53 protein-coding genes (1 of these 53 only partly in view) are annotated in these 57,406 nt (G+C 73.3%); 23 read left to right on the forward strand and 30 right to left on the reverse strand.

Annotated features, from left to right (window positions below; genetic code table 11):
- Window positions 1-179 precede the first annotated feature (179 nt).
- A complete protein-coding gene (locus BM051_RS07780; RefSeq protein WP_092529666.1) occupies window positions 180-1,073 on the forward strand; it encodes a sigma-70 family RNA polymerase sigma factor in 894 nt (297 codons plus the stop codon).
- A gap of 38 nt (window positions 1,074-1,111) precedes the next feature.
- Window positions 1,112-4,321, forward strand: coding sequence for an AfsR/SARP family transcriptional regulator (locus tag BM051_RS07785; RefSeq protein ID WP_092529324.1), 3,210 nt, complete (start codon window positions 1,112-1,114; stop codon window positions 4,319-4,321).
- A 5-nt stretch (window positions 4,322-4,326) separates the two neighbouring features.
- On the opposite strand, the gene BM051_RS07790 is transcribed toward BM051_RS07785, so the two are convergent.
- From BM051_RS07790 to BM051_RS07800, 3 genes are all read right to left on the reverse strand, one after another.
- The gene (locus tag BM051_RS07790) at window positions 4,327-5,115 is read right to left on the reverse strand and encodes an ABC transporter permease (RefSeq protein WP_092529325.1); all 789 of its coding nucleotides are present in this window, start codon (window positions 5,113-5,115) and stop codon (window positions 4,327-4,329) included.
- Window positions 5,112-6,161, reverse strand: coding sequence for an ATP-binding cassette domain-containing protein (locus tag BM051_RS07795; protein WP_092529326.1), 1,050 nt, complete (start codon window positions 6,159-6,161; stop codon window positions 5,112-5,114). Before BM051_RS07795 ends, BM051_RS07790 begins: the two co-directional genes overlap by 4 nt.
- A 162-nt stretch (window positions 6,162-6,323) precedes the next feature.
- On the reverse strand, window positions 6,324-6,758 hold the full coding sequence (locus BM051_RS07800; RefSeq protein WP_092529667.1) for a GNAT family N-acetyltransferase: 435 nt from the start codon (window positions 6,756-6,758) through the stop codon (window positions 6,324-6,326).
- A 70-nt stretch (window positions 6,759-6,828) separates the two neighbouring features.
- On the opposite strand from BM051_RS07800, the gene BM051_RS07805 reads away from it, so the two are divergent.
- Window positions 6,829-7,572, forward strand: a complete 744-nt coding sequence (locus BM051_RS07805) for a helix-turn-helix domain-containing protein (protein ID WP_243859221.1) — start codon at window positions 6,829-6,831, stop codon at window positions 7,570-7,572.
- A gap of 219 nt (window positions 7,573-7,791) precedes the next feature.
- On the opposite strand, the gene BM051_RS07810 is transcribed toward BM051_RS07805, so the two are convergent.
- The 12 genes from BM051_RS07810 to BM051_RS07865 form a co-directional block, all read right to left on the reverse strand.
- Window positions 7,792-8,721 carry an NHL repeat-containing protein gene (locus BM051_RS07810; RefSeq protein WP_092529327.1) on the reverse strand — a complete coding sequence of 310 codons (930 nt, stop codon included), beginning with the start codon at window positions 8,719-8,721 and terminating at the stop codon, window positions 7,792-7,794.
- Window positions 8,722-9,010: 289 nt separating this feature from the next.
- Window positions 9,011-9,733 (reverse strand): haloacid dehalogenase type II, encoded by a 723-nt coding sequence (locus BM051_RS07815; RefSeq protein WP_092529328.1) that lies wholly within the window; start codon window positions 9,731-9,733, stop codon window positions 9,011-9,013.
- Window positions 9,730-10,308 (reverse strand): TetR/AcrR family transcriptional regulator, encoded by a 579-nt coding sequence (locus BM051_RS07820; RefSeq protein ID WP_092529329.1) that lies wholly within the window; start codon window positions 10,306-10,308, stop codon window positions 9,730-9,732. Before BM051_RS07820 ends, BM051_RS07815 begins: the two co-directional genes overlap by 4 nt.
- A gap of 78 nt (window positions 10,309-10,386) precedes the next feature.
- Window positions 10,387-10,788: a VOC family protein gene (locus tag BM051_RS07825; RefSeq protein ID WP_092529330.1), complete on the reverse strand. Its 402-nt coding sequence runs from the start codon at window positions 10,786-10,788 to the stop codon at window positions 10,387-10,389.
- Between the two features lie 55 nt (window positions 10,789-10,843).
- Window positions 10,844-11,467 carry a maleylpyruvate isomerase family mycothiol-dependent enzyme gene (locus BM051_RS07830; RefSeq protein ID WP_092529331.1) on the reverse strand — a complete coding sequence of 208 codons (624 nt, stop codon included), beginning with the start codon at window positions 11,465-11,467 and terminating at the stop codon, window positions 10,844-10,846.
- 130 nt (window positions 11,468-11,597) lie between these two features.
- On the reverse strand, window positions 11,598-11,972 hold the full coding sequence (locus BM051_RS07835) for an MmcQ/YjbR family DNA-binding protein (RefSeq protein WP_092529332.1): 375 nt from the start codon (window positions 11,970-11,972) through the stop codon (window positions 11,598-11,600).
- A 62-nt stretch (window positions 11,973-12,034) separates the two neighbouring features.
- Window positions 12,035-13,330: an RNA polymerase sigma factor gene (locus BM051_RS07840; RefSeq protein ID WP_092529333.1), complete on the reverse strand. Its 1,296-nt coding sequence runs from the start codon at window positions 13,328-13,330 to the stop codon at window positions 12,035-12,037.
- Entirely contained in the window at window positions 13,327-13,650 is a 324-nt protein-coding gene (locus BM051_RS07845; protein ID WP_092529669.1) for a YciI family protein, read from the reverse strand. The genes BM051_RS07840 and BM051_RS07845 overlap by 4 nt, the downstream gene beginning before the upstream one ends.
- A gap of 208 nt (window positions 13,651-13,858) precedes the next feature.
- Entirely contained in the window at window positions 13,859-14,281 is a 423-nt protein-coding gene (locus BM051_RS07850) for a PaaI family thioesterase (RefSeq protein ID WP_092529334.1), read from the reverse strand.
- Window positions 14,282-14,510: 229 nt separating this feature from the next.
- Window positions 14,511-15,194 (reverse strand): metal-dependent transcriptional regulator, encoded by a 684-nt coding sequence (locus BM051_RS07855; RefSeq protein WP_092529335.1) that lies wholly within the window; start codon window positions 15,192-15,194, stop codon window positions 14,511-14,513.
- A gap of 36 nt (window positions 15,195-15,230) precedes the next feature.
- Entirely contained in the window at window positions 15,231-15,680 is a 450-nt protein-coding gene (locus BM051_RS07860) for a GNAT family N-acetyltransferase (protein ID WP_092529336.1), read from the reverse strand.
- Between the two features lie 12 nt (window positions 15,681-15,692).
- A complete protein-coding gene (locus BM051_RS07865; protein WP_092529337.1) occupies window positions 15,693-17,300 on the reverse strand; it encodes an amidohydrolase in 1,608 nt (535 codons plus the stop codon).
- A 48-nt stretch (window positions 17,301-17,348) separates the two neighbouring features.
- Here BM051_RS07865 and BM051_RS07870 point away from each other — a divergent pair, with 48 nt between their 5' ends.
- The 4 genes from BM051_RS07870 to BM051_RS07885 all read left to right on the forward strand — a co-directional run bounded on the left by BM051_RS07870 (window position 17,349) and on the right by BM051_RS07885 (window position 20,689).
- Complete coding sequence (locus BM051_RS07870) at window positions 17,349-18,146, forward strand: enoyl-CoA hydratase/isomerase family protein (protein WP_092529338.1); 798 nt, start codon at window positions 17,349-17,351, stop codon at window positions 18,144-18,146.
- A gap of 8 nt (window positions 18,147-18,154) precedes the next feature.
- Window positions 18,155-19,690 (forward strand): ATP-dependent acyl-CoA ligase, encoded by a 1,536-nt coding sequence (locus BM051_RS07875; RefSeq protein ID WP_092529670.1) that lies wholly within the window; start codon window positions 18,155-18,157, stop codon window positions 19,688-19,690.
- The gene (locus tag BM051_RS07880; protein ID WP_092529339.1) at window positions 19,681-20,292 is read left to right on the forward strand and encodes a TetR/AcrR family transcriptional regulator; all 612 of its coding nucleotides are present in this window, start codon (window positions 19,681-19,683) and stop codon (window positions 20,290-20,292) included. The genes BM051_RS07875 and BM051_RS07880 overlap by 10 nt, the downstream gene beginning before the upstream one ends.
- Window positions 20,293-20,353: 61 nt before the next feature.
- A complete protein-coding gene (locus BM051_RS07885; RefSeq protein WP_092529340.1) occupies window positions 20,354-20,689 on the forward strand; it encodes a hypothetical protein in 336 nt (111 codons plus the stop codon).
- A 133-nt stretch (window positions 20,690-20,822) separates the two neighbouring features.
- Here BM051_RS07885 and BM051_RS07890 read toward each other — a convergent pair whose 3' ends face one another.
- Window positions 20,823-21,992, reverse strand: coding sequence for an acyl-CoA dehydrogenase family protein (locus BM051_RS07890; RefSeq protein WP_092529341.1), 1,170 nt, complete (start codon window positions 21,990-21,992; stop codon window positions 20,823-20,825).
- A gap of 121 nt (window positions 21,993-22,113) precedes the next feature.
- On the opposite strand from BM051_RS07890, the gene BM051_RS07895 reads away from it, so the two are divergent.
- Complete coding sequence (locus BM051_RS07895) at window positions 22,114-22,803, forward strand: 4'-phosphopantetheinyl transferase family protein (RefSeq protein ID WP_092529342.1); 690 nt, start codon at window positions 22,114-22,116, stop codon at window positions 22,801-22,803.
- 91 nt (window positions 22,804-22,894) lie between these two features.
- Here the strand turns inward: BM051_RS07895 and BM051_RS07900 are convergent, their stop codons facing one another.
- Entirely contained in the window at window positions 22,895-24,073 is a 1,179-nt protein-coding gene (locus BM051_RS07900; RefSeq protein WP_243859222.1) for an isochorismate synthase, read from the reverse strand.
- A 245-nt stretch (window positions 24,074-24,318) separates the two neighbouring features.
- On the reverse strand, window positions 24,319-24,630 hold the full coding sequence (gene mihF, locus BM051_RS07905) for an integration host factor, actinobacterial type (RefSeq protein WP_092529343.1): 312 nt from the start codon (window positions 24,628-24,630) through the stop codon (window positions 24,319-24,321).
- Between the two features lie 440 nt (window positions 24,631-25,070).
- Between mihF and BM051_RS07910 the strand changes: the two genes are divergently transcribed.
- From BM051_RS07910 to BM051_RS07935, 6 genes are all read left to right on the forward strand, one after another.
- Complete coding sequence (locus BM051_RS07910; protein ID WP_092529344.1) at window positions 25,071-26,699, forward strand: long-chain fatty acid--CoA ligase; 1,629 nt, start codon at window positions 25,071-25,073, stop codon at window positions 26,697-26,699.
- A 158-nt stretch (window positions 26,700-26,857) separates the two neighbouring features.
- A complete protein-coding gene (locus BM051_RS07915) occupies window positions 26,858-28,588 on the forward strand; it encodes a TIGR03767 family metallophosphoesterase (protein ID WP_092529345.1) in 1,731 nt (576 codons plus the stop codon).
- 56 nt (window positions 28,589-28,644) lie between these two features.
- Window positions 28,645-29,046 carry a PaaI family thioesterase gene (locus BM051_RS07920; protein WP_092529346.1) on the forward strand — a complete coding sequence of 134 codons (402 nt, stop codon included), beginning with the start codon at window positions 28,645-28,647 and terminating at the stop codon, window positions 29,044-29,046.
- A 100-nt stretch (window positions 29,047-29,146) separates the two neighbouring features.
- Window positions 29,147-30,406: a peptidase C39 family protein gene (locus tag BM051_RS07925; RefSeq protein WP_092529347.1), complete on the forward strand. Its 1,260-nt coding sequence runs from the start codon at window positions 29,147-29,149 to the stop codon at window positions 30,404-30,406.
- Window positions 30,407-30,449: 43 nt separating this feature from the next.
- A complete protein-coding gene (locus BM051_RS07930) occupies window positions 30,450-31,133 on the forward strand; it encodes a hypothetical protein (protein ID WP_092529672.1) in 684 nt (227 codons plus the stop codon).
- Window positions 31,134-31,472: 339 nt separating this feature from the next.
- Window positions 31,473-32,330, forward strand: coding sequence for a PRC and DUF2382 domain-containing protein (locus BM051_RS07935; RefSeq protein WP_092529348.1), 858 nt, complete (start codon window positions 31,473-31,475; stop codon window positions 32,328-32,330).
- A 1,129-nt stretch (window positions 32,331-33,459) separates the two neighbouring features.
- Here the strand turns inward: BM051_RS07935 and BM051_RS07940 are convergent.
- The gene (locus BM051_RS07940; RefSeq protein WP_092529349.1) at window positions 33,460-35,091 is read right to left on the reverse strand and encodes an FAD-binding oxidoreductase; all 1,632 of its coding nucleotides are present in this window, start codon (window positions 35,089-35,091) and stop codon (window positions 33,460-33,462) included.
- Window positions 35,092-35,107: 16 nt separating this feature from the next.
- On the opposite strand from BM051_RS07940, the gene BM051_RS07945 reads away from it, so the two are divergent.
- The 4 genes from BM051_RS07945 (at window position 35,108) to BM051_RS07960 (ending at window position 39,520) form a co-directional block, all read left to right on the forward strand.
- The gene (locus BM051_RS07945) at window positions 35,108-35,758 is read left to right on the forward strand and encodes a TetR/AcrR family transcriptional regulator (RefSeq protein ID WP_092529350.1); all 651 of its coding nucleotides are present in this window, start codon (window positions 35,108-35,110) and stop codon (window positions 35,756-35,758) included.
- The gene (locus BM051_RS07950) at window positions 35,755-37,314 is read left to right on the forward strand and encodes a glycerol-3-phosphate dehydrogenase/oxidase (RefSeq protein ID WP_092529351.1); all 1,560 of its coding nucleotides are present in this window, start codon (window positions 35,755-35,757) and stop codon (window positions 37,312-37,314) included. The genes BM051_RS07945 and BM051_RS07950 overlap by 4 nt, the downstream gene beginning before the upstream one ends.
- 80 nt (window positions 37,315-37,394) lie before the next feature.
- Window positions 37,395-38,321 (forward strand): ABC transporter ATP-binding protein, encoded by a 927-nt coding sequence (locus tag BM051_RS07955; RefSeq protein WP_092529352.1) that lies wholly within the window; start codon window positions 37,395-37,397, stop codon window positions 38,319-38,321.
- A gap of 50 nt (window positions 38,322-38,371) precedes the next feature.
- On the forward strand, window positions 38,372-39,520 hold the full coding sequence (locus BM051_RS07960) for an ABC transporter permease (RefSeq protein ID WP_092529673.1): 1,149 nt from the start codon (window positions 38,372-38,374) through the stop codon (window positions 39,518-39,520).
- Between the two features lie 97 nt (window positions 39,521-39,617).
- Here BM051_RS07960 and BM051_RS07965 read toward each other — a convergent pair whose 3' ends face one another.
- The 3 genes from BM051_RS07965 to BM051_RS07975 all read right to left on the reverse strand — a co-directional run bounded on the left by BM051_RS07965 (window position 39,618) and on the right by BM051_RS07975 (window position 42,703).
- Window positions 39,618-40,919, reverse strand: a complete 1,302-nt coding sequence (locus tag BM051_RS07965; protein WP_092529353.1) for a citrate synthase — start codon at window positions 40,917-40,919, stop codon at window positions 39,618-39,620.
- Between the two features lie 219 nt (window positions 40,920-41,138).
- Window positions 41,139-42,089, reverse strand: coding sequence for a carbohydrate kinase family protein (locus BM051_RS07970; protein ID WP_092529354.1), 951 nt, complete (start codon window positions 42,087-42,089; stop codon window positions 41,139-41,141).
- On the reverse strand, window positions 42,086-42,703 hold the full coding sequence (locus tag BM051_RS07975; RefSeq protein WP_279587015.1) for a TetR/AcrR family transcriptional regulator: 618 nt from the start codon (window positions 42,701-42,703) through the stop codon (window positions 42,086-42,088). Before BM051_RS07975 ends, BM051_RS07970 begins: the two co-directional genes overlap by 4 nt.
- 105 nt (window positions 42,704-42,808) lie before the next feature.
- Here BM051_RS07975 and BM051_RS07980 point away from each other — a divergent pair, with 105 nt between their 5' ends.
- A complete protein-coding gene (locus BM051_RS07980; protein ID WP_092529355.1) occupies window positions 42,809-43,960 on the forward strand; it encodes an acyl-CoA dehydrogenase family protein in 1,152 nt (383 codons plus the stop codon).
- Window positions 43,961-44,080: 120 nt separating this feature from the next.
- Here the strand turns inward: BM051_RS07980 and BM051_RS07985 are convergent, their stop codons facing one another.
- The 5 genes from BM051_RS07985 to BM051_RS08005 all read right to left on the reverse strand — a co-directional run bounded on the left by BM051_RS07985 (window position 44,081) and on the right by BM051_RS08005 (window position 49,291).
- Entirely contained in the window at window positions 44,081-44,992 is a 912-nt protein-coding gene (locus BM051_RS07985) for an aldose 1-epimerase family protein (RefSeq protein WP_092529356.1), read from the reverse strand.
- A 75-nt stretch (window positions 44,993-45,067) separates the two neighbouring features.
- Window positions 45,068-46,453: an APC family permease gene (locus BM051_RS07990; protein ID WP_092529357.1), complete on the reverse strand. Its 1,386-nt coding sequence runs from the start codon at window positions 46,451-46,453 to the stop codon at window positions 45,068-45,070.
- Between the two features lie 51 nt (window positions 46,454-46,504).
- Entirely contained in the window at window positions 46,505-47,785 is a 1,281-nt protein-coding gene (locus BM051_RS07995) for an MFS transporter (protein WP_243859223.1), read from the reverse strand.
- A 75-nt stretch (window positions 47,786-47,860) separates the two neighbouring features.
- Window positions 47,861-48,541, reverse strand: coding sequence for a pyridoxamine 5'-phosphate oxidase (gene pdxH / locus BM051_RS08000; protein WP_092529358.1), 681 nt, complete (start codon window positions 48,539-48,541; stop codon window positions 47,861-47,863).
- 111 nt (window positions 48,542-48,652) lie between these two features.
- Complete coding sequence (locus BM051_RS08005) at window positions 48,653-49,291, reverse strand: TetR family transcriptional regulator (RefSeq protein WP_092529676.1); 639 nt, start codon at window positions 49,289-49,291, stop codon at window positions 48,653-48,655.
- Window positions 49,292-49,551: 260 nt separating this feature from the next.
- On the opposite strand from BM051_RS08005, the gene BM051_RS08010 reads away from it, so the two are divergent.
- Both BM051_RS08010 and BM051_RS08015 read left to right on the forward strand, forming a co-directional pair.
- Entirely contained in the window at window positions 49,552-50,775 is a 1,224-nt protein-coding gene (locus BM051_RS08010) for a lipase family protein (protein ID WP_424923221.1), read from the forward strand.
- Between the two features lie 353 nt (window positions 50,776-51,128).
- A complete protein-coding gene (locus BM051_RS08015) occupies window positions 51,129-52,268 on the forward strand; it encodes a citrate synthase 2 (protein WP_424923222.1) in 1,140 nt (379 codons plus the stop codon).
- Here the strand turns inward: BM051_RS08015 and BM051_RS08020 are convergent.
- The 3 genes from BM051_RS08020 to BM051_RS08030 all read right to left on the reverse strand — a co-directional run bounded on the left by BM051_RS08020 (window position 52,202) and on the right by BM051_RS08030 (window position 55,368).
- Window positions 52,202-52,885 (reverse strand): TetR/AcrR family transcriptional regulator, encoded by a 684-nt coding sequence (locus BM051_RS08020; RefSeq protein WP_092529677.1) that lies wholly within the window; start codon window positions 52,883-52,885, stop codon window positions 52,202-52,204. The genes BM051_RS08015 and BM051_RS08020 overlap by 67 nt on opposite strands.
- A 44-nt stretch (window positions 52,886-52,929) precedes the next feature.
- Window positions 52,930-54,657 carry an SDR family oxidoreductase gene (locus BM051_RS08025; RefSeq protein WP_243859225.1) on the reverse strand — a complete coding sequence of 576 codons (1,728 nt, stop codon included), beginning with the start codon at window positions 54,655-54,657 and terminating at the stop codon, window positions 52,930-52,932.
- Window positions 54,658-54,798: 141 nt separating this feature from the next.
- On the reverse strand, window positions 54,799-55,368 hold the full coding sequence (locus BM051_RS08030) for an MFS transporter (protein ID WP_134045891.1): 570 nt from the start codon (window positions 55,366-55,368) through the stop codon (window positions 54,799-54,801).
- Between BM051_RS08030 and BM051_RS08035 the strand changes: the two genes are divergently transcribed.
- Together BM051_RS08035 and BM051_RS08040 are read left to right on the forward strand one after the other, a co-directional pair.
- Window positions 55,343-55,945, forward strand: a complete 603-nt coding sequence (locus BM051_RS08035) for a hypothetical protein (protein WP_092529363.1) — start codon at window positions 55,343-55,345, stop codon at window positions 55,943-55,945. The genes BM051_RS08030 and BM051_RS08035 overlap by 26 nt on opposite strands.
- 228 nt (window positions 55,946-56,173) lie before the next feature.
- Window positions 56,174-57,406, forward strand: the 5' portion of a protein-coding gene (locus BM051_RS08040) for an L-lactate permease (protein WP_092529364.1). The gene runs 540 nt beyond the window's last position; the window shows 1,233 of its 1,773 coding nt (coding positions 1-1,233); it begins with the start codon at window positions 56,174-56,176; its stop codon lies beyond the right edge, outside the window.

Below are 57,406 nucleotides of genomic sequence, written 5' to 3' on the forward strand. Positions count from 1 at the left end.
GGATCGGGGTGGGGAGGGGGAATGGCTGCAGCCTGCAACCCGTGGGGTGGGGCGCGCCCCGACCCGGCGTGAGAACGGCCCCACCGTGAGGCGCGTCCCCCCTGCGGCGTCCCGTGTCACATCGACGGGGGTGGTGCCCGTCAGTCACATGAGGGGACCCGAGCCGGGAGGATGTGACCGTGGACGAGCGAGACTGGTTGGCGGAGCGATTCGAGACCCACCGGGCCCACCTGCGGGCGGTGGCCTACCGGATGCTCGGCTCGCCGAGCGAGGCGGACGACGCCGTGCAGGAGGCGTGGCTGCGGCTGAGCCGTTCCGCCGCGGACGAGGTGACCAACCTCGGCGGGTGGCTGACCACGGTCGTCGGCAGGGTGTGCCTGGACATGCTCCGCAGCCGCACGTCACGGCGCGAGGACCCGCTGGACGACCACGTGCCCGAGACCGACCGGGACGCCGCCGACCCCGAACGGGACGTGCTGCTGGCCGACGCGGTCGGGCCGGCACTGCTCGTGGTGCTGGACGCGCTGTCCCCGGCCGAGCGGATCGCCTTCGTGCTGCACGACATGTTCGCCGTACCGTTCACCGACATCGCCCCGATCGTGGGCCGGTCGCCGACCGCGGCCCGCCAGCTCGCCAGCCGGGCCCGCCGTCGGGTGCGCGGCGCGGCCGTCCCGGACGGCGACCGGTCGCGGCAGCGGAAGGTCGTCGACGCCTTCCTCGCCGCCTCCCGCGGCGGTGACTTCGCCGCCCTGCTGGCGGTGCTCGACCCGGACGTGGTGCTCCACGCCGACGAGGTCGCGGTCCGCGGGGCCGCGGCGAGCGCCGATCGCGGCGCGCCGACCCTCGCGGTCGAGCAGCGCGGCGCGCCCACCGTGGCCGAGACCTTCGCCGGGCGGGCCACGGCCGCCCGGCCGGCGCTGCTCGGCGGCGCCCCCGGCGCGGTGTGGGCACCGGACGGCACGCCACGGGTGGCGTTCGCGTTCACCGTCCGCGACGGGCGGATCACCGCGATCGACGTCGTGGCCGATCCGGACCGCCTCGCCCGGCTCGACGTGGTCCTCCTCGACGGCTGACCGCCGGCCGGAACCACCCAGCGGGCAGAATCGGTCGGGTGCGGATCGGCATGCTGGGACCGCTCGAGGTCCACACCGACGCCGGCACGCCCGTGCGGCTGGCCGGCGCCCGGCTGCGCGCGCTGCTGATCGCGCTGGCGCTCGACCCCGGCAGGGTGGTCCCGGCCGCGCGGCTGGTGGACGCCATCTGGGGTGACCACCCGCCGGCGGCCGCGGCCAACGCCCTGCAGGCGCTGGTGTCCCGGCTGCGCCGGGCGCTCCCGGACGCCGCCGTCGAGTCCCACCCCGCCGGCTACCGGCTGGCGGTGGACCCCGACGCGGTGGACGTCACCCGCTTCGAACGCCTCGTCGCCGCCGGCCGGGACGCGCTCGCCACCGACCCGGCCGAGGCGGCGGAAACGCTGCGCGCGGCGCTGGCGCTGTGGCGCGGGCCGGCGTTGCTGGACGTGGCCGAGGCGGAACCCTTCCGGGCCCCCGTCGCCCGGCTGACCGAGCTGCGGTTGGCCGCCGTGGAGGACCGGGTCGAGGCCGATCTCCGGCTCGGCCGGGGCGCGGAGCTGACCACCGAGCTGGCCCAGCTGGTGGCCGAGCATCCGCTGCGGGAACGGCTCGTCGGCGCGCTCATGCGGGCGCTGTGCGCGGCGGGGCGGCCGGCCGAGGCGCTCGGCGCCTACGAGCGCGCCAGGTCCGCGCTGGCCGAGGCGCTGGGCACCGACCCCTCGCCTGAGTTGTCCGCGCTGCACACCGCGGTCCTGCGCGGCGAGCTGCCCGCGACGAGCCCACCACACGACACTTGGGACAGTCTCCCGAGGACGAACCTGCGCGCGGGGCTGACCAGCTTCGTCGGCAGGGACGCCGACGTGGTGCTGGTCGGCAAGCTGGTCGGCGACCACCGGCTGACCACGCTCACCGGGCCCGGCGGCGCCGGGAAGACCCGGCTGGCCACGGAGGTGGCCCGCCGGCTGCTCGACCAGAGCCCCGACGGGGTGTGGCTGGTGGAGCTCGCACCGGTCACCGGCGCCGCGGACGTGCCGCAGGCCGTGCTCGCCGCGTTGAGCCTCCGGGACCAGGCGCTGCCCGGTCTCGCCCGCTCGGCGGACCCCGTCGACCGGCTGGTCGCCGCGCTCAGGGCGCGCAACCTGGTACTGGTGCTGGACAACTGCGAGCACCTGGTGGACGCCGTCGCGGCGCTGGTCGACCGGCTGCTCGGCGAGTGCCCCCGGCTGCGGGTGCTGGCGACCAGCCGCGAACCGCTCAACCTCACCGGCGAGGCGCTGTGGCCGGTGGAGCCGCTCGCCCTGCCCGCCGCCGACGCGGAGGTCGCCGAGGCGCTGTCGAGCGCCGCGGTCCGGCTGCTCGCCGACCGGGCCGTCGCGACCCGCCCCGGGTTCACGGTCACCCCGGGCAACCTGCCCGCCGTCGTGCGGATCTGCCGCGCGCTGGACGGGATGCCGTTGGCCATCGAGCTGGCCGCGGCACGGCTGCGCACGCTGAGCCCCGAGCAGCTCGCCGGCCGGCTCACCGACCGGTTCCGGCTGCTCGCCGGCGGCAGCCGGATGGCGCTGCCCCGGCACCGCACGCTGCGCGCCGTGGTGGACTGGAGCTGGGACCTGCTCACCGAGCCGGAGCGGGTGCTGCTGCGCCGGCTCGCGGTGTTCGCGGGCGGAGCGAGCCTGGCCGCCGTGGAGCGGGTGTGCGCCGGCGGTCCGGTCGCCGCGGCGGACGTGCTGGACCTGCTCACCGCGCTGGTCGACAAGTCGCTCCTGGTGCCGGACGAGGCCAACAGCAAGGCCGATGACGGCCCGCGGTACCGGATGCTGGAGACGATCAAGGAGTACGGCCTGGAGCGACTCGCCGAGGCCGGGGAGTCGGCGGTGATCCGGCGGGCGCACGCCGAGTTCTTCGCGGAGCTGGTCGAGGCCGCCGACCCACACCTGCGCCGCGCCGAGCAGTTGCTGTGGCTCGACCGGCTCGACGTCGAGCACGACAACATCAACGCGGCGACCCGCGGCGCGATCGACGCCGGCGACACCCGCGCCGCCATCCGCCTCGTTGCCGGTGCCGGCTGGTACTGGTGGCTCGGCGGGCACCGCGCGGAGGGCGCGGAGCTGGCCGAGCGGGCACTGGCCATGCCGGGTGCGGCCGATGCCGGGGCGCGGGCCACGGCGTACGCGATCGCCGCGCTGTTCGCCACCGCCGGGCTCGGCGACGAGCGGGAGGTGGCGACGTTGCTCGAGGAGGCACACCGCATGGCCGGGGAAGCCGAGCCGCACAACCCGCTGCTGCGGTTCCTCGACATGCTGAAGGAGCTGGTGCGCGGCTCCGTGGCCGGCACGGAGCCGCCGCCGGACTTGCTGGACACGTTGCTGTCCGACGAGGACCCGTGGGTGCGCGCCCAGGCCCGGCTGAACCGCGCCCGCATGTTGCTCAACGTCGGCCGGGCACGGGCCCTGGCGGAGGCCGACACCGAGCTGGCGCTGCGCGACTTCCGGGCGCTCGGCGAGCGGTGGGGCATCTCGTTCGCGCTCACCACGCTGGCCGACCTCGTGGCCCAGCGCGGTGACCTGGCCGCGGCGCACGAGCTCTACCGGGAGGCGGTCGCCGTGGTCACCGAGGTCGGGGCGGTCGAGGACGTGCCGTTCATGCGCGCCCGGCAGGCCCAGCTCCAGTGGGTGCTCGGCGACCCGGAGGGCAGCGCCGCGGCCCTCCGGGCAGCGGAGCGGGACGCCGAGCGGGTGGGGTGGCCCGACGCGGTCGCCGGTGTGGCCCTCGCCGGCGCCGAGCTGAGCCGGTGGGCCGGGGATCCGCGCGTCGCGTGGTCCGCGCTGGCGCACGCCGAGGAGGCCATGCGCGAGATCGTCGTGCATCCCGCGTTCCGCGCGATGCTGCTCGGCTCGCGCGGGCAGCTGGCCGCGGCGGAGGGCGACCTGCCCACCGCCCGCGCTCACCTGGCCGAGGCGCTCGACCTCGCGGTGAACTCGCGGCACGCGCCCACGGTCGCGCAGGTGCTGGTCGGGGTCGCCGACTCCGCGCTGCGCCAGGGTCGGCCGGACGACGCGGCCCGGCTGCTGGCGGCGAGCGTCGCGGTACGCGGCGCACCCGACCTGTCCAATCCGGACGCCACCAGGGTGGCCGGCGCCGCGCGGGCCGCACTCGGTGACGCGGAGTTCACCGAGGCGGCCCGGAGCGGTGACGGCGCGACCATGGCGACGGTCCGGGAGCTCGCCGCCCCGGACCTGGCCGGCTGACCGGATCAACGCCGGGACGGGTCGCGGTTGTACAGCTTGCGCGCCCACAGGTAGCCGAGCAGCGCGATGCCGACCGACCAGGCGACGGCGATCGCACCGCTGTTCCCGACCGGCCCACCGGTCAGCAGGTTGCGCAGGGTCTCCATGATCGGGGTGAACGGCTGGTACTCGGCGAAGACGCGTACCACCGTCGGCATCGAGTCGGTGGGCACGAAGCCGCTGCCGAGGAACGGCAGCAGGGTCAGCGGCATCGGCAGGTTGCTCGCGCCCTCCACGGTCTTGCTCACCAGGCCGAGCGCGACGCACAGCCAGACGATCGCGAAGGTGACCAGGGCGAGCAGGCCGAGCGCGGCGAGCCACCCGACCGGGTCGGCGCTGGGCCGGAAGCCCACCAGCAGGGCCACGCCCACGACGATCACCAAGGTGATCAGGGTCTGGATCATGCTGCCCAGCACGTGACCGGTCAGCACCGAGGCGCGGCTGATCGACATGGTGCGGAACCGGGCGACGATCCCCTCGGTCATGTCCATGGCGACGGAGATCGCGGTGCCGGTGCCGGCGGCGGCCACCGCGATCAGGATGATGCCCGGTGTGACGTAGTTGACGTACTCGGCGCGGCCACCGCCGGGGCCACCGATGCCGGCGCCCAGCGCGCCGCCGAAGACGTAGACGAACAGCAGCAGGAAGATCACCGGCAGGCCGGCCAGCTGCAGGGTCATCGACGGGTAGCGGAGCATGTGCCGGAGGTTGCGGCGCAACATCGTGGCCGAGTCGCGCAGGGGGTAGGTGGTCATCGGTCGGTGTCCTTCCCGGTGTCAGTGCCGGTGTCTCTGCCGGTGTCACTGTCGGTGTCGCTGTCGGTGGGGTGGCCGGTGAGGGCGAGGAAGACGTCGTCGAGATCGGGGGTGTGCACCGAGAGGGTGTCGACCTCGACGCCGGCGCGGTCGAGCCGGTCCAACAGGGCGCGCAGCGAGCGGGCACCGCCGTCGCCGGGCACCTGCAGGGTGAGCGCCGAGTCGTCGCGCACGGTGTCCCCGAGCATCCCGGCGGCCGCGTCGAGCGCGGCGGCGCCGGGGAACCGCAGGAGGATGTGGCCGCCGGGCACCATCCGCTTGAGCTCGTCGGCGGTGCCCTCGGCGACCAGCCGTCCGGAGTCGAGCACGGCGATCCGGTCGGCCAGCTCGTCGGCCTCCTCCAGGTACTGGGTGGTGAGGAAGATGGTGACGCCGCCGGCCACCAGCTCGCGGATGATCCGCCACATGCCGCGTCGGCTGCGCGGGTCGAGCCCGGTGGTCGGCTCGTCGAGGAAGATCAGCCGCGGGTCGCCGACCAGGGTCATCGCGAGGTCGAGCCTCCGCCGCATGCCGCCGGAGAACGTCGCCGCGGTCTTCGTGGCCACGGCGGCGAGGTCGAACCGCTCCAGCAGCTCGGTCGCGCGGCGCCGACCCTCCCGGCGGTCGAGGTGGCGCAGATCGGCCATCAGCCGCAGGTTCTCCTCGGCGGTGAGCAGGTTGTCGACCGCGGAGAACTGGCCGGTGACGCCGATCGCGGCGCGCACCGCGTCGGGCTCGGTGGCCAGGTCGTGGCCGACGACACGCACGTCGCCGGCGTCGGCGCCGATGAGCGTGGACAGGATCTGCACGGTGGTGGTCTTGCCGGCGCCGTTGGGGCCGAGCAGCGAGAAGATCGTGCCCTCCGGCACGTGCAGGTCGATGCCGTCGAGGACGACGTGGTCAGCGTAGGACTTGCGCAACCCGCTGGCGGCGATCGCCGGCCGGGTAGGTCGGGGCGTGGTGCCACCGCGGGACGCGGCGGCCGGTCGGGTCTTCTGTGGTGTCATCGGAGTCTCCCCTCGTCACTGACGAGGACCACCGTGTCCAAAGGGCCTGACGCCGCGCCGAGGCGCCGCTGACACGCCGCTGACACCGCGAGCTCGACCGCGTCCGCACGTCACTGCCCGCGCTGCGCGGGCGACACGAGATCCGGCGGAGGTCGCCTGGGGTCAGAGGGGGATCACGTAGTGGATGAACCCGTGGTTCTCCGCGACCCCGTCGTAGAGGCGCCGGGCGGCGCGGTTGTCCTCCTTGGTGTGCCAGTACACCCGGGAGCAGCCGCGGTCCCGGGCGAACCGCTCGACGGCCTGGATCAGCGCGCGCCCCACGCCCTTTCCGCGGGCCTCCGGCGCCGTGAACAGGTCCTGCAGATAGCACACGTCCGGCGAGGTGGTGCTGGCATGCACCAGGAAATGGGCGATCCCCACCACCCGGTCGTCGAGGCGAGCGGCGAGCGCGTGGATCCGGTCCCCGTTCCGCAGCTCCCACCACGTGCGCTCGCGGATGTCGGCCGGCAGCTCACGCCCGTAGAAGTGGGTGTAACCCCGGAACAGCTCCGCCCAGTCGGCCCTGTCGTCCGGCCGGAGCTCGCCGATGGTGATCACGAATCGCACCCTTTGGTCGCGTCCACCATACCTACCGCGGAGCCCGACAGCCTCGACCTAGACTCGGCACGTGGGCAGGGATCCTCGCGGGTTGCGGGGGGCGTGGACGCGGTACCAGCGGCACGCCTTCGCGGAGCCGGCGCCGGATCTGGCCCGTTACGTCGCGCGGTACTGGATGGTCCGGTGGGACTACCGCGTGCCCTACCACCAGCTCATCGTGCCGTATCCGAACGTGCACCTGACGTTCCGCGACGGGGCCGCGACCGTGCAGGGTGTCTGTCGTGGACGGCAGACCAGGGTGCTGGCGGGGCGTGGCCGGGTCCTCGGGGTGGCCTTCCGGGCCGGTTGCTTCCGGCCGTTCCTCGACGCCCCCGTCTCGACGATCACCGACCGGACCGTTCCCGCCGCCGAGGTGTTCGGCCCCGGTGTCCCCGGCGATCCCGACGTCGCCGAGGTCGAGCGGTTCCTGCGCGCCCGGCTGCCCGCGCCCGATCCCCGGGCGGACGAGGCGGCCGGGATCGTCGCGCGGATCGCGGCGCGCCCGGAGATCACCAGGGTCGACCTGCTGGCCGACGACCTCGGCACGAGCGTCCGTGGCCTGCAGCGGTTGTTCGCCGAGCACGTCGGGGTCGGTCCGAAGTGGGTGATCCGCCGGTACCGGCTGTGGGAGGTCACCCAGCGGCTGGAGGAGGGGGCGTCGATCGACTGGGCGGCGCTCGCGGTCGAGCTCGGCTACGCCGACCAGGCCCACTTCGTGCACGACTTCACCAAGATGTTCGACGAGTCGCCCACCCGATACGCCGAACGCTACTAGCGCCCCCTCCCTTCCCAGCGGGACCAAGGACTGGACCGGCGCATACCGGCGGCACCGGCGCAACCTGCGGCTGATCGGGGCGTCCGGAGTGGCCGGGCGGACGTCGAGCACGGCAGGTCGAGCTGAGGTCGACGCACGAGGCGTGGTGGCGGCTGTCGGCCCCTGTCGCGACCCACCCCGCCGGCGGCCGTCCACTGCCGACGGCGGGGCGAGCGCCGGCTACGGCCGCGGGATCGCCACCGCGGTGTAGGGCGTGGTCGGCTCCGGCGGCGTGGAGAACCGCGCGTTGACCAGGTAGAGCCGGTCGGCGAAGGCGGCCACCGTGGTCGGCACGTCGAACCGGGGATCGGTGATCCGCTCGACCACCCGCCCGCTCGTGGCCGACCGGTCGAGGCGAACCACGGCGAGGACGTTGAGGCGGTTCTGCACCACGTACAGCGTCCGCCCGCACAGCAGCAGCCCGTCACCGTTGGGAAGGAGGTCACCGTCGAGGTCGATGGTGCTGGTGACGCCGGTTGCGGGGTCGACCCGGAACAGCAGCCCGGTGTTGTACTGCACGGTGATCAGGCCACGGCCGTCCGGCGCCCGGGAAATGCCGTTCGCGTTGTACCCCTCCTGGTACTCGATGTCGCCGGTGAGCGGCCGCCGCACGGCCTCGCGCGGGAGGCCGCGGCGGTCCAACCACAGTCCGTGCAGCACCGGTTGGAAGGAGCTGGTGAACCACGCCGTGCCGGGGGTCAGCACGACGTCGTTGACGAACTCGGACTCGGCGGCGAACCGGTGGGACGAGAGGATCTCTCCGGTTCTCCCGTCGACCACTCGCGCGTCGCCGGCCGCGCCGCCGGCCACGAAGACCCGGCCGAGGTGGTCGGTCTTCATCCCCACCGACGGTGTGCCGGGACCCGGGCTAATCACCGTGCCCCTGCCGGTGAGCAGGTTGGCCCGGTAGATCGCGCCGGTGTCCAGCGAGCCGAAGAAGGCGTACGGGCCGGGCCCGATGGCGATGCCCTCCGGGCGGAAGCCGTCGGGAAGGGGGATCGTGTCCGGAAGGGCGCGGCCGGGGCTCGCCATCGCCGTGGCGGCGGGGGCGAGCAGGGCCGCTCCGGCGGTGGCTCCCGCGCCGAGCAGCAGACCTCGACGGCTCAACATTCGTGCTACCTCCTGGCACCGTTGACGCTCGTGACACTTCACCCTGTCGGCACCCGGCCCTGCCGTGCGCACCGGCGTCCCGCTGGGTTTCGGCAACCAGCAGGACGAATCCTGCCTGGACATCCGCCGCCGGCCAACAGCCGGCCCCGGCGAGGTCGCCGGTTGCCCCAGGTGGTCGGCGATGGCCGAGAAGGCGTTTTCGATCCGGAGTAGAACGTTGCTCTGTTCGGCGTACGCGGAGCTCGCCTCGTGCCACGGCGCCCGGTCCCGCCGCGCGGCCGGCGGGCGGTCAGCAGCCGAGCCGGTCGGCGAGGTCGGTGAAGCTGGTGGCGTGCAGGTCGGCGGTGACCTCCTCCGCCCGGTCGGCGGTCCGGTGTGGACCCTTCTCCCCCGGTCGCTCGACGAACGCGGTCCGCAGCCCGGCGCCGCGGGCGCCGTCGAGGTCCCAGCGGTGGCAGGCGACCATCAGCACCTGGTCGGGCCGGACGTCGAGCAGCCGGGCCGTCGTCAGGTACGGCTCGGGTGCCGGCTTGTAGGCGTGGGCGAGCTCGGCGGAGAGGATGCAGTCGAACGGCAGGGCCGCCGCCTTCACCAGGTGGGTCAGCAGCGCGAAGCCGCCGTTGGACAGCGCCGCCGCGACGTAGCGGTCACGCAGCCGGGCCAGCCCGGCGGCCGCGTCGTCCCAGTTCGGGAGCCGGTGCCAGGCGTGGACCAACCGCCGGCGGGCGGCGTCGTCGAACGCGGCGGCGACGCCGCGCTCGGCGAGCAGCTCGTCGAGCGACTTCCGGTGCAGCGCGTCGAGGTGGGCCCACTCGGCCGCGCCGGTGTTCACCCGCTCCATCGAGGGCAGGTAGCGGCCGCGCCAATCGTCGGCGAACCGGGCCGCGTCGAGGTCGACGCCCTGCCGCCGGGCCTCGGCGGCGACCTGCTCGGTGACGCCGGTGTGCCAGTCCACCGTGGTGCCGAAGATGTCGAAGGCGATCACCTGGATCACCGCGCCAAGGTCCGTCATCGCGCTCCTTCCCCGTCGAGTCCGACGATCCGCGTGGCCGCGGCCTTCGCCCGGCGCATGGCCGCGCGGTCGTCCGCGACGACCACCCTGGCGTTGGCACCGTCGACGAGCAGTAGCAGCGCGTCGCCCACCTCCTCCGGCCGGTCCAGCTCCGCCCCGGCGGCGAGCTCGGTCAACGTGCCACGCAGCCACTCCTTGTAGGCGGAGATCACCCGGCGCGCCGGGTGATCCGGGTCGGGCAGCTCGACCGCGGCGTTGGTGAAGGGGCACCCACGGAAACCGTCCCGCCCGTGACCCTCGGCCAGCCAGTCGAACACGGCCAGCAACCGCTCGACACCCTCCGCCCCGGTCCGGTCGAGGAAGCGGGTCAACGCCTCCTGCCGCTGGGCCCTTCGCCGGTCGAGCACGGCGGCGACCAGGTTCTCCTTGGACCCGAACTGCGCGTACATCGTCGGCTTGGACACCCCCGCCCTCGCCACCAGGGTGTCCACGCCCGTGGCCCGGATGCCCTCGGCGTAGAAGACCTCGGTGGCGACGTCCAGGAGTCGCTCGCCACCGGCGCTCAGCTCGGCCACACCAGTGATACTGACAGGTCAGTAAAGATCGCCGCAAGGGCGTTTCATCCACCGGTACTCAGCGGGATTCAGCGGGACTCAGCGGGGCGCCGTGACCATCCAGACGTGCCCGTCGGGGTCGGCGAGGCTTCCGGCGTAGCCCCACGGCTGCCGGCCCGGCGCGGTGACCGGCTCGGCACCGGCCGCGGTGGCGCGCTCGACGATCTCGTCCACCTCGGCGGGGGAACCCGCGGTCAGGTTGAGCACGCACTCGCTCGTCCCGGCCGGGGCGGCGACGCGGTCGCCCAGCACCCAGCCGAACCCGCCGGTGGGGACGAGCATGATCCGGACACCATCGTTCGGGGCGAGCTGCAGCGGCTCCGGGACGCCGTCCTCCGCCGGCTCGCCGACCGCCGCGAACCCGAACGCACGCTGGTAGAAGGCGAACGAGCGCCGCCGGTCGGCGATCGGCAGCGAGACGATCAGGGGTGTGCCGGTCATGATGCTCCTCTGGTGGAGGGTGGACGGCGGTGTAGCACTGGACGCGCGACGCCGGTCAGGCGACGGTGAACCGGGTGGCCGGCGCACCGCGCAGCCGGCCCGGTGGCAGCGTACGTCCACAGAGGACCATCAGCAGGTCCTGGGCGGATCCGGTCAACGGGGTTCCGGAGCCGAAGGTCCAGTCGAGGTCGTCGGCGCGGAACTGGATCCCGGCGAGGTCGACGCCGAAGTACCGGAGCTTCCTCGGCGTCATCCCGCCCAGGACGGCCCGCAGCCGCTCCTGCGGAACGCGCCGGTCGATGCCCAGCGCCACGGTGATGTCCAGGCCGTGGATCACGTCGTGGGACAACGCGCCGGCCAGCCCGTCACCCGGTGGCTTCCACGGGTGGTGGGCGTTGTCCCGCAGGCACGCGGTCAGCTCCTCCGCGGTCGACGCGGCCGCGTCGCGGCGGGCGGCCCGGTCGGCCATCCGGTGGAAGTTCCCCCGCGCCCGGACCATCTCGCGCAGGAACCGTCCCCCGGAGTACCGGAACGGCATCGTCAGGTGCGCCACCACCTCCCGCACCCGCCAGCCGGCGCAGAGGGTCGGCGCGTCCCACCGCGCCGGGGGCAGTTCGCCCAGCAGGTCCGCCAGCTCCCGCCGCTCCCCGGCGACGGCCTCCCGCAGATCAGTGGTCACAGTGCCGCCTCCCCGGAATCAACCCTGTTGGTCACGTTGGGCAGTGAGCGTTCGGCTCGGTCACGTAATTGTGGCTGGGTTGCGTCACGGTCCCCTGAGGTGGCGGTTCCCGAGGTTGACAGAAGGTGTCTCACCGCGCCCTCCTCTCAGCTCTCCCGCACCCCGCTCGTCGCCCCGCCTCCCGGTCGGCCAGCAGGCGCCGAGGGGCCTTGCTCCGCCACGAGAGCTCGACCAGCTCCGCCAGCCGCGCCCGGTCCACCTTCGCCAGCTCGACGGTGACCCCGACCGGGGTGTCACCGCGGCGCACCTCCGCCAGCGCCGCCGGATCCTCGGCGACCACGCCGGCCACCTGGTCGGCCGCCATGGTCAGGCTCACCCGGCCGTCGTCCTGGACGCCGACGAAGCTCCGGCGGTCGACCAGGTACGCGGGGCGCCGGAAGTGGGTGCCCTCGGTGGTCGCGGGCAGCGTCAGCACGATCTCCCGCAGGTCCTCGAGGTCCGTCATGGGACTCCTCTCCGTCAGCTCTCACCCCACCGACGAACGGGCCCGGCCCGGATGGACACCCCTCACGGATCCGTCTCCGCGAGCCGCTTCCGCAGGTAGCGGCGCTCGGCGTCGGTCGTCGCCAGGTCGAGCGCGGTGGCGTACGCCTCGGCGGCCTCGGCGCCCCGACCGAGCCGGCGGAGCAGGTCCGCCCTGGTCGCCGGCAACAGGTGGTAGCCGGCCAGCGCGCCGGACTCGGCCAGCCGGTCCACCAGCCGCAGCGCGGCGGCGGGCCCCTCGGCCATGCCCACCGCCACCGCCCGGTTCAGCTCCACCACCGGCGCCGGCGCCATCCGGGCGAGCTGGCCGTACAGCGCGGCGATCTGCGCCCAATCGGTGTCGGCCGGGTCGGTGGCGGTGGCGTGGCAGGCGGCGATCGCGGCCTGCACCTGGTAGGGCCCAGGCCGCCCGCGGCGCAGCGCGCCCTCCAGCAGGGCCGTGCCCTCGGCGATCTCCGCGGCGTCCCACCGGCCGCGGTCCTGGTCGGCGAGGAGCACGAGATCGCCGTGCTCGTCGAGCCGGGCGTCCCGGCGAGCGTCGTGCAGCAGCATGAGCGCGAGCAGACCCACCGCCTCGGGCTCGTCGGGCATCAGCCGGACCAGCACCCTGGCGAGCCGGATCGCCTCGGCGCACAGCCCGCGGCGCAGCAGGTCCGCCCCGGCCGTGGCCGAGTAACCCTCGTTGAACAGCAGATACAGCACGGCGAGCACCGCCGGGGTGCGCTCCGGCAGCAGGTGCATCGGCGGCACCCGGTAGGGGATGCCGGCGTTGCGGATCTTCCGCTTGGCCCGGACCAGCCGCTTGGCCATCGTCTGCTCGCTCACCAGCAGCGCGCGGGCGATCTCCGCGATGCTCAGCCCGGCCAGCGTGCGCAGGGTCAACGCGACCCGCGCCTCCAGCGCCAGCGCGGGGTGGCAGCAGGTGAACATCAGCCGCAGGCGGTCGTCGGGCACCCCGCTGCCGCCATCCCGTTCCGCCGGCCCGCCGAGCCCCGCCGTGCCTTCGCGCTCCGCCGTGCCTCCGCGCTCCGCCGTGCCTTCGAGCTCCGCCATGGCGGCGACCTCCCGCAGCTTGGCCGCGCCCACCGCGTCCCGGCGCAGCCGGTCGACGGCGCGGTTGCGGGCCGCGGTGGTGAGCCACGCACCGGGCCGGTCCGGGATCCCGTCGCGCGGCCAGCGCCGCAGCGCCAGCGCGAAGGCGTCCTGCGCGCACTCCTCGGCGAGGTCCCAGTCGCCGGTGAGCCGGATCAGGGTGGCGACCAGCTGGCCCCACTCGTCGCGGAAGGCCTGGGTCAGTGCCGCGTCGACCGGGCCGGTCACGGCTGCCAGATCGGCCGGATCTCGATCGTGCCGTAGCCCGCCGCGGGGTGCTTCGCGGCCACCTCGATCGCCTCGTCCAGGTCGGCGCACTCCACCAGGCAGTACCCACCGATCTGCTCCTTGGTCTCGGCGAACGGGCCGTCGGAGAGCAACACGCTGTCGTCGCGCACCCGCACGGTCGTCGCCTCGATCGGGGGCCGCAACCCCGCACCGCCCAGCAGCACCCCACGGCGCTGCATCTCCTCGACCCAGCCGCCGCAGCCGTCGTCGGCGTGCGCGGCGGCCGACTCGTCACCGCAGATCAACAACAGGTACCTCACGCGCTCCTCCTCGTGCCGGCTCACCCTCCCGACGAACGGGAACCCCCGAGAAGGACATCCTCCCCGACCCGGCGGGTGCACCTTCCCGTCCCCTTCTGGGGCCGGCACCGTGTTACGGGGGAGAACCAAGGAGACCAACGCCTCGGGTAATGCCTGGCGTGTCCCACCCACCCGGTCTCGTGGCGGTGCGGCACACCGCGCTCGTCGATCAGCCAGCGCTGCGGGAGGTGCTGACGATGGTGCCCTGGGCGACCGCGCACAGTGCGGCGTCCGCGTCGCCGTCGAGCATGGTGAGATCGCAGCGGCACACCGCCTGCCGCCGGCTGGCGTGCACCACCGACGCCTCCGCCCGCAGTGCCCGACCCCGCGCCGGCCGCAGGTAGTTGATCGAGAAGCCGCCGGTGAGCACCGCGGGCCCGAGCACGCTGCCGCCGGCGAAGGTGAGCGCGTTGTCCGCGGCGTAGCCGAGCACCCCGCCGTGCAGGAAACCGTTCTGCTGCAACAGCTCGTCCCGCACGTCGAGCTCCAACGCCACCGACCCCGCCGTGAACGCGGCCAGCCGCGTGCCGAGCAGGACGCTGAACGGCTGCGCGGCGAGCACCTGCCGGGCCAGGTCGAGACTCAGTTCCATGATGGACGCAGTAGAGCACAGCCACCAGCGACGCGGAAGCGACCGAACGGGCAGCGGGCTGTGAGCCCCGCCACCGAGAAACCGGGCGCCGACGACAAACCCGCGACGACCCACCGCGACGGAACCAGCGACGGAACCAGCGAGAGAACCGTGCCAAAGCCGACGACAACCGGCGGACGGCAAGGCCGGCGACGGGCGCGTCAGGGCACAACCGCCGGCGAGGAGCACATCAGCGCACGGCCACCGACAGCGCCTGCGCGATCTCCTTGCCCAGCGCGTGTGTGGCCGAGTCGGGCGGCGAGCCGACGCGGACCACGATCGGCCCGCCGAACGGCTGCCGCTCCACCACCTCGATCCGCTGCCCCAGGCCGATCGACCGGTCGGCCAGGTACCGCAGCAGCTCCGGATCGGTGTCCCACACCCGCACGATCTCCCCCACCTGCCCTGGTTCCAGCTCGTCGAGCAGGTGCGTGCTCAGCTCCTCCACGCTGCCGTCCGCCGCCGGGATCGGGTCGCCGTGCGGGTCGCGCTGCGGGTTGCCGAGCTTAACCGCGATCCGCTCGACCAGCCGGTCGGACACGGCGTGCTCGAGCTGGTCGGCCTCGGCGTGCACCTCGTCCCAGGTGTAGCCCAGCTCGGACACCAGGTAGGACTCGATCAGCCGGTGGCGGCGCAGCACCGACCTGGCCAGCAGCCGCCCCTCACCGGTGAGCTCGATACCGCGGTAGGGCACGTGCTCCACCAGCCCCTGCTGCGCGAGCTTGGTCACCATGCCCGACGCCGACGACGGGCTCACCGCCATCCGGGCGGCCAGCGAGGTGTTCGTGACCGGCTCACCACGCTCCGCGAGGCCATAGATGACCCGGACGTAGTCCTCGATGGAGGACGACCGGCGGTTCGAGCTGTCAGCCATACCGCATACGATACGGCGCCGCCACCGGCCGGGGGCTCAGCCGGCGTGCGGCCGCCAGCGGTAGCGCACCCACCCCGGCACCTGCTCGGCGCCGAGGTCGGCGTAGAACGCGGCCGCCTTCTCGTTGCCCACCTGCATGTCCCACTCGACCCGGCCGGGCGTGCGGCGGCGCAGCTCGTCCAGCAGCTCCCGGCCGAGCCCGTGCCGCCGGTACCGCGGCCGGACGAAGATGTCGTCCAGCCAGATCCCGGGCTTGGCCTCCCATGTGGAGAAGTTCCAGCAGCAGAAGGCGAACCCGGCCACCTCGCCCGGCTCGCCGGGCGGCTCGGCGATGAGCACCCACGCCTTGGGGTCCGGCCCGAACAGGTGACGCTTCATCTCGCCCCGGTCGAGCACCAGCTCGTCGTTGCCCTCGTAGCGGGCGTGCTCCTCGATCAGCGCGCAGATCTCCTCGACGTCGCCGACCTCGGCGTCGCGCACCGGCACCGGCTCCTCCTCTCAGCTCGCTTCGTACACCAGCTCGCCACCGACCACGGTGCCCAGCACACGCACGGTGTCCAGGTTCGCCTCGTCGGTCGGGTCCGCGGACAGGATCGCGAGGTCGGCGAGCATGCCGGGGGCCAGCGTGCCGAGGTCGCGCTCGCGAAACGCCGCGTACGCCGACCCCTCGGTGTACGCGCGCAGCGCCTCGGCGGGGGTGAGCCGCTCGGCCGCGCCCAGCGGATGCCCCTCGGCGGTGCGCCGGCGCACCATGTCGGCGATGCCGAGCAGCGGTGCCCCGTTCACCACCGGCCGGTCGGAGCTGCCCGGCAGCACGCACCCCGCGTCGAGGAAGCTGCGCAGCCGGTAGCACCAGTCCTCGCGTTCCGGGCCGAGCGCGGCCCGCATGCCGTCGCCGATCTCGTTGACGAACCGGCCCTGCGGCACCGGGACCAGCCCCAGCTCGGCGACCCGGCGCAGCTCGCCGGGTGGCAGCACCCCGCAGTGCTCGATCCGGTGCCGGTGGTCGGCGCGTGGGCGCTCGGCCAGCGCCGCGGCGTAGGCGTCCAGCACGCACGAGATCGCCCGGTCACCGATGGCGTGCGTGGCGACCTGCCAGCCGGCGGCGTGCGCCCGACGGATCGTCTCGGCCAGCTCGTCCTCGGGCACCTGGAAGTAGCCCCGGTTGCCGGGATCGCCGGCGAAGTCGTCGTGCATGGCGGCGGTCCGGCCGATGAGCGAGCCGTCGGCGAAGATCTTCACCGCGCCGAGCCGCAGCCAGTCGTCGCCGAAGCCGGTGCGCAGCCCGAGGTCCAGTGAGTAGGCGACGTCGTCGGAGTCGGCGTGCTCGACCTCGTGCAGCACGCTCGCCGCGACCATGAGCGTGCCGCGCACCCGCAGCACGCCCGCGTCCCGTGCCCGCTGATAGGCCGCCACCTCGCACGGCGTCTCGCCGACCAGCCCGCCGCCGACCCCGGCCTCCTGCACGCTGGTGATGCCCTCGGTGAGGTAGTGCGCGCTCGCCCGGTCGATCGCCCTGACCACGGTGTCGATCGGCGTCGGGTAGATCAGCGGGCGGAGCAGCAGCTGGGCCTGCTCGCGCAGGAGCCCGGTGGGTGAGCCGTGCTCGTCGCGCACGACGTCGCCGCCCACCGGCACGGTCGCCAGGTCGAGCTGGTCGAGCACCGCGGAGTTGACCACGGACATGTGCCCGGAGGTGTGCTTGAGCCGGACGGGGTGACCGGGCGCGGCGCGGTCGAGGCCGTGCCGGGTGGGGTGCCCGCCGGCCAGCTTGTTCTGGTCGTACCCGCTGCCGACGATCCAGGTGCCCGGCGGCTGGGTCGCGGCCCGCCGGGCGACGGCGTCGTAGACCTCCTCCACGCTGGCGCAGTGCGCGGCGTCCAGCGGCAGCTCGTCCAGGGCCATGCCGAACCAGGCCATGTGGTTGTGCGCGTCGTGGAAGCCGGGCACCACGGTCGCGCCGCCGAGGTCGACCCGGCGCCGCGCGGTCAGCGCGACCGCGTCCGCGCCGAGCGCGACGATCCGGCCGTGCAGCACGGCCAGCGCGTCCTCCCGCCCACTCGGCGCCAGGACCTGCGCGTTCTCGAAGACGGCGTCCACCCGCATGCCAGCAACCCTATCGATCGATCGATCGATTCGTCTAGAGTTGCCGGCATGACCGAGGCAACCCCGCACAGCACCGGGCCCACCGGTTCCGGCACCGTCGAGCTGACCGCCGAGGGTGGGGTGGCCGTGCTCCGGCTGAACCGCCCCGACCGGCTCAACGCCGTCTCCCCCGCGCTGGTCGGCGACCTGCTGACGGCGCTGGACGCCGTGAGCTCCGACCCCGGCGTGCGCGCGGTCGTGCTCACCGGCAACGGGCGGGCGTTCTGCGCCGGGCACGACCTGAAGGAGCCGGCCGCCGGCGGCGACTCGCGGGCCCGGATCGAGCGGCTGCAGGAGGTGACCCGGCGGCTGCGTGGCTGCCCCGCGCCGGTGATCGCCGCGGTGCACGGCTACGCCATCGGCGCGGGCGCGGAGTTCGCGCTGGGCTGCGACCTGGTGCTGGCCGCCGACGACGCGGTGTTCGCCTTCCCCGAGGTCGGGCTCGGGCTGAGCGTCACCGGCGCCGCGTCCCGGCTGCTCCCGCTGCTGGTCGGCCCGCTCAAGGCCAAGGAGCTGGTGCTGCTCGGCGAGCGGGTCGACGCGGCCACCGCGCTGCGCCTCGGCCTGGTCAACGACGTCGTCCCGGCCGGCGAGCTGACCGACCGGGCGCTCGACTGGGCGGGCCGGATCGCCGAGCGCCCCGCGGCCGCCGCCACGCTCGCCAAGCGCGCGCTGGACCACGGCATCGACGGCGCCCTGGACGCCGCGCTGGAGCTGGAGGTCAGCCACGCGCTGATCACCGAGCGCTCGGCGGAGGTGGCCCGCTCGACGGCCGAGTTCCGGGCCCGCTCGGAGGACGCGCGGTGAGCTCGGCGATACCCGACGACCTGGTGAGCTTGGTCCGGCGCGCGGCGCGGACCTGGCCGGACCGCACCGCCTGGGTGTTCGACGAGACCGGCACCCGGATCACCTTCGGCGAGATCGACGAGCGCAGCGACGCACTGGCCGGAGCGCTGGCCGGGATCGGCGTCGCCACCGGCGACCGGGTGGCGGTCATGCTGCGCAACGTCCCGGAGTTCCCGCTGATGTGGCTGGCGCTGGCCAAGCTCGGCGCGGTGCTGGTGCCGGTCAACGTGAGCTACCGGGAGCTGGACGGGCGGCACGTGCTGGCCCACTCCGGCACCCGGTTCGCCGTGACCACTCCGGAGTTCCGCGCGCTGCTGGAGCGGATCGCGCCGGAGACCGCCGTGGAGCGCGTGCTCGACGTCGCCGAGCTGCGCGGTGCCGGGCCGGTGCCCGGCCACGTCGCGGTGCCCGAGCGGCCGGTGAACATCCAGTACACCTCGGGCACCACCGGCGCGCCGAAGGGCTGCGTGCTGCCGCACCGCTACTGGACCACGCTGGCCCGCGGCCTTGCCACCGAGTTCCCCGCGGTGAACGACACCGACGTGCTGCTCACCGCGCAGCCCTTCCACTACATCGATCCACAGTGGAACGTCGCGCTGGGACTGGCCGCGGGCGCGACCCTGGTGGTGCTGGACCGGTTCCACCCCAGCACCTTCTGGGGCAAGGTGCGCGAGCACGGCGTCACCTGGTTCTACTGCCTCGGTCTGATGCCCACCCTGTTGCTGCGCACCCCCGAGTCGCCGGAGGACCGGGCGCACCGGGTGCGGGCGATCAGCGCGTCGGCCATCCCACGCGAGCTGCACGCCGAGCTGGAACGGCGCTGGGGGGTGCCCTGGTACGAGGCGTTCGGCATGACCGAGACCGGCGGCGACATCCGGATGTCCCCCGCCGACCACGACGAGACGGTCGGCACCGGCTGCCTCGGCCGGCCCGCGCCGCACCGGGAGGTGCTGATCGCCGACGGCGACGGCCGGCCCCTTCCCCGTGGCGAGACCGGGGAGCTGCTCCTGCGCGGCACCGGCCTGATGCACGGCTACCACGACGACCCGGCGGCGACCGAGCGGGCGTTCCGCGGCGGCTGGTTCCACACCGGCGACCTGGCCAGGATGGACGAGCACGGCAGGGTGTTCTACGTGGGTCGGACGAAGGACATGATCCGGCGCAGCGGTGAGAACGTCTCGGCCGACGAGGTGGAGCGGGCCCTGCTGCTGCACCCCGGCGTGCGGTTGGCCGCCGTGCTCGGCGTGCCCGACGAGCTGCGCGGCGAGGAGGTCAAGGCCTATGTGGTGCTCGCGCCAGCGTACTCGGCGCAGCGGCTGCCGCCCACGGAGCTGGCCGACTTCTGCGCCACCAAGCTGGCCTACTTCAAGGTGCCGCGGTACTGGACCTACGTGGACTCCCTGCCACTGACGCCGTCGGAGCGGGTGGCGAAGGGGGAGTTGCGCAAGGGAGTGACCGACCTCCGGGTGGGCGCCTACGACCGGGTGGAGGACACATGGCGGTGAACACCGAGCCGACCAGCCGCGAACGCGTCCGCCGCGCGGCGCTGAAGCTGTTCGCCACCAAGGGTTTCCACGGCACCGGCATCCGCGACGTCGCGCAGGAGGCCCGGCTGTCCTCGGCGAGCCTGTACCACTACATGGGCACCAAGGAGGAACTGCTCGCCGGGCTGATGCGGGAGGCGCTGGAACGGTTGCTGGCCGCAGCGTCGGCGGCCGTCGCCGGGGTCGACGACCCGGTGGAGCGGCTGCGCCGGCTGGTCGCGCTGCACGTCACGACGCACGCCCGGCAGCCGGACGAGACCAGGGTGGTGGACAACGAGGTGCGCGCGCTGTCCCCGCGGACCCGGCGCGCGGTGGTCCGGCTGCGGGACGACTACGAGCGGTTGTGGGCGGAGGCCATCGACGACGGGGTGCGCTCCGGGGCGTTCGCCACCGACCACCCCGCGGTGACCAGGCTGGCGCTGCTGGAGATGTGCAACGGAGTGGCCAGGTGGTACTCGCCGCGCGGGGCCGTCCCGCTCGATCGGCTCGCCGAGCACTACGCGGGGCTCGCGCTGCGTGCCCTCGGCCACACCGAGTCCCTCGCGCGGGCGGAAAGACCCTGAACAGGCGATCGCCACGCCGGCAACGCTTGCCCCGACAGCGCCGCTGGGGGACGCTCGAAGGGTGACTGAGGAAACGATCCAACTGGAGCTCACGGAGTCCGGACTCGCACCCGGGCTCCCGGTACCGTCCAACCCTCGGGACCAGGTGCACGACGTGCCCTACCGGCCGGTCGAGTTCCGCGACGACGACCTGCCCGCGGCGCTGGAGCGCTGCGCCGCGTGGCTGCGGGAGGCACAGGCGTGGCTGGGCGAGCCGGTGGACGTGCTCGCCGTGCACCTCGACTACGACGACCGCGAGGGTTCGCCCTACTACGACCTGAAGCTGCTCTGCAACGAGGAGGACCTCGCGGGCGTCCCGATCGCCCTGCGGGCCCAGCGGGAACGCAACCGCGGCTGACCACCCGCCGCACTCGACGCCACCAAGGCCCCCGATGGGCCCGCTGCGCGACAACCGCGAGGCCCGCGCGGTAGGGGAGCGCTCAAACGCGACCAAGGGGGCCTTGGTGGCATGTCCGTGCCGGAGGGGCCGCTCAGCCGAGTCCGCCGCCGACTTTGACGTGGCCCTTGAGCAGGTTGCGGGCGATCGTCCGGCGTTGGATCTCGTCGGTGCCCTCGTAGATCCGCAGCAGCCGCAACTCGCGGTACCACCGCTCGATCGGCAGCTCCCGGGTGTAGCCCATGCCGCCGTGGATCTGCAGCACCCTGTCGACGATCTCGTTGGCCTTCACCCCACCGTAGAGCTTCGCCACCGACTGCGCGTGCCGGGAGTCCATTCCGGAGTCCACCTGCCACGCGGCGTGCAGCACCAGCCAGCGCAGCGCCTCGATCTCCACACCGCAGTCGGCGATCATCCACTGGATGGCCTGCCGACTGGCGATGGGAGCGCCGAACGTCTCCCGGGTGTTGGCGTGCTCGATGGCCATGCCGAGCAGCCGCTCGCAGGCGCCGATCGCCCGCGCCGGCAGCAGGTAGCGACCGCGGCCGATCCACTGCATCGCCAGCGCGAAGCCCTGGCCGAGCTCGCCGAGGATCTGCCGCTCCGGCACCCGCACGTCCTCGAAGATCAGTGACGCGGGGCCCCACTCGCCCATCGTGTCGATGTACTCCGAGCGCCAGCCCATGTCCCGGTCGACCAGGAAGCAGGTGACCCCGCCGTCGGCGCCCTTCTCCGGGTCGGTGATGGCGAACACCATGGCGAAGTCGGCCTCGTTGCCACCGGTGATGAACGTCTTCTCGCCGTTGATGACCCAGTCCGCGCCGTCCTTGCGCGCGGTGGTGCGGATGGCCTTGGCGTCCGAGCCGGCGCCGGGCTCGGTGATCGCGAAGCAGGACCGGCGCTCACCGGCGATGGTCGGCAGCAGGTAACGCTCCCGCTGCTCAGCGTTGGCGTGGAAGAGGATGTTGTCGGCGGAGCCGCCGAACTGGAACGGCACGAAGGACCGGCCCAGCTCGACCTCCAGCAGCGCGGTCAGCACCGCGGACAGGCCCATCCCGCCGTACTCCTCGGGGGTCTGCACGCCCCAGAAGCCGGACCGCTTGGCCTTGAGCTGCAGCTCGGTCAGCTCGTCGCGGGTCAGCCCCGGCCGCCCGGCGCGCTCCCTGCGCAGCACCTCCTGCTCGAGCGGCACCAGCTCGCGCTGGACGAACGTCCGCACCCAGTCGCGGACCTCGCGCTCCTCGACACTCAGGCTGAAATCCATCTGGCTCGGCTCCTCACGAACTGCCCCCCTGACGATTCCTATACTAAGCGGTCGCTTAGTAGGCACGGTAGCGGACGGCCGTGGTGGCGGCCCGCCCCGGGCTGCCCGTAGGTTCGACGCCGTGATCGAGTGCGCGGTCTGGTGGAGCACGCCACTGCCCAACGCCGAGGAGTTCCTGGCCCTGCTGACCGCCGAGGAGGTGGAGCGCCACCGCGGCTACCGGCAGGAGGCCGACCGGCGGCGCTTCCTGACCGGTCGGGTGCTGGCCAAGACGCTGGCCGGCGAGCGGCTGGGCCGGCCGCCCGCCGCGGTGGTGTTCGACGCCACCTGCGACGACTGTGGGAAGCCGCACGGCGTGCCCAGGGTGCCCGGCTCGTCGCTGCGGCTGTCGATCTCGCACTCCGGCGAGCGGATCGGGGTGGCGCTCACCGAGGCCGCGCCGGTCGGGCTCGACGTCGAGACCGTGACCCGCGGCGCCGACGACTCGCTGATCGACTACGCGCTGAACGACACCGAGCGCGGCGCGCTGCGGGCCCTTCCCGACGCGGACCGGACGGACGCCTTCTTCAGCTACTGGACGCGCAAGGAGGCGGTGATGAAGGCGACGGGGCGGGGGCTGCGGATCCCGCTGCGCAGCCTGACCCTGTCGGCGCCGGGGACGCCGGCGGCGCTGCTCGCGTCGACCGACGCCGCGCTCTCCCCCGCCACGACCCGGATGGCCGACCTCGAGCCCGGCGAGGGCTACCGCGCCGCGGTGGCCGTGCTGGGCGACGGCGAGCTGCGGGTCACCGAACGGTGGTGGCGCGGCTGACCCTCCCGCCCGGCCACTGACGCGTGGTCGCGACGGCGAACTCGCCGTCAGCGAACGCGGGACTCACCGTCGGCGAACGTAGCTCTCGCGGTCAGAAGTCGAGGTCGAGGCCCATGGCGCGGAGCAGGGTCTGGAACTTGGCCGAGGTCTCGGCCAGTTCCGCGGCCGGCTCGGAGGCGGCGACGATGCCGCCGCCGGCGTACATCCGCAGCGAGTGGTCGGCGACCTCGGCGCAGCGGATGGCCACCGCCCACTCGCCGTCGCCGGCGGCGTCGACCCAGCCGACCGCGCCGGCGTAGTACCCGCGGTCGAACGGCTCCAGCCTCCTGGCCAGTCCGCGCGCGGTGTCGGTCGGCGTGCCGCAGATGGCCGGCGTCGGGTGCAGCTCGGCGGCCAGCCGCAGCGCGCTGATGTCCGGGTCGACGAGCTCACCGGCGATGGTGGTGCCCAGGTGCCACATCGTCGGGGTGGCGGCCAACGACGGGGTGTCCGGCGCGGTCAGCGAGCGGCACAGCGGGCGCAACGCCTCGAGCACGGCCTCGCGCAGGACGGCGTGCTCGGCGTGGTCCTTCTCCGAGGCGAGCAGCGCCTCGGCGTTGGCGGCGTCGGTGGCCGGGTCCGCCGAGCGGGGCGCCGAGCCGCCGTGCGGGTGCGCGAACACCCTGGTGCCGCGGCGGGAGATCAGCAGCTCCGGCGTCGCGCCGACGAGCACCCTGCCGGCGGGAAGGCCCGCCGCGTACGTGTAGCCCTCAGGGTTGTCCCGCACCAGGTTGCGCAGGACGGCCTCGGCGGGGACGGGATCGGCGAACTCGACGTCCAGCGCCCTGGCCAGCACCACCTTGCGCAGGTCGCGGTGGCGCAGCTCGGTGAGGGCGCGCGCGACGGCCTCCTCGTGCCGCGCGGGGTGCGGTACCGCCCGGACGCCGATGGGCACGCCGACCGTGCGCCGGGTGAGGGTGGCCGCGGCGGGGTGGGCGGGGCCGGCGATCCGGACGTCCCGGGGCACCACGATCCGGGTGGGGCTGGTGCCGCTGGCGGTGGTGTCGAACGGCAGCACCCCGACGGCGAGCGGGGCGCCGAGGTCGGTGAGCTCAGCGGCGACGGTGTCGGCCAGCCGTGCCGGGTCGACGGCGGTGAGCACCTCCCGCCGGCCGATGCCGAGGATGGTGTGCTGCCTGGTGGCGAAGAAGAAGTCGCCGGCGACGTAGGAGTCGAGCAGCCGTTCCGGGGTGAGCGGGTGGGTGTCCCTGCGCTCGTGCGTCACCGTCACGGCACCTCAGCTCCTTCTCGCGGGTCGGGCGCCACCTCGTGGACGGCGCCGGCGCCGCGCTGCCGCGGTGGATGTCCCATGCGGCCGCGGCGCCACCCACTAGTGCAGCATGCCGCGGTGGGGAGCAGCAGCATCGCCGGCACGCATAGTGACGCGCCTCGCACCCGCGCGAGCTCGCCCGACCGGTCGGCCCGTGCGGGAAGCTTCCCGCACGGGCCGACCGGTCGGGCTGATGCCGGGACGACCTACTTCAGCGCCTGGATCAGCGCTTCGCGCTGGCGCTCACCGAGGCCGCCGGCCCGCCGGTCGGGGTCGATGCCGGCCTGCTCGAGCAGGGCGTTCACCTTCACCGTGCCGAGACCGGGCACCGCCTTGAGCAGCTGGGTGACCTTGGTCTTGCCGATGGTCTTGTCCTCCTTGGCCCGCTGGAGCACCTTCTCGATGCTCTGCTTGCCGGACTTGATCGACGCAAGCAGCTCGGAGCGCGCCTTGCGGGCCTCGGCCGCCTTGGCCAGGGCTTCCGCCCGCTGCTCCGGAGTCAACGTAGGCAGAGCCAACGCACTAGTCCTTCCTTCTCAGTGTCCACCCCATCTCGGCGCCGGCGGTGTCGGTGTCCGTGTCGGTGCACGCCCACCGGGGCGCCGACCGGGGCCCTCAGCGGCAACCGCCTCCCTGCTTGCTGACGCAAGCGCTGGTAAAGCCGTCGCTACCAGGGCCCAGTAAACGCCACCCGGGTCGACTCGGGAAATCGACACGCACGTTCGACCCGGTAGGGGCACCCGGCGGGGTCACGCCACGACCTGCTGTGATCGCCCACCCGGGTGACTGGGCCGGGAGCGCACCCCACCCCGGACCGCATGGCGGGGGTGGCGGTGGGCCCAGCGACTCTCCGTCACCGTTGTGCACAGTGCACATGCCGGGCCTGGCCTGCGCCGATTAGAGTCGCCCGTGACCTGGTTCACTCGTCGAGCGCACGACCTACCGCGGGAGTTGCCCCATGTTGAGCACGATGCAGGACGGCCAACTGTCCCTCGCGACCCTGCTGCGGCACGGCAGCACCGTTCACGCGGAGAGCGAGATCGCCACCTGGACCGGGGCCGGTTCCCGCCGCACGACCTTCGGCGAGGTCGGCCGGCGCGCCGCCCAACTCGCGCACGCCCTGCGCGGCCTCGGGGTGACCGGCGACCAGCGGGTCGGCACGTTCATGTGGAACAACGCGGAGCACTTCGAGGCCTACGTCGCGATCCCCGCGATGGGCGCGGTGCTGCACACCCTCAACATCCGGCTCTTCCCCGACCAGCTGGTGTACGTGGCCAACCACGCCGAGGACCACGTGATCATCGTGGACGGCACGCTGGTGCCGCTGCTGGCCAAGCAGCTGCCGAGGCTGGAGACCGTCCGGCACGTCGTCGTGACGGGCGGCGACGCCGGCGCGCTGGAGGCGCCGGAGGGCGTGCGGGTGCACGACTACGAGGAGCTGCTCGCCGGGCAGCCGGACACCTTCGAGTGGCCCGAGGTGGACGAGCGCTCCGCGGCCGCCATGTGCTACACCTCCGGCACCACCGGCGATCCGAAGGGCGTCGCCTACTCGCACCGCTCGATCTGGCTGCACTCCATGCAGGTGTGCATGAGTGACAGCATGCGGCTGGCGCAGGACGACAGGGCGCTGGCCATCGTGCCGATGTTCCACGCGATGTCCTGGGGCCTGCCCTACGCCGCGCTCATGGTGGGCACGTCGCTGGTCATGCCGGACCGGTTCCTCCAGCCCGGCCCGATCGCGGAGATCCTCGCCGCGGAGAAGCCGACCTTCGCCGCGGCGGTGCCGACCATCTGGCAGGGCCTGCTGCAGCACCTCGAGGCCAACCCGCAGGACATCTCCCACCTGCGCGAGGTCGTGGTCGGTGGGTCGGCCGCGCCGCCGGCGATGATGCACGCCTTCGAGGAGGAGCACGACGTGCCCGTGTTGCACGCGTGGGGCATGACCGAGACGTCCCCGCTGGGCAGTGTCGCCCGCCCGCCCGCGTCGGCCACCGGGGAGGAGGCCTGGCGGTACCGCTACACGCAGGGCCGGTTCCCCGCGTCCGTGCAGGCCCGGCTGATCGGCGACGACGGCAGGGAGATGCCGTGGGACGGCACCAGCGTGGGAGAGCTGGAGGTGCGGGGCCCGTGGATCGCCGCGTCCTACCACGGGGGCCGGTCGGTGGACCCGGAGAAGTTCCACGACGGCTGGCTGCGCACCGGCGATGTCGGCACGATCACCCCGGACGGGTTCCTCACCCTCACCGACCGGGCCAAGGACGTGATCAAGTCCGGCGGCGAGTGGATCTCCTCGGTGGACCTCGAGAACGCGGTGATGGCGCACCCGGCGGTGGCGGAGGCCGCGGTGATCGGCGTCCCGGACGAGAAGTGGGACGAGCGGCCGCTGGTGGCCGTGGTGGTCCGCGAGGGGCAGCGGGTGACCCCGGAGGAGCTGCGCGAGTTCCTCACCGGCAAGGTCGCGAAGTGGCAGCTGCCGGAGAACTGGACGTTCGTCGAGGAGGTGCCCAAGACCAGCGTCGGCAAGTTCGACAAGAAGCGGCTGCGCGCCTTCCACGCCGAGGGCAGGCTCGACATCACCCACCTGTAGCCCGCCCGAACGCCATGAAGGTGGCCTTCATGGCGTTCTCCCGTTAGGCCGAACGTGATAATTCTTCGGGTTTTGCTTCCGTGGTGTTTCCCGCTCGGCTAACCTCGGGCGGCACCGTGCGTGGTACCGCCGAGGACATCGAGTGACCGGGGAGCGCCATGGCCGAGTTGAGTCGACGTGGGTTCGTCACCGCCGCCGGGGTCTCCGGCATCGGCCTGCTGCTGAGCACGTCGACCGCGCACGCGCTCGATCGGGCGCTGCGCGAGTCGGTCCGGCGCACCGTCGACCCCGCGGGCACCACGCTGGAGTCGGTGGCCACCCCGGTCACGCCGGGCCCGGCGTACTCCCGGCTCACCGCGGGGCCGGGCTGGCCCCTGGTGGTGCGCGAGGACCTCGCCCCCGCCGCCGCGGGCCGGGACGACCGGCGCACCGCGCTGGCCTCGTTCGCACAGTTCACCGACCTGCACATCACCGACGCCCAGTGCCCGGCGCGGTTCGAGTACCTGCACCCGTTGGTCGGCTCCGCACACCGTCCACAGGAGACACTCGGCCCGGTGGCGACCACCGCGCTGGTCAACAGGGTGAACGCGCTGGCCGGCGGACCGGTCACCGGCCGGCCGCTGGACTTCATGATGACCACCGGCGACAACACCGACAACCACGAACACGTCGAGCTCGCCTGGTTCCTGGACATCCTCAACGGCGGCACGGTCACCCCGAACACCGGCGACCCCAGCCGATACGAGGGCGTGCAGGACTCGGGCTCCGCGCACTACTGGAACCCGGGCCGCGCGCTGGACGACGCCTACACCCGCAAGGGCTTCCCGCGGGTGCCCGGCCTGCTCGACGCCGCCATCAGCCCGTTCACCTCGCCCGGGCTGCGGATCCCGTGGTACTGCACCTTCGGCAACCACGACGACACCCCGGTCGGCACCCTGCCGGCCGGCATCCCCAGCATCGAGCACTGGTACACCGGCCGGTACAAGGTGATCGGCAAGGACGACGGCGCCAGCAGGGCGCTGGCCGACGCGCTGCGCACCCCCGGCGCGTCGGTCCCGGTCACCCAGCTCTTCGGCGGTTCCGGGACCGTCCGCGAGGTCACCCCGGACGAGCGGCGCCGACCGTTCACCACCGCGGAGTTCGTCCGCGCCCACCTGGACCCGGCCAACACCGGACCAGGGCCGGTGGGGCACGGGTTCACCGACGGCAACGCCGACGGCAGGGACGTCTACTACACGTTCCGGATCGCCCCCGGCATCACCGGGATCAGCCTGGACACCACCACGCTCGGCGGGTTCGCCGACGGCTCCATCGGGCTCGGCCAGTACCTGTGGGTGGAGCGGACGCTGCGCAGGGCCAGTTCGACGTACTACACGGCGTGGGGCGGCAGGGTCAGCCAGGACGTGACCGACGAGCTGTTCATCCTGTTCAGCCACCACACCAGCGGCACGATGGGCAACGTGCTGCCGGACCTGCGGCACCCGCTGGAGCCGCGGCTCACCGGGCCGACGTTCGTCGACCTGCTGCACCGCTTCCCGAACGTGCTGGCCTGGGTGAACGGGCACACCCACCAGAACGCGCTGATCCCGCACACCGGCAGGACACCGCGGCAGAGCTTCTGGGAGGTCAACACCGCCTCGCACATCGACTTTCCGCAGCTGGCCAGGATCATCGAGGTCACCGACAACGCCGACGGCACCCTCTCGCTGTTCACCACGCTGGTCGAGGCCGAGGCGCCCTACGCCGCCGACTACGCCGACACCGCCGCGCGGGCGCTCGCCGCGCACTACCGGGAGCTGTCCTACAACGACCTGCACGCCGAGGCCGGGAGGGCCGGCGCGCCCGGCGACCGCAACGCCGAGCTCGTGCTGACCCACCCACTGCGGTGACGCCCTTACCTCCCGGGTAGTCGACCGGCGACTACCCCGGGGGCAGACTCTCCGACATGATCGACACCGAGGGCACCGCCCTGTTCCACCGGACCATGCCGTTCACCGAGCGACTCGGCGTCGAGGTGCTCGCCAACTCCGCCGAGCTCGTGCGCGGCCGGATCGCCTGGGCGGAGTCGCTGTGCACGCTGGGCGGGGTGCTGCACGGCGGCGTACTGATGGCGCTGGCCGACAGCACCGGCGCGGTGTGCGCGTTCCACAATCTGCCGGAAGGGGCGGGCGGCACCACGACCATCGAGTCGAAGACGAACTTCCTGCGCGCCGTTCGGGAGGGGTACGCGACGGCGTCGGCCCGCCCGCTGCACGCCGGCCGGGCGGTGGTCGTGGTGGAGACCGAGGTCCACGACGACGCGGGGCGGCTGGTGGTGAAGACCATTCAGACGCAGGCGGTGCGCTGACCGCGCGGATTTCGGGGTCAAGTGTTTACACGACAGCTCCGGCGAGCGAAAATCCTTGCCAATCGTTTCGGTAGCGGCCATGGACGAGGGTTGGAGCGGCATGCGCGGACGGCTGATCACGACGGCGGTGGTGGCGGCGCTGGCGACGGTGGCGGTGGTCGTGCCCACCGCGAGCGCCGACCCGAGCGGCGGTGAGGAGGCCATCGACTACCAGGAGTGGACGTGGCCGCGGGACTTCGCCCGTGGCACGCCGGAGGGCGTGTCGGTCGGGTCGCGCGGGCTGCGGCTGGTCCGGCCAATCGGCACCGTCGAGCGCACCGAGCCGACACTGGGCACCACCCGCACGTACGAGTACGCGACGTGGACCTCGCCGGAGTACCGGCACGGGTTCGGGGCGACCGAGCTGGTCGCGTCGTGGAACGCGCGGACGCCGGAGCGGACGTGGTTGCAGGTGGAGACCAGGGGGCGAACCGAGGCCGGCGCGGAGACGGCGTGGTACGTGCTCGGCCAGTGGGCGCACGGCGACGAGGACATCCGGCGCACGACGGTGGCCGGGCAGCGGGACGAGCACGCCTCCGTCAGCGTGGACACCCTCGTCACGCGGCCGGGCGTGGCGCTGCGGTCCTACCAGGTGCGAGTGACGCTGTACCGGGAGGCGGGCAGCCGGGTCACGCCGACGGTCCGCTCCGTGGGGGCGATGGTCTCGGCGGTGCCCGACCGGTTCACCGTGCCGATCTCGCCGCCGGGCAGGGCCCGCGGCATCGAGCTGCCCGTCCCCCGGCACGCCCAGAACCTCCACAAGGGACAGTATCCGGAGTACGGCGGGGGCGGGCAGAACTGGTGCAGCCCGACGTCGACGCAGATGGTGGTGGAGTACTGGGGGCGTGGGCCGAGCCGGGAGGAGCTGTCCTGGCTTCCCGCCGACTACGTCGACCCGACGGTGGCGCACGCGGCGCGCCACACCTACGACTACTCCTACCGCGGCACCGGGAACTGGCCGTTCAACACCGCCTACGCGGCGCGGTACGGGTTGCGCGGGCACATCACCCGGCTGCACTCGCTGGCCGAACTGGAGGAGTACATCGCCCGCGGGATCCCGGTGATCACGTCGCAGTCGTTCCTGTCCAGCGAGCTGGACGGCGCCGGCTACGGCACGGCGGGGCACATCATGGTCGTGGTCGGGTTCACCGAGAACGGGGACGTGATCGTCAACGACCCGGCCTCGAACACGAACGAGGGTGTGCGCAACGTCTACCCGCGGGCGCAGTTCGAGACGATCTGGCAGCGAACCAAGCGGTACGACGCGAACGGTAAGGTGGCGAGTGGGCCGGGAGGGATCGTCTACCTGATCCGCCCGTGACCCGGTCCACGCGCCCAGCCCGCCCGTTCGTCGACCCGTGAACATGCCGTTGTCGAGCCTGCCTCCGCCGTTCGCCGAGACCGACTTCCCGGCCGACCCGTACCCCGGTGCGCGGCCCGGATGCTCGTTCGTCCAGCACGACGGCCGGTGCTTCCCGCTGCGCCCCGCGCCGGGGGGTTGGCGCGCCGGGGACGTCGACCTCGACGACTGGTTGGTCCATTGTGGAGCAAATGGGATCGCCGGGCGGTCGCCGGTGCTGGCGTACGGGTCGAACGCGTGCCCCGACAAGATCGGCTGGCTGCGGGCGAACCTCGGGTTGGCCGGGCCGGTGGTGGTGCTGCGGGCGGAGTGCCGCGACCTGGCCGCGGTGTGGGCGTACGGGCAGCGGGTGCGCGACGACCAGCGGCCGGTGACGTTGGCGGCGCTGCCCGGCGTGGTGGAGTGGCACGCGGTGTGGCTGGCCACGCCGGAGCAGGTGGCCGTGCTCGACCGCTGCGAGGGGCGCGGGTCGCGCTACCACCTGGCGCGGGTGCACGGCGGCCGGGTGTGCCTGGAGAACGGGGCGGTGGTGGGCGCGCCGCTGGCCTACGTCGCGGCGACGGAGCGCCGGATGCCACTGCTGGTCGCCGGACGCCCGGTGCGCGCCGCCGAGGTGGCCCAGCACGAGGTGCGCGAGCTTCCCGGCACCCCCGCCGGCACCCACGGTTTGGACGTCACCCTCGTCTGACCGGCGCCCCGCCGTTCGACGCTTGCCATGAACGCGCACCATGAACCCGCACCGAAACCAGCGCGAATTCGACATCCCGCCCTTACCCAGCCCCCACCCTGATCCCGGGGGCCGGCCCCGAGCCCAGTCTACCGGGGTTCGGGGGGCACGACGGCGTGTCGGGGAATCTGTGGACAACTCGGGGCGCCAACGGTCCAGCCGGGCCCGTGTGGGCGGGCTCCAGTGCGGAATTCGCTCCTGTGAGTGACTCGGCCGGTTGCGTCGCCGTCCACAGCGGTCAATCGTGGAGGTGCGGCCGCGAACACCTCTCGACGAGCACAGCGAAGGGAAGCGGTAGCGATGACCCGTGAACTGCACGCGCAGGACCTGGTCGGCACGCAGGTGACGGACCGGGACGGCAACAAGATCGGCAAGATCGGCATGGTCTACCTCGCCGACGACACGCACCAGCCAGAGTGGGTGACGGTCAAGACCGGACTGTTCGGCCAGAAGGAGAGCTTCGCCCCGCTGGCCGGGTCCAGGCTGGACGACGAGGGGCTGCACGTCGCGGTCGACAAGGGCAAGGTCACCGACGCGCCCCGGATCGACTCCGACGGGCAGCTCTCCGCCAGGGAAAGCGAGGAGCTGTACCGCTACTACGGGATGACCATGCGAAACCGGTCCACCGGACCCGGCGGGGTCCCCCGGCAGGAGCGGCAGGACACCGCCCCGGGTGGCCGGCACCGCACCGGCACCCAGGGGGCACCCCCGGCCGGGACCCAGGCGCGGGCCGGCGGGCGACGGCAGCCCGCCCGCGAGGACGAGCGCGACACCATGGTTCGCTCGGAGGAGCGCCTGCGGGTGGGCACCGAGCAGGAGGAGACCGGCCATGTGCGGCTGCGCAAGTACGTGGTCACCGACGAGCAGCAGGTGAACGTGCCGGTGCGCCGCGAGGAGGTGCGGATCGAGCGCGAGCCGATCAGTGAGGCCGACCGCGGGCGGGCCGGCACCGCCGAGATCGGTGAGGAGGAACGGGAGGTCACCCTGCGCGCCGAGCGGCCGGTGGTGCGGACCGAGTCCGTGCCGGTCGAGCGGGTGCGGATGGGCACCGAGCAGGTCACCGAGGAGCAGACCGTCTCCGGACAGGTGCGCAAGGAGCGCATCGAGGTCGACGACGACACCCGGCGGGACACCCGACGACGGGGCCGACGGTCCTAGCTGTTCCAGGACCGGCGCCCCGGAGGGACGTGGTGCCGGGTGGATCCGCGAGACCGCCCGCCCCACCCGGCCCACTTCCGTCCTGACACCGACCGGCCGGCGGCCGGCGGCCCACTGGCCGTGGCTGCTGGCCACGACACCGGCGGCCGGCACGGGCACCGTCACGGGCGTGCCGCTGGTGTCGCGCATCGGCGGAGCCCGCCTGCGCCACCGCGAAGGCTGACCTTCGTCGCTGAGCAGGCCGGCGTGATCGAGATACTGGACACTGTGGACGGCCGCACCACGCTTCGGCCCTCCGGCAGGCAACGCGCCGCACCGCCGACTCGACCGGCCTTCGTACCGACCGGCGCCCGCGGACACCGGCAACCCATGACCGAGCAGGTCGGTGCGGCACCGGTCCAACTCGCCACACGCACCATCACGACGCCGGCGACCCATGACCGAGTGCACCGTGGTGAGCAGCCCAGCCGCACCAGCCGAACGCGCCGCTCTCGAGCCATCGCGGCACGCGATACCGCCGGCCCCGTGAGCGACGGCGGCGTGCCCCTACTCGTACGCCCGACCCAGCGGCTCCCGCCACGTCGCGACCGGCTGACCCCGGCGCTTCCCTCGAACGGGTGGAGCTCGGAACGAACGGAGCCGCCGGCCCCCTGAAACGCCTCGAGTTGTCCACACTTCTCCGAACCCTCTTCCGCACACCCCGACCAGCGATAAGGTGGAAGCGGGGCCGGTCCCCCGGAGCGGGTGGGGGCTGCTCCAAGGGGTTCTTCGCGTTGAACGGGGTTCTCCGCGTCTAACAGGTTCTTCGCGTTAAACGGGGCGTCTCACGGGTTCTTCGCGTCTCACGGGGTTCTCCGCGCGAACTTCGACGGTACTCGCGCGATGTCCGATCTCGCTCCCGCTGTTGGGAGTCTGCTCTCGGGTGCTTCGTGACCCAACACCTGCCCAACCTGCCACCCCACCACCACGACACCCAGGTGTCCGAGCGAGCGCATCACGGTGGGCAACCCGACTGCATCAGCCGAACCCGCCGCCCGAGCCACCGCAGCCGGCGGGCACCGGCACCCCGTGGTCGAAAGCGGCCACGCCGGACCCGACGTCGGACGGGCAGCGTGGGCGGACTCGGCGGTCAGCGCAGCAGCTTGCCCGGGTTGAGGATCCCGGTCGGGTCCACCGCCCGCTTCGCCGCCGCCAGCACGGAAAGGCCGACCTCACCCACCTCGGCACCCAGGTACGGCGCGTGGTCCACCCCCACCCCGTGGTGGTGCGAGACCGTCCCGAGTGGACCGTCGGCGATGGTGGCGCACGCGGCCGCCTTGGCCCGCTCCCACTGCCCGATGGGGCCGGCGCCGTCCCGGGCGGCGAGCACGGTGAAGTACAGCGACGCCCCCGTCTCGTAGGCGTGCGAGAGGTGGCACATCACCACCGGCCGCGCCAACGCGCCACGCAGCGCCGCCCGCACCCGCGCGTACAGCTCCGGCAACCGCGACCAGTACGCGGCCGTCTCCAACGTCTCCACGCACACCCCGAGGTCGAGCAGCGCGTCCCGCTGCCGCGGCCCGGAGAACCGCCCCCGCCGCCACGCCTCGCCGGGACCGGCACCCAGCGCCACGGCCCCCGCTGCCCGCAACCGCCGCACCGTCTCCCGTCGGCGCGCGGCCACCGCGCGCGCTGACGGGCCGTCCCAACCGAGCACCAGCAGGCACGGCTCGGCCACCCGCCGCGCCGCAAGGTAGGCGCGCAGCGCCGCCGCCTTCCAACCCGCGTTCAGCGCCAGCGACACCCCGGTCTCGTCCACGTCGGACAGGCGGGTGACGTCGGCGAGCAACCCGTCCTGCGCCAGCGCGCGCACCACGCCCACGGCCCGCTCCCAGCCGTCCACGACGAACCCCTCGAACCGCCGCACGCCGGGAACCGGGCGCACCCGCACCGCCACCTCGGTGATCACCCCGAGCGCGCCCTCGCTGCCCACCGCGAGGTGCCGCAGGTCCGGCCCCGCCGCCGACGCCGGCGCCACCCCCAACCGCCACTCACCGCTCGGGGTGGCCAGCCGCACCCCGGTCACCATGTCCTCGAACCGCCCGTAGCCCGCCGACGCCTGCCCCGCCGACCGGGTGGCGGCTAACCCCCCGATCGTGGCCCGCTCGAACGACTGCGGCACGTGTCCCAGGGTGAACCCGTGCGGAGCGAGCAACCGCTCCGCCTCCGGCCCGCGCACCCCCGCCTGCAACACCGCGATCCGCGACTCGGGGTCCACCGACACCAGCCGGTCCAGCCGCTCCAGGTCCAGCGCGACCACCGCCGCCTTGTCGCCACGCAGCGCGGCGACCCCGCCGACCACCGACGTCCCACCGCCGAACGGCACGACCCCCACGTCGTGGGCGGCGCACACCTCGAGCACCCGCTGCACCTCCGCGGGGTCCGCGGGCAGCACCACCGCGTCCGGCACGGACAGCCCGGACGCCGGATGCCGCCTGCGCAGCAGGTCGAGATAGGACAGTCCGCCGGCGCGGTCCAGCCGCTCGGCGCGGTCGGTGGTCACCTGCTCGGCACCCACCACGCCGGCGAGCGCGGCACGCGCGCCGGACGGCAGCCGGGAGTCCGGCACGGCCAGCGCCGAGTCGGGCGCGACCGGTGCGTCCGCCCCCAGCGGGCCGATACGCTGGGTGAGCCAGCGCACGGCCTTGTCCGGAAGGTGTGCCGCGGCGGCGCCCTCGGGTGTCCAGGCCCCGCGCAGCCGGTGGTCAAGGATCTCGGTCACCGCTACAGTGTGACACATGGAGGACAAACGTCACACGGGTCGGGGCACCAGCGCACTGGCCGACGTCCGGAGCCGGGCCGCGGCCAGCCGGGTGTCCGACGACGTCCTGCTCGACGCGGCGCGCACTTGCGTGCTCGCCGCCGGTGTCCGCAGGACCACCCTCACCGAGATCGCGCGCACCGCCAGGGTCAGCCGGATGACGCTGTACCGCCGGTTCCCGGACGTGCGCAGCATCCTGGCCGCGTTGATGACCCGCGAGTTCGGCGCCGTGCTCCGCACCGCCAGCGCCCGCGGCAGCGGCGCCACCGCCAGGGAACGCCTGGTGAATACCGCGACGGCCGCGGTCCGCGAGCTCGTGGCCGACCCGCTGATGCGCACCGTGCTCGACCTCGACGCCGAGCTGGTCATGCCGTACGTCGTTCGCCGGCTCGGCGCCACCCAGCGGCTCGCCGAGCAGGTGCTCGCCGCGCACGTGGCGGCCGGCCACGCCGACGGCTCGATCCGGCGGGGCGACCGGGCGACGCAGGTGCGTGCGGTGCTGCTGGTCGCCCAGTCGTTCGTCCTGTCGCTGCGCCCGGCGACCGCCGACCTCGCCGAGGCGGACCTGCTGGCCGAGCTGCGGCACCTGCTCGACGCCGCGCTGCGCCCCGACCCGGCCGCCCGATGACCCCGGCGTCGACCCCGGCGGCACTGAACGCCCGCCGCCGGGAGATCGAGCTCGACCGGCTGGCCGGCGGGGAGACGGTGGACGTGCTGGTCGTCGGCGGCGGGGTCACCGGCGCCGGGATCGCGCTGGACGCCGCCGCCCGCGGGCTCTCGGTGGCGCTGGTCGAGGCGCACGACCTCGCGTTCGGCACGTCGCGCTGGTCCAGCAAGCTGGTCCACGGCGGACTGCGCTACCTCGCGAAGGGCGACGTCGCGCTGGCCCGGGAGAGCGCGGTGGAGCGCGGCGTGCTGATGACCCGCACGGCCCCGCACCTCACCCGCCCGATGGCCCAGCTGTTCCCCTGCTACGACGTCCCCGGCGGGCGAGCTCGGCGGGCGCTCGTCGCGGCGGGACTGCACGCCGGGGACGCGCTGCGCCGCCTCGCCGGCACGCCGTCGGCGGTGCTGCCCCGGCCGCGCTCGGTGCCGGCCCCCGAGGCGCTCGCCCTGGTGCCCGGCCTCGCCCGGCCCGGCCTGCGCGGCGGGCTGCTCTCCTTCGACGGCGCGCTGACCGACGACGCCCGGCTGGTCGTGGCGCTGGCCAGGACCGCGGCGGCGTTCGGCGCGCGGGTGCTCACCCGGCTGCGCGCGCTGGACGCCGACGGCCGGCGGGTGCGCGCCCGCGACGAGGTGACCGGCCACGAGGTGGAGCTGCGCGCCCGGCAGGTGGTCAACGCGACAGGCGTGTGGGCCGGTGAGCTGGCGCCCTCGGTGCGGCTGGCGCCGTCCCGCGGCTCACACCTCGTGCTGGACACTCACGCGACCGGGCTCGGCGACACGGCCGTGCTGGCGCCGGTGCCCGGCGAGACCAACCGGTTCGTCTTCCTGCTGCCGCAACCGGACGGACGCACCTACCTCGGGCTCACCGACGAGCCGCTGCCGGGGCCCGTCCCGGACGTCCCGGACGTCCCACCCTCCGATGTGGACTTCCTGCTCGAGGTGGCCTCGACCGTGCTCGCGCGGCCGCTGACCGAGCGGGACGTGCTGGGCCGCTTCGCGGGGCTGCGACCGCTGCTCGAGGGGACCGGGAGGAGCGCCGACCTCTCCCGCGAGCACGCCGTGCTGACCGGCGAGAGCGGGGTGATCACCGTGGTCGGCGGCAAGCTCACCACCTACCGGAAGATGGCCGAGGACGCGGTGGACACGGCGGTGGCCGCGGCCGGGCTGCGCGTCGGGCCGTGCCGGACCTCCCGGTTGCCGCTGGTCGGCGCCGCGCCCCGCGCCGCCCTGTCCACTGTGGAAGCACCGGAGCGGTTGGTGGCCCGGTACGGCACCGAGGCGCCCCGGGTGGCCGCGCTCGGCGAGGTCGATCCGGCGCTGGCCGCGCCGCTGTTCCCCGGGTGCCCGGTCACCGCGGCCGAGGTGGTGTGGGCGGTGCGGCACGAGGGCGCGCTCGACGCCGCCGACGTGCTGGACCGGCGGACCCGGCTCGGTCTCGTCCTCGCGGATCGCGCTGTGGCCGAGGACACCGTGCGGGACCTCGTCGAACGCGCCCGCGCCGGCCTCGCGGTCCCCTAGAGTGCGCAACGTCCCTATGCTAGGCGCTGCCCGGCCGCGCGGAACGCCGCCGGCACCGGCAGCGACCCGAGGAGAGTCCCTTGGCTGACCGTGCCCTGGAGATCGACCACGTGTCGAAGCGGTACGGCGACATCGTCGCCCTCGATGCCGTCACCTTCGACGTCCGTCCCGGCGAGCTGTTCGGCTTCGTCGGCAGCAACGGCGCCGGCAAGACCACCGCGATGCGCATCGCGCTGGGAGTGCTGGCCGCCGACGCCGGCGAGGTGCGCTTCGCCGGGCAGCCGATCACTCACGAGACCCGCACGCAGATCGGGTACATGCCCGAGGAGCGCGGGCTGTACCCGAAGATGAAGGTGCTGGACCAGCTCGTCTACCTGGCCCAGTTGCACGGCCTGTCCACCAACGAGGCACACCGCAGCGCCGAGCACTGGATCGCCCGGCTCGGGCTGGCCGAGCGGCGCGGTGACGAGGTGCAGAAGCTCAGCCTCGGCAACCAGCAGCGGGTGCAGCTGGCCGCCGCGCTGGTGCACGACCCGGCGGTGCTGGTGCTGGACGAGCCGTTCTCCGGGCTCGACCCGCTCGCCGTCGACGTGATGAGCGACGTGCTGCGGGAGAAGGCCGCCGGCGGTGTCCCCGTGGTGTTCTCCAGCCACCAGCTCGACCTCGTGGAACGGTTGTGCGACCGGGTCGGGATCATCCGGAATGGACAGATGGTGGCGGTGGGCGGCGTCGCCGAGCTGACCGCCGGCGCCGACACCCGGCTGACCGTCGCGGCGCCGGAGGCGCCCTCCGGCTGGGCCGCCTCGGTGCCCGGGGTGCGGGTGCTGAACGAGAACGGCGGCCGGACCGAGCTGGAGCTGCAGCCCGGCGCCGACGACCAGGTCGTGCTGTCGGCCGCGCTCGCCACCGGACCGGTGACCGAGTTCCGCCGGCACCGCTCCTCGCTCACCGAGCTGTTCCGCAGCGCCGTCTCCGACGACCGCACCGGCGAAGGGACCGTCCAGTGACCACCCCCCACCGTTCGATCACCCCGGCGGCCGCGGTCCGCCTGGTCGCGATGCGCGAGCTGAACACCCGGCTGCGCACGAAGTCGTTCGTCCTGGGCACCGCGGTGATCCTGGTCGTGCTGGCGGGTTATCTCCTGTTGCAGGCGTCGCTGTTCAGCGGGATGGACACCAAGCGGGTCGGGCTCGCCGGGCAGGCCGCGAGCATCGCCCAGCCGCTGCGCGAGCAGGCCGACGCGTTCGGCCTCGACGTCGAGACCACCACGGTGGCCGACCCGGCCGCGGGGCGGGAGCAGGTCGCCGAGGGTGAGCTGGACGCACTGGTGACCGGCAGCGCCGCGGACCTGACCGTGGTGGTGGACAAGAGCCTGGACGACCAACTGCGCGCGGCGCTGGGCGGCATCGCCAGGAACGAGGTGCTGAGCGCGAAGCTGGTCGAGGCCGGGGTGAACCCGGACCAGGTACTGGCCGACGTGGCCGCCACCCAGGTGCGGGTCATCCCGCTCGAGCAGGAGGACGACACCAACGGCCAACGGCTGGTGATCGGCCTGATCATGGTGTTCCTGCTCTACATGAGCATCGTGACCTACGGCAGCCTGGTGGCGCAGGGCGTCGTGGAGGAGAAGGCCAGCCGGGTGGTGGAGATCCTGCTGTCCACGGTGCGGCCGTGGCATCTGATGCTGGGCAAGGTGCTCGGCGTCGGGCTCGTGGGGCTCACCCAACTGCTGATCCTGGCCGGTGCCGGGCTGGTGATGGCCACGGCGACCGGGGTGCTGACCCTGTCCGGCGTCGCGGTCGGGACCATCCTGTGGGGGCTCGTGTGGTACCTGCTCGGCTACTTCCTCTACGCCACGGTCTACGCGGGTGCCGGATCGCTGGTGTCCCGGCAGGAGGACGCGCAGTCGGTGCTGACCCCGGTGTCCATGGTGCTGATCATCGGCTTCGTCGTGGGGCTGAACCTGCTGATCCAGGACCCGGACAGCACCGCGAGCGAGGTCGTGTCGATGATCCCGCTGCTGTCCCCGGTGCTGATGCCGGGCCGGATCGCCACCGGGGTGGCTCCGCTCTGGCAGATCGGGCTGTCCATCGTGCTCACCCTGCTCACGGTGGCGCTGTTCACCTGGCTGGCCGGAAGGGTCTACCGCAACGCCGTCCTGCACACCGGCGCCAGGATGAAGCTCCGCGACGCGCTGAAGGGCTGAAGGGCTGAAGGGCTGAAGGGCCGGCACGACTCGGGAACGACGAAGGCCACCGGCACTCGAGCCGGTGGCCTTCGTCGTTCGGGCGACCGTTCTCCGGTCAGCGCTCGCTCATGGGGAGGTAGTCGCGCTCCTTGGCGCCGACGTAGATCTGCCGCGGGCGGCCGATCTTGGTCGCCGGGTCCTGGATCATCTCCCGCCAGTGCGCGATCCAGCCGGGCAGCCGGCCCAGCGCGAACAGCACGGTGAAGTACTTCGTCGGGAAGCCCAGCGCCCGGTAGATCAACCCGGTGTAGAAGTCGACGTTCGGGTACAGCTTGCGCTCGACGAAGTAGTCGTCGGACAGCGCCGTCTCCTCCAGCCGCTTGGCGATGTCGAGCAACTCGTCGTTGCCACCGATCTTGCCGAGGATGTCGTCGGCGGTCTTCTTGATGATCTTCGCGCGCGGGTCGTAGTTCTTGTAGACGCGGTGCCCGAAGCCCATCAGCCGGACACCCTTCTCCTTGTTCTTCACCTGCTCGACGAACTTGGCGACGTCGCCGCCCTCGGCCTGGATGCCCTCCAGCATCTCCAGCACGGCCGCGTTCGCCCCGCCGTGCAGCGGGCCGAACAGCGCCTGGATGCCGGCGGAGACGCTGGCGAACAGGTTCGCCTCCGACGAGCCGACCAGCCGGACCGTCGAGGTGGAACAGTTCTGCTCGTGGTCGGCGTGCAGGATGAACAGCATGTCCAGCGCCTTGGCCACGTCCGGGTCGACCTCGTACGGCTCGGCGGGCAGGCCGAAGGTCATCCGCAGGAAGTTCTCCACCAGGCCGAGGGAGTTGTCCGGGTAGAGGAACGGCTGGCCGATCGACTTCTTGTAGGCGTAGGCCGCCAGCGTCGGCACCTTCGCCAGCAGCCGGATCGTGGACATCTCCACGTTCGGCTCGTCGAACGGGTTCAACGAGTCCTGGTAGAAGGTGGACAGCGCGGAGACGGCGCTGGACAGCACCGGCATCGGGTGCGCGTCGCGCGGGAAGCCGTCGAAGAAGCGCTTCAGGTCCTCGTGCAACAGGGTGTGCCGGTTGACCCGCGAGCTGAACTCGCGCAGCTGCTGCTCGGTGGGCAGCTCGCCGTAGATCAGGAGGTAGGAGACCTCGATGAAGGTGGAGCGCTCGGCCAGCTGCTCGATCGGATAACCCCGGTACCGCAGGATCCCCTGCTCGCCGTCGATGTAGGTGATGGCGGAGCACGCGGCACCGGTGTTGACGAAGCCGGGATCCAGGGTGATGTAGCCGGTCGAGGCCAGCAGCTTCCCGAGCTCGATCCCCGGGGCGCCCTCGACGGGTTGGACCACCTTCAACTCGTGCTCGTCGCCGGTCGGCAGGCGGAGCACGACCTTTCCGGCTGTCGCGTCGGACATACGGGTCCCTCTCACGGTCACACGGGACGGCGGCGCCCTCGGGTTCCGCGGGCCGCCTCGCCGGCACGCCGAGGGAGTGGCCCTCGCCGCGCACCGCCCCGCTGGGGTATGAGTTCGTACCTACGCTAGTCGACCGGGCCGCTCACGCGCAGCCGTTGGGTTACCGGCAGCTAACCGTTTGGGACAAGGTTCACACGCGCGAGCGGATCCGGCGGGCGATCAGCACTGGGCGAGGTCCAGTTCGGCCGCCGCCGGCGGTTCGGCGCCTCTGCGGGAGACGGTGATCGCGGCGGCCCGCGCGGCGAACCGGAGCGCGGCCCGCCACTCCCGCTCCCCGAGCGAGGCCGGGTCGGCGACGCGGTGGCCGTGCAGCCAGGCCAGCAACGCGCCGTGCACGGTGTCGCCGGCGCCGATGGTGTCGACCACCCTGGCCGGGACGACCGGCACCCGCACCGACACCCCGGTCGCGGTCAGCACGGACAGGCCGCCGGCGCCCCAGGTCAGCACCACCGCCCGCACCCCGGCGTCGTCCACCCAGGACCGTGCGGCCGCCTCCGGGTCGACCCCGTCGGCCAGCCAGGCCGCGTCGTCGACCGACAGCTTGAGCAGCCCGACGTCGGGAAGCCAGGAGGCGAAGCGGGCGCGGTAGGCCGGCGGGTCGGCGATCAGGTCGGCGCGGATGTTCGGGTCGAGCACGGTGAGCGTGCCGGCCGCCGCCGCGCGGCGCAGCAGGACCTCGTAGGTGCTGGCACCGGGTTCGAGCACCATGCCGAGGGTGCCGAGGGACAGGGCGGACACCTCGGCCGGCAGCGGGCCGGGGTCGGCGACCAGCCGGTCGGCGGTGCCTTCGGTGTAGAAGGTGTAGCGGGCCGTGCCGTGGTCGTCCAGCGCGACCACCGCCAGCGTCGTCGGCTCGGGCCCGCGCTGCACCAGCGAGGTGTCCACTGTGGAACTGTGCAGCCGACGGAGCAGCGCGTCGCCGAACCGGTCGGTGGACAGCCGGGACAGGAACGCGACCGGCGCGCCCAGCCGACCGGCCGCGAGGGCGGTGTTGTACGGCCCGCCACCGAGCCGCGGCCACAGCGGCCGGAGCCCGTTCTCCACAGTGGACATCTCAGCGAACGCGTCCGGCACCAGGTCGACCAGCGCCTCACCACCCACCACGATCACCCGGCGATGCTATCCCACCGGCGAGCCACCGCTATACCGCCGAGCAGCAGCTCCGCCAGCGCGGTGAACGCCTCGGCGTCGGAGACGCCGGTGCGGGCGCGCACCACGCCGGTCTGGATGGCCTCGACGAGGACCCCGGCCATCTCCGCGACCAGCCCGGCGTGCACGTCGCGGAACACGCCGTCGGCCACGCCCCTGGCGATGAACTCCCGAATGCGGTCCGCGGCGGCGTGCGAGTTCCGCTCGTAGGTCTGCCGAGCCGGCGGGAACTCCGCCACGTCGCGCATGAAACCCGCCGACGCCCGGTTGAGCTCCTCGGACACTCCGGCCAGGTAGACCTCGATGACCTCGCGGGCGTCGTCGACGCCGGCGATCCGCCGCTCGATCCGCTCGGTGGCGCCCTTGAAGAAGTGGCCGACCACCCGCACCGCGAGCTGCTCCTTGCTCGGCGCCAGCGCGTACAGGGTCGACTTCGAGCAGCGCATGCGGGCCGCGAGGTCATCGAGGGTGAACGCCATGAACCCCTCGGCGAGGAACAGCTCCTCGAGCGCGGCGAGCAGGGCCCGCTGCCGGGCCGTGGGGCGGCGCCGGGCGGGCGAGGATCCGGTGTGCACGCGGCGAGCGTACGCGGAGCCCCTGCGCACGCCGCTGATAGTACTGCGAACGGACCTGCAGTACCATTTTCGGTACCGAACCCTGCTGTTACCCCGGAGGACGTCATGCCGGCCGACCGCCTCTTACCCACCACCGAGGCCGAGGACCTCGTCGCGCTCGCCAGGGAGATCGCGCGGGAGGAGCTCGCGCCGATCGCCGGCGAGTACGAGGAGGCCGGCCGGTTCCCGCGCGAGCAGTTCCGGCTGCTGGGCAAGTCCGGGCTGCTCGGGCTGCCCTACTCGCAGCGCTGGGGCGGCGGCGAGGTGCCCTACGAGGTCTACCTGCAGGTGCTGGAGGAGATCGCGGCCGCGTGGATGTCGGTCGGGGTGGGGCTGAGCGTGCACACCATGTCCTGCTTCGCGCTGGCCCATCACGGAACCGACGCGCAGCGGGACCGGTGGCTGCCGGCCATGCTGGAGGGTGGCCTGCTCGGCGCGTACGCACTGTCCGAGCCGCACGCCGGCTCGGACGCCGCCGCGCTGTCCACCCGGGCCCGGCGGGAGGGCGACGTCTACGTGGTCAACGGCACGAAGGCGTGGACCACCCACGGCGGCGAGGCCGACTTCTACACCACGATGGTGCGCACCGGGGAGACCGCCGACGGGAGCAGGGGCATCAGCTGCCTGCTGGTGGGGGCGGACACGCCCGGGCTGTCGGCGGCGCCGCCCGAGCGCAAGATGGGCATGACCGCGTCGACGACCGCGCAGATGATCTTTTCGGACGCCCGGGTGGACGCCGACCGGCTGATCGGGCACGAGGGCGAGGGGCTGCGGATCGCGCTGTCGGCGCTGAGCTCGGGGCGGCTGGGCATCGCCGCGTGTGCGGTGGGGCTCGCCCAGGCCGCGCTGGACGAGGCGGTGGCCTACGCCAGGCAGCGGAGCCAGTTCGGCCGGCGGATCATCGACTTCCAGGGCGTGGAGTTCCTGCTCGCCGACATGGCCGCCGCGGTGGACAGCGCGCGGGCGACCTACCTCGACGCCGCGCGCCGGCGCGACCGCGGACTGCCGTTCCGCCGCCAGGCGTCGGTGGCCAAGCTGGTCACCACCGACGCGGCGATGAAGGTGACCACCGACGCCGTCCAGGTCCTCGGCGGCGCCGGCTACACCCGCGACTTCCCGGCCGAGCGGTACATGCGCGAGGCCAAGGTGCCGCAGATCTTCGAGGGCACCAACCAGATCCAGCGCCTGGTCATCGCCCGCGAGCTCAAGCGATCCTGACGACCACGAGAGCTCCGTTCGGAACGGCGAGATCTCCGTTCGGGACCGCGAGTTCGACGTTCGGGCCCGGCTGGGACACCCTGCACGGATCAACACCCGGGAACCACCCCGGAACGGATATCACCCGGTGACGACGCGGATGCCCCAGCTGCCCCGCCACGACTCGCCGGGGTCGAGGTGGATCAGGTCGGTGCCGGAGTTCAGCGCGTCGGCGGGGCAGGTCATCGGCTCGACCGCCACCGCGCGACCCCGGCCGACGAGGTCCGCCGGGGTGAACACCTGCACCCATCCGAATGCCGGCTCGGTCCACACGTCCACCGTGGTGTCCGCGTGCGCGAGCAGGTGGTGGTACCGGCCGTCGGCGCCGGCTCGCAGCCCGGTGAACGTCGTGTCCAGGTCCAGCTCGCCGACCCGCCGCCCCTCGCGCAGGTCGTACCCGGTGCCCGCCACGTCCTGCTCCGGGCCGTAGGGCAGCTGCTCGTCGGGCAGGTGGGGCCGCACCCGCGTCGCGGAGAGCGTGAGCGTCAGCTCGTCGGTCGGCACGTCACCGATCCGGAGGTACGGATGCGTACCCACGCCGAACCCGATCGGCTCGGTGCCCTCGTTGCGCACCTCGTGGGTCACGGTCAGCTCGCGCGGCGCGAGGTCATAGCTGACCACCGCGTGCAGCGGCACCGGCCAGCCCGGCTCGTCCACCACGTCGACCGTCATCGTGATCGCCGACTCGGCGTGCTCGACCAGCCGCCACTCCTTGCGCCGCACCAGGCCGTGGATGGCGTTGCCGCGCGGCGGCTCGGTGACCTCCAGCCGCTGCGGCTCACCCCGGTGGGTCCAGCGCGCGTCCCTGGTGCGGTTCGGCCACGGCAGCAGGACCTGGCCCGCGCCCTTCGGCGGCGACTCCTCCGGGTCGAACGACTCGACGTACGGCGTGCCGCCGATCTCGAACGCGCGCAGACCGGCCCCGATCTCGGTGACCACGGCACGGGCACTGCCCCGAGTGAGCTCGAACTGTTCGCCGGTGCGATACGCCATGCGCGCGAATGTACCGGCCGGCTGGATGACCGGTCGTGCCACCAAGGGGGCCCTGGTGGCGGCCGGGGGACGTGGCTAGGAGAGCTTCTCCGGGTGCATCTCCGGCGGCTCCCGATGGCTGGCCCGCATGAACAACCAGTTCACTCCCCAGAGCACCACGCCGACGCCGAGCAGGATCAGCGCCACCGTGTAGTCCCGCCATGGGCGCCCGGACAGCCACGGGATCACCAGGTAGAGGCAGCACAACGCGGCCACGACGGGCAGCACGGTCGGCGCCCGGAAGTGCTCGTGCTCCACCTTCTCCCTGCGCAGCACCAGCACCGCCACGTTGACCACGGCGAACACCGCCAGCAGCAGCAACGCGGTGGTGCCGCCGAGCACCCCGATGTCCACGGTGGACACCAGCACGGCGGCGATGGCGCTGGTGAACACGATCGCCACCCACGGGCTGCGGCGGAACGGGTGCACGGTGCCGAACACCGGCGGGATGATCCGCTCGTTGGCCATGCCGTAGAGCAGCCGGCTGGCCATCAACATGTTGATCAGCGCCGAGTTGATCACGGCGAACAGCCCGATCGCGGAGAACACCTCGCGCGGGAAGCCCGGCGCCCCGACGTCGATCACCTTCAGCAGCGCGCCGCTCTTGGCCTCGGCCAGCTCGCCCGCCGGCACCAGCAGCGAGGACGTCACCGACACCAGAATGTAGATGGTGGCCGCGATGACCATGGCCCACAGCATGGCCTTCGGGAAGATCCGCGCCGGATCCTTGCATTCCTCGGCCATGTTCACCGAGTCCTCGAAGCCGACCATCGCGAAGAACGCCAGTGACGTCGCGGACGAGATCGCCACCAGCCACGTCTGGTCCTCGGTGTTGAACTCGGTGAGCCGGCCCGGCTCACCGTTGCCGTTGAGCACGGCCCAGACCCCGATGCCGATGATGATCGCCAGGCCGGACAGCTCGATGAGGGTGAGCACGAAGTTCGTCTTGACCGACTCGCTCACCCCGCGAAAGTTGATCAGGCCGAGGCCGACGATGAACAGCACCGGCACCACCCACGGCCACCACGGCAGCTCGACGAACTCGGCCAGGTAGGTGCCGCCGAACGCCACCGCCGCCGAGGACGCCGAGGTGATCCCGGAGGACATCACCGCGAACGCGACCAGGAAGGTCAGGAACGGCCGCCGGAACGCCTTGTTCGTGTACAGCGCGGCCCCCGCCGCCCTCGGGTACTTGCCAACCAGCTCGAGGTAGCTGAACGCGGTCATGAACGCCACCGCGAAGGCCAGCAGGAACGGCAGCCACAGCGCACCGCCGACCCGCCCGGCGACGACGCCGGTCAGCGCGTAGATCCCGGTGCCGATGATGTCGCCGACCACGAAGAACAGCAGCAGCCTCGACCCGATGACCCGCCGGAGTGCCGGCTGCCCGGTCGCCGTCCGATCGCTCGTCGTATCCGCCATGGCGGCAGAGTCTGCCGCATCGGTCAGGCCGGCGACAGGGCGGCACGGAAGTCAGTCGTCGGGGTCCGCCGCGGCGCGATAGCGCCAGAACGCCGGCAGCAGCGCCACGGCCAGCACCAGCAGGACCACGACCAGCGCGCCGCCACCGGTCGCCGCGGCCGCGGTGCCCACCCCCGCCGCGGCCCACCCGTGAGTGAGGTCGGCCAGCCGCGGCCCACCCGCGACGACCACGGTGAACACGCCCTGCAGCCGGCCGCGCATCTCATCGGTGGTGGCCGCCTGCAGGATCGCCGTCCGGTAGATCGAGCTGACCATGTCGGCGGCACCGCCGAGCGCCAGGAACGCCACGGCCAGCCACAGCGACCCGGACAGCCCGAAGCCGACCACCGCGAGTCCCCACACCCCAACCGCCACCACGACCGCGGCGCCCTGCCGGCGCACCCTGCCCACCCAGCCGGACATCAGGCCGGCCAGCAGCGCGCCGATCGGGATCGCCGCGAACAGCCAGCCGAGCGCGGCGCCACCGCCGGGCGGATCGCCGAAGGTCCGCTCGGCCATCTCGGGGAACAGGGCGCGGGGCATCCCGGCGATCATCGCGATGAGGTCGACCACGAACGAGGCGAGCAGCACCTTCCGCGCCGCCAGGTAGCGGAACCCGTCGACCACGTCGCGCAGGCCCGCCCTGCGCACCTGCCCGGACAGCGGCGGCATCGTGGGCAGCCGCCACACCGCCCACAACACGAGCACCAGCGCGACGGTGTCCACGAGGTACAAAGTGGACAAACCGACCACGGGGAGCAGCGCGCCGGCGGCCAGCGGGCCGAACACCGCGCCGAACATCATCATCGTGCCGGTGAGCGCGGCGGCCGGCGGCAGCAGGTGCTCGGGCACGAGCCGCGCCACGACCGCGTTGCGGGTGGGCATGTTGACCGCGAAGAACGCCTGGTTGACCGCCAGCAGCAGGAGCACGACCGCCACCGAGTCGAGCGCCAGGAACGCCTGCAGCCACAGCAGCGCCCCGCTGACCGCGATGCCGACGTTGCTGACCAGCAGCAGCGTCCGCCGGTCGACGGTGTCGGCGATCGCCCCGCCCCACAGCCCGAAGACCAGCAGCGGGACCAGGGCCACCCCGCCGGCCAGCCCGACGTAGCCCGAGGAGCCGGTGATGTCGAAGACCTGCTTGGGCACCGCGACCGCGGTGAGCTGGCTGCCGATCGAGGTCACCACGGAGCTCAGCCACAGCCGGCGGAACGCCGGGACGCGCAGCGGTCGGGTGTCGATGACGACCGAGCCGAGCAGCGTGCGGCTCCGCCGCGCCGACCCCGTTCGCACGGCGGCAAGCTTAGCGGGGCTAACTAACCTTTCACAGGTGACTTTCCCGACGCCGCGGGTCGGCCGCCGGTGAGGTCAGGGGGCGACCCGCTCGATCCGCCAGCCGTCGTCGTCGCGGACGTAACGCAGCCGGTCGTGCATGCGGTCCTCGCGGCCCTGCCAGAACTCGACGACCTCCGGCCGGATCCGCCAGCCACCCCAGTGCGGCGGCACCGGCACCCGCTCCACGTCGGCGAACTGCCGTTGCACCGCGTGCAGCGCGTTCTCCAGCGACCGCCGGCCCTCGACGACCCGTGACTGCGGGGAGGCCCACGCGCCGAGTTGCGACCCGCGCGGCCGGGACGCCCAGTAGGTGGCGGTCTCGGCGGCGCCCACCTTCTCCACCTCGCCGCGGATGTTCACCTGCCGGTGCAGGGCCAGCCAGGGGAAGGTGGCCGAGGCGTACCGGGTGACCGTCAGGTCATGGCTCTTGGCCGAGGTGTAGTTGGTGTAGAACACCACGCCGCGCGCGTCGAGGCCCTTGCACAGCACGGTCCGGGACGAGGGCCGGCCCTCGGCGTCGGCGGTGGCCAGGACCATGGCGTTCGGCTCGGCGGCCCCGGCGGCGATCGCGTCGTTCAACCACGCCTGGAGCTGCTCGGTCCAGGTCGGTGCCAGCCCGGACTCGTCGAGCGTCACGCTGTCGTAGGAGACGCGCATCCCGGGCAACCGTACGGTGACGTCCTCGACCTCGGCCACGTCGTCTACTTCCGGCATCGTCCGCCAACCTCCGCCCACGCATACCCCGACGGGCCGATCCGGCCCGTGCAGCCGACGGTATGCCTTCGGCGGCGGCGGGGAAACCTCTCGTTCGGTGACACCCGACACTCAGTGTGCTCGCGGCCCCGGCGCGCCCCTGGTGATGGCCGCCAACGTCATGCCCTTGATCTCCTCGGCGACGGCCGCGACCGGGTACGGCGGGTCGTGCGCCTGCCACTCGCGCAGCAGCCCGGTGACCGCGCCGACCACGGCGATCGCGGTCAGCCGGTAGTCCCGCCGCGGCGCCAAACCGTCCTCCGCCGCGCGGCCGGCCTCGGCCTCGATGAAGTCCGCCCATCGGCCCACCCACTCCTGGTGCTGCGCCTCCAGCGCGGCGCTCACCCCGACGGCCTCGACGTAGTTCAGCCGGGGCAGCCGGGGGTCGGTGGTGACCGCGCCGACGAAGGCGTCGACCAGCCGGCCGATCCGGGTCGGCGCGCCCGCGTCGGCCAGGTCCGCCAACTCGGCCCGCACCCGGTCGAGGGCGAGCTGATTGATCCGCGCGTGCAGCTCCAGCAGCACCTGCTCCTTCCCATCGAACTCCTCGTAGAAGTTGCGGGTGGACACCCCGGCGCGGGAGCACAGGTCGGCGATCTTCGTCGCCCGGTAGCCGGTCGACGTGAACTCGGCGAGCGCCGCGAGCAGCAGCCGTTCCCGACGCTCGGCACGCCGCTGGTCGACCGTGACGCCCCGGTAAGTCCGACCCAGCTGGGTCATCGAACCTCCCCTGTGTCTCGCGGGCCACCCGCACCCGGTCTGTCTCGCGGGCCACCCGCACCCGGTCTGTCTCGCGGCACACCCGCACCCGGTCGGCTCCCCGAGCGCCGCTCCGCAAGCTCCCCACGCTCACCCGGGAGAGCCTCCAGAAGACGGAACATGCGGTCACCAGCCTTGCCGAAATGGGCCATTCGGTCTACATTGCGGAAATCTCAGTTACCACTGTAGCCCGCATCACACCGGAGGACATCGTGGTCCGACGTCTCCTGGCCCCGCTGCTGCTCGCGGTGGCCCTGGTCGCCGCGCCCGCCGCGCCGATCGCCACCGCCGCGCCGCCACCGCCCCCACCGGCCGAGGACCCCTTCTACGTCCCGCCCGACCCACTGCCCGGCGCGCCCGGCGACGTGCTCCGGCAGCGGCAGGTCGACGTGTACGCCGAGCCGCTGCGCGTGCTGCCCGCGCCGGTGCGGGCGTGGCAGCTCCTCTACCGCTCGACCTCGGCCACCGGCGAGCCGAACGCCGTGTCCGGGATCCTGCTGGTGCCGCCGGTGCCCTGGTCGAACGGACCGCGGCCACTGGTCGCCTACGCCGTCGGCACGCACGGCCTCGGCGACTCCTGCGCGCCCTCCTACCGCCTGGCCACCGGAACGGAGAACGAGGTCGTGCTCATCGCGCAGGCCCTGACCAGGGGCTGGGCCGTGGTGCTGACCGACTACGAGGGCCTGGGCACGCCCGGCACGCACACCTACGCCACCGGCCAGTCCGAGGGCAGGGCGCTGCTCGACGCCGCTCGGGCCGCCCAGCGGGTGCCCGAGGCCGGGCTTGCCGCGGACGGGCCGGTCGGGCTGTTCGGCTACTCGCAGGGCGGCCAGGCCGTGGCGTTCGCGGCCGAGCTGCACCCGAGCTACGCGCCGGAGCTGCGGGTGGCCGGCGCGGCCCCCGGCGGGGTGCCGGCCGACCTCGTGGAGGTGGCGAAGTTCAACGACGGCGGGCCGGCGTTCGGGCTGGTGATCGGCGCGGCGACCGGGTTGGCCACGGCGTACCCGGACGTGCCGTTCGAGGAGATCCTCAACGACCGGGGCCGCGCGCTGGTCGAGCGGGTGAAGGAGGCGTGCACGGTGGAGCTCGGCGCGGCGGCGCCGTTCGGCCGGTTGGCGCAGTTCACCACCGTGCCCGATCCGCTGGACGACCCGCGCTGGCAGGCGCGGCTCGCCGAGAACCGGGCCGGGCAGCACGCGCCGAGCGCCCCGGTGTTCCTCTACCACGGCACGCTCGACGAGCTGATCCCGTACCGGGTCGGGCGCGACCTGCGTGACCGCTACTGCGACCGCGGCGCGACGGTGCGGTGGCAGCCGATCCCGCTCGCCGAGCACATCGCCGGGGTGGCCGCGGGCGGGCCGATCGCGATGGAGTGGCTCGGCCAGCGGTTCGCCGGGGCACCCGTGGTCGACTCCTGCGGGGCGCGGGCGGAGTAGGGGGACGGCGGTCGGCATCCGCGGGGCAGGGCGGGTGCCGACCGCCGTTCACGCGGGATTTGCCGTTCGAATGGCCCGGCAGGCTGAATCGTTCTCATCCCGTGCCCGTCGATACAATCCGCCCGGAAGTAGCCCCTCACCAGGGGTGACAGCGGCGAGACAGTCCGGCTACTTCCGCTCTCTCTGGTATGCGTGACCGAAAGCACGACAGGTTTCGATTGCTACCCGCGGGTGAAGAGGAGCACTGTTTGTCCGAACGTGCGATGAGGCGCGCCGTGCGTGTCCCCCTCTCGCATGTGGGACCACACCTGTCAGGGAACACGCGTCGAAAGGTCGATCCGGTGACTACGTCAGTGCCTGTCTCGAACGGTCGGACCACCTCGGAGCCGGACGACGGATTCCGGCCTGGCCTGGAGGGCGTGGTCGCCTTCCGCACGGAGATCGCCGAACCGGACCGGGACGGCGGAGCCCTGCGCTACCGCGGGGTGGACATCGAGGACCTCGCCGGCGCGGTGACGTTCGGCGACGTGTGGGGGCTGCTCGTCGACGGCCGCTTCGACAACGGCCTCACCCCCGCCGAGTCCTTCCCCATCCCGGTGCACACCGGTGACGTACGGGTGGACGTGCAGGCGGCGCTGGCCATGCTCGCACCCATCTGGGGATTCCAGCCACTGCTGGACATCGACGACGAGACCGCGCGTGACCAGCTGGCCCGCGCCTCGGTGATGGCGCTGTCCTATGTGGCGCAGTCCGCCCGCGGCCTCGGGGTGCCGGCGGTGCCGCAGTCGCGGGTGGACGAGGCGACGTCGATCACCGAGCGGTTCATGGTGCGCTGGCGGGGCGAGCCGGACCCCGCGCACGTGAAGGCCGTCGACGCCTACTGGGTGTCCGCCGCCGAGCACGGCCTCAACGCCTCCACCTTCACCGCGAGGGTGATCGCCTCCACCGGCACCGACGTCGCCGCCGCGCTGTCCGGCGCGATCGGGGCGATGTCCGGCCCGCTGCACGGCGGGGCGCCGGCCAGGGTGCTGCCGATGATCGCCGAGGTGGAGCGGGTCGGCGACGCCCGCGCGGTGGTCAAGGGCATCCTCGACCGCAAGGAGCGGCTGATGGGCTTCGGGCACCGGGTGTACCGGGCCGAGGACCCGCGGGCCAGGGTGCTCCGCCGCACCTGCCGGGAGCTGGGCGCCGAGCGGTACGAGGTCGCGGCGGCGCTGGAGCAGGCCGCGCTCGCCGAGCTGCGGGAGCGGCGGCCGGACCGGGCGATCGAGACCAACGTCGAGTTCTGGGCCGCGGTGATCCTGGACTTCGCGGAGGTGCCGCCGCACATGATGCCGGCGATGTTCACCTCGGCGCGGACCGCCGGCTGGGCCGCGCACATCCTCGAGCAGAAGCGGACCGGCCGGCTGGTGCGCCCCTCGGCGACCTACGTGGGCCCCGGGCCGCGCAAGCCCGAGGAGGTCGAGGGCTGGGACTCGGTCGCCGCGCGCTGAGCGCTCCGCTCGAGCCGTTCGACCCGCGCGACGAAGTCCGCCACCGCGGGGTCGTGGCCAGCGGTGGCGGTGACCATGGCGACGAGCTGGTCGACCAGCCACCCGGCGAGCTCGGCCCGGGGCGGGACGCCCTCCTCCAGCCAGCTCAGCAGCGCGCCCTCGACCACGGCGGTCCAGCAGCGCAGGGTCACCAGCAGCATCGGGCCGGGTTCGGTGACCCCGACGTCGGTCAGGATCACCGCGACGGCACGGTCGCGCACCTCGTCGACCACGGCGTCGGTCTCGGAGGTCGCGATGACCGAGCCGCTGCGCAGCAGCGCCACGTAGCCGGCGCGGTAGGACTCGGCGACCTCGATGAGCCCGCGCAGGGCGGCGCGCAGCCGGTGCAGCGGCGGGCCGGGCTCGCGGTGGGCCAGCCGGTCGATGAGCCCCTCGGTCACCGAGCGCAGCGCGGCCAGGTGCAGCTCGCCGATGTTGGCGAAGTAGCGGTAGAACAGCGCGCGGGAGACGCCGGCGTGGGCCACGACGTCGTCCACCGAGACCCGCTCGGGGCGGTGCCGGCCGAACAGCTCCAGCGCGGCGGCGATGAGGTGCTCGCGGCGGGCCTGCGGGGACATCCGCCGCGGGGCGCGGCGGATCACCGGGGCGTTGACCGGGGCGTTCACCGGGGCGCGAGGTCCATCCGGGCCACCACGCGCAGCATGCCCGGGGTGAGCCGGGACAGCACCAGCGCCGCCTTGGCCTCCGGAGTGGACGGTGCGATCGGTCGATCGCGCTCCACCGCGCGGAGGATGTCCCTCGCCACCTTCTCCGGTCCGAACCCGCGCCGGGCGTAGAGCCGGGTGACGGCCTTCCGGCGGCGCTCCTCCTCCGCGGGGTCCATCCCGACGAAGCGGCTGGTGCGGGTGATGTCGGTGTGCACGACGCCGGGGCAGACGGCGGTGACGCCGATGTTCTCGTGGTGCAGCTCGGCCCGCAGGCACTCGCTGAGCATCAGCACCGCGGCCTTCGTCGTGGAGTAGGCGGGCAGGATCTTCGACGGGGTGTAGGCGGCCATCGAGGCGATGTTGACGATGTGCCCGCCCTCGCCGCGCTCGACGAGCTGCGCGGCGAAGGCGCGGCAGCCGTGGATCACGCCCCACAGGTTGACGTCGACGACGCGTTCCCAGTCCTCTTCGGTGGTGTCCAGGAAGGACCCGCCCAACCCGATGCCGGCGTTGTTCACCACGATGTCCGGGACGCCGTGCTCGGCGCGGACCCGCTCGGCGAGCGCGGCGACCTGGGCACCGTCGGCGGAGTCCACGGTGTACGCCGCTGCGCTGCGGCCGAGCTCCCGGACACGGGTCGCGGTGCCCTCGGCGGTGTCGCCGCGGATGTCGGTGACCACGACGTCGGCGCCCTGCTCGGCGAAGGCGAGTGCGGTGGCGCGGCCGATGCCGCTGCCCGCGCCGGTGACCACCACCAGTCGGCCGGGGAAGCGTTTGCCGTTCGCCGCGCCGATTCGGGTGCGGTGGAGGGCACGCGACTCCGCGGCGCCCTCGGTGTGCGCGACCAGCTCGGCCGTGGCGCGGGCGACCAGTGCCGGCTTCTCCCTGGTGACCCAGTGGCCGGCGGTGACCGGGCGGACGTGGAGGTTCGGCACCCAGCGGGCGATGCCGGTCTGCAGCGGGGGGCTGACGTAGTGGTCCCGGGACGGGGCGATCACCTGCACGGGGACGTGCGTGGTGCGCGGCGCCGGCCGGCCGAGTCGGGGCAGCATGTTGGCGCGGTAGAGCTGGAGGCCGTGCACGCCGTCGTCGGTGCGGGGTGCCGGCGCTGCGGGCTCGACGGCGGCGAGGACGCGGCGGACGAGGCCGAGGCGCCAGCACAGCTCGGGGACGAGTGGGAGCTGGAAGAAGGCGATGTAGCCGGAGTGCAGGAACTGGCGCAGCGCGTCGCGGAGCTTGCGCGGGTGGGGGCGGAGCTGGGCGCGGAACCAGGCGCCGGCGTAGTCGAGGTCGGGGCCGGAGATCGAGGTGTACGACGCGACGCGGTGCCGCGGCAGGGCGCCGGAGGTGAGGGCGTGCCAGGCCTGGATGGAGCCCCAGTCGTGGGCAAGGAGATGGGCCGGCCGGTCGGGGCTGGCCGACTCGACGACGGCGGCGAGGTCGGCGGCCAGGCGGTCGAGGCGGTAGGCCGCGCGGTCCCTCGGCTTGTCCGACGCGCCGGCGCCACGGACGTCGTAGACCACGACGCGGTGGCGCGTCGCCAGCTCGGCGGCCACGGGGTCCCACATCGACCCGTTGTCGGGATAGCCGTGCACGCACACGACGACCGGACCGTCCTCGGGCCCGGTGACCCGCACCGCCAGACGCACTCCGTCGGGCGCCGTCACCCACGTATGAGACATGTTGTCATGTTAGACATTGTGTCAATAGCGCACTGTTCCCGCTGGTCATCGGGCACTACTGAGGGTGAGTGATGGCTCCCCGGTCCCGCGAACCCATCCGCCGCGCCCCCTCCGGACGATCGGCGGTCCGCCGGTGAGCGCTCAGCGGCGGGCGCGCCGGGTCAGCAGGACGGCGCCCCAGGTCCACACGGTGTCGACGAGCCAGATGAGTGTCCAGACGCGACTGACGTTCAGCAGCCAGTGGCCGCTGGAGTTCCAGATCCACTCGGCCTCGTGCGGACCGCCGAACACGGCCTCGACCGGCCAGGAGTAGCCGAACACCGCCAGCGCCCCCTGCCCGACCACGAACAGCACGCAGTGCCCGACCCAGTTCCGCACGTTCCTGGCATTCCGGGCGTCCCCGCTCTCCGAAGACCGGGTGGGGGTGTCACCGGGTGGGGACTCCGGTTCGCGTGGCAGCGGTTTCGGGTCCTGGTCCGCGGTGTGTTCCGCGGCCGGCTCCGGGGGCTCGACAGGGTACTCCGACACGCCGACCCTGCGGACCGCGACGCGCACGGCCAGTGCGCCGAGCAGCAACAGCGCCGCCGCGCCGAGGCACGCCCACTGCCACCCGTCACGGGCCTGGTACAGCTGGCCGGCCGCGAAGGTGCCCACCGTGGCGCCGAGCAGGGTCGCGCTCTCGTAGATGCCCATCCCGCGCCCGAGGCGCATCGAGTGGACCGGCAACGGCTGGGAGGAGTGGACGGTCGGCGAGCCGATCCCCGGCAAGCTGGCCCAGCTCAGCTACCGGCGCAGCTCCTTCGGCGCCACCCACGGCTACGGCTACGGCAGCAACGCCGGCTGGTCCACCCGCGCCTCGATGGCCACGATCGCCGCGCAGGACCACGGCCAGTTCGATCACGACTACCACCTGTGGAAGACCGACAACGGCCGCCCCTACCTGGACGAGGGCGCCGGCAACCCGTTCTGGATGCGGAACTGGAAGCGCTGCTCCAGCCCGCGCTGCCTCGGCGGGCGCACCACCAGCACCGAGTACTACCTCGCCACGGCGAACGCCACGGCCACCGACCGCAGGGACACCATCTGGCACTGGCGCACCGCGCTGGCCGACGGCCGCGGCGAGCACTGCTACACCGGCAACTCCCACGTCAAGCCGTTGATGCAGATCATCGACAGCGACGGTGGCTTCCACGGCTGGGTCGGCGTCGAGGCGTCGCTGAACCAGACCGTGCCCAGCCAGGGCACCTCCGGCGACGACATCGGCGTCTTCCAGATCAGCCGCTTCTGACGGCGGGGCGCGATCCGCGACCGGCCGCTCTCGACCCCGGCGGCCCGGTGTGGCCGCACCGTCCACTGCCATGAAGGACCTTCCTGGCAGTGGACGCGATCAAGGTGGCCTGCATGGCGTTCCGAGGGACGAGGAGGCACTTGACGGCGCTGGGGCCCGCTGAGATGCTTTGCCATCCTAACGATATGGCGGAAGTCACATTCCGCGATACGGAAGGGTGCGTCTGGCATGGACAACCTCGCCGTCCGCGGCGTCGTCGCGCTGGCTCCCATCCTGGTGATCGGCGTCCTGCTGGTCGGGTTCCGCTGGCCGGCGAAGTACGCGATGCCGGTGGGGTTCGCCGTCGTGGTCGCCACCGCCGCGCTGGCCTGGGAGGTCGACCCGGTGGTGATCGCCGCCTCCGGCATCGAGGGCCTCGTCCTCGCGCTCGGCCTGCTCTACATCGTGTTCGGCGCCCTGCTCCTGCTCGGCACGCTCGGCCGCAGCGGTGCCCTGTCGTCGATCCGTGCCACGTTCACCGACATCAGCCCGGACCGGAGGATCCAGGCGGTCATCATCGGCTGGCTGTTCGGCAGCTTCATCGAGGGCGCGTCGGGCTTCGGCACGCCGGCCGCGGTGGTGGCGCCGCTGCTGCTCGCGCTCGGCTTCCCGGCGATGGCCGCGGTCATGGTCGGCCTCGTCATCCAGAGCACGCCGGTCACCTTCGGCGCGGTCGGCACCCCGATACTCGTCGGCGTCAACGACGGCCTCGCCGGCAGCACCGCCGTGGAGCGGCGGATCTCCGTGCTCGGGGTGGACCTGCCCGAGTACGTCTCCCGCATCGCGCTGGACGCCGCGCTGATGCACGCCATCATCGGCACGCTGATCCCGCTGTTCCTCTGCTGCATGCTCACCGGCTTCTTCGGCGAGCGCCGCCGCTTCGGCGAGGGCCTGCGGGTCTGGCGGTTCGCCCTGTTCGCCGCCCTGGCGATGACCGTGCCCTACCTGGTGGTCGCCGCCCTGCTCGGCCCCGAGTTCCCGGCGCTGCTCGGCGGGCTGGTCGGGCTGGCCATCGTGGTCACCGCCGCCCGGCGCGGCCTGTTCCTGCCCGAGCGGACCTGGGACTTCCCGCCGCGGCACCGCTGGCAGGACCGCTGGACGGGCGACGTCGAGCCGGACGGCGAGGTGACCGGGCAACGCCCTCGTCGGATGCACCCCGCCCGGGCGTGGGCCCCGTACCTGCTGGTGGCCGTGCTGCTCGTGCTCACCAGGGCGGTCGAGCCGGTCAAGGAGTTCCTCACCGGGCTGTCGGTGGACTTCGACGGCATCCTCGGCACCGAGGTCTCGGAGCGCCTGCAGCCGTTCTACCTGCCCGGGTTCATCCTGATCGTCGCCAGCGTGGCCGCCTACGGCCTGCACCGGATGAGCAGGGCGCAGATCGCCGCGTCCTGGCGGATCGCCGGCCGGCAGATCGCCGGGGCG

Source organism: Amycolatopsis arida, from assembly GCF_900115565.1.
Classification (GTDB): domain Bacteria; phylum Actinomycetota; class Actinomycetes; order Mycobacteriales; family Pseudonocardiaceae; genus Yuhushiella; species Yuhushiella arida.

Bases quoted from the DNA above. Each gene is read 5' to 3' on its own strand.
- BM051_RS07790 (WP_092529325.1), bottom strand. From the start codon at position 5,115: ATGACCACCTACCCCCTGCGCGACTCGGCCACGATGTTGCGCCGCAAC.
- BM051_RS07795 (WP_092529326.1), bottom strand. From the start codon at position 6,161: ATGACACCACAGAAGACCCGACCGGCCGCCGCGTCCCGCGGTGGCACC.
- BM051_RS07810 (WP_092529327.1), bottom strand. From the start codon at position 8,721: ATGTTGAGCCGTCGAGGTCTGCTGCTCGGCGCGGGAGCCACCGCCGGA.
- BM051_RS07815 (WP_092529328.1), bottom strand. From the start codon at position 9,733: ATGACGGACCTTGGCGCGGTGATCCAGGTGATCGCCTTCGACATCTTC.
- BM051_RS07825 (WP_092529330.1), bottom strand. From the start codon at position 10,788: ATGACCGGCACACCCCTGATCGTCTCGCTGCCGATCGCCGACCGGCGG.
- BM051_RS07835 (WP_092529332.1), bottom strand. From the start codon at position 11,972: ATGACGGACCTCGAGGACCTGCGGGAGATCGTGCTGACGCTGCCCGCG.
- BM051_RS07850 (WP_092529334.1), bottom strand. From the start codon at position 14,281: ATGGAACTGAGTCTCGACCTGGCCCGGCAGGTGCTCGCCGCGCAGCCG.
- BM051_RS07855 (WP_092529335.1), bottom strand. From the start codon at position 15,194: ATGGCTGACAGCTCGAACCGCCGGTCGTCCTCCATCGAGGACTACGTC.
- BM051_RS07865 (WP_092529337.1), bottom strand. From the start codon at position 17,300: ATGCGGGTGGACGCCGTCTTCGAGAACGCGCAGGTCCTGGCGCCGAGT.
- BM051_RS07870 (WP_092529338.1), top strand. From the start codon at position 17,349: ATGACCGAGGCAACCCCGCACAGCACCGGGCCCACCGGTTCCGGCACC.
- BM051_RS07880 (WP_092529339.1), top strand. From the start codon at position 19,681: ATGGCGGTGAACACCGAGCCGACCAGCCGCGAACGCGTCCGCCGCGCG.
- BM051_RS07890 (WP_092529341.1), bottom strand. From the start codon at position 21,992: ATGGATTTCAGCCTGAGTGTCGAGGAGCGCGAGGTCCGCGACTGGGTG.
- BM051_RS07910 (WP_092529344.1), top strand. From the start codon at position 25,071: ATGTTGAGCACGATGCAGGACGGCCAACTGTCCCTCGCGACCCTGCTG.
- BM051_RS07915 (WP_092529345.1), top strand. From the start codon at position 26,858: ATGGCCGAGTTGAGTCGACGTGGGTTCGTCACCGCCGCCGGGGTCTCC.
- BM051_RS07920 (WP_092529346.1), top strand. From the start codon at position 28,645: ATGATCGACACCGAGGGCACCGCCCTGTTCCACCGGACCATGCCGTTC.
- BM051_RS07925 (WP_092529347.1), top strand. From the start codon at position 29,147: ATGCGCGGACGGCTGATCACGACGGCGGTGGTGGCGGCGCTGGCGACG.
- BM051_RS07930 (WP_092529672.1), top strand. From the start codon at position 30,450: ATGCCGTTGTCGAGCCTGCCTCCGCCGTTCGCCGAGACCGACTTCCCG.
- BM051_RS07935 (WP_092529348.1), top strand. From the start codon at position 31,473: ATGACCCGTGAACTGCACGCGCAGGACCTGGTCGGCACGCAGGTGACG.
- BM051_RS07945 (WP_092529350.1), top strand. From the start codon at position 35,108: ATGGAGGACAAACGTCACACGGGTCGGGGCACCAGCGCACTGGCCGAC.
- BM051_RS07950 (WP_092529351.1), top strand. From the start codon at position 35,755: ATGACCCCGGCGTCGACCCCGGCGGCACTGAACGCCCGCCGCCGGGAG.
- BM051_RS07960 (WP_092529673.1), top strand. From the start codon at position 38,372: ATGCGCGAGCTGAACACCCGGCTGCGCACGAAGTCGTTCGTCCTGGGC.
- BM051_RS07965 (WP_092529353.1), bottom strand. From the start codon at position 40,919: ATGTCCGACGCGACAGCCGGAAAGGTCGTGCTCCGCCTGCCGACCGGC.
- BM051_RS07980 (WP_092529355.1), top strand. From the start codon at position 42,809: ATGCCGGCCGACCGCCTCTTACCCACCACCGAGGCCGAGGACCTCGTC.
- BM051_RS07985 (WP_092529356.1), bottom strand. From the start codon at position 44,992: ATGGCGTATCGCACCGGCGAACAGTTCGAGCTCACTCGGGGCAGTGCC.
- BM051_RS07990 (WP_092529357.1), bottom strand. From the start codon at position 46,453: ATGGCGGATACGACGAGCGATCGGACGGCGACCGGGCAGCCGGCACTC.
- pdxH (WP_092529358.1), bottom strand. From the start codon at position 48,541: ATGCCGGAAGTAGACGACGTGGCCGAGGTCGAGGACGTCACCGTACGG.
- BM051_RS08020 (WP_092529677.1), bottom strand. From the start codon at position 52,885: ATGTCCCCGCAGGCCCGCCGCGAGCACCTCATCGCCGCCGCGCTGGAG.
- BM051_RS08025 (WP_243859225.1), bottom strand. From the start codon at position 54,657: ATGTCTCATACGTGGGTGACGGCGCCCGACGGAGTGCGTCTGGCGGTG.
- BM051_RS08035 (WP_092529363.1), top strand. From the start codon at position 55,343: ATGCCCATCCCGCGCCCGAGGCGCATCGAGTGGACCGGCAACGGCTGG.
- BM051_RS08030 (WP_134045891.1), bottom strand. From the start codon at position 55,368: ATGCGCCTCGGGCGCGGGATGGGCATCTACGAGAGCGCGACCCTGCTC.